At 67.0% G+C, this 56,883-nt stretch carries 49 protein-coding genes (1 of these 49 only partly in view); 19 read left to right on the forward strand and 30 right to left on the reverse strand.

Annotated elements, in window-relative coordinates; translation table 11 throughout:
• Together Q8M13_RS08005 and Q8M13_RS08010 are read right to left on the reverse strand one after the other, a co-directional pair.
• The coding region (locus tag Q8M13_RS08005; RefSeq protein ID WP_305299265.1) for an outer membrane protein at positions 1-798 on the reverse strand (798 nt) is incomplete at its 3' end.
• Positions 799-1,274: 476 nt separating this feature from the next.
• Entirely contained in the window at positions 1,275-3,065 is a 1,791-nt protein-coding gene (locus tag Q8M13_RS08010; RefSeq protein WP_305299266.1) for a cation:proton antiporter, read from the reverse strand.
• A gap of 299 nt (positions 3,066-3,364) precedes the next feature.
• Here Q8M13_RS08010 and Q8M13_RS08015 point away from each other — a divergent pair, with 299 nt between their 5' ends.
• Together Q8M13_RS08015 and Q8M13_RS08020 are read left to right on the forward strand one after the other, a co-directional pair.
• Positions 3,365-4,996 carry an AMP-binding protein gene (locus Q8M13_RS08015; protein WP_305299267.1) on the forward strand — a complete coding sequence of 544 codons (1,632 nt, stop codon included), beginning with the start codon at positions 3,365-3,367 and terminating at the stop codon, positions 4,994-4,996.
• A 216-nt stretch (positions 4,997-5,212) separates the two neighbouring features.
• On the forward strand, positions 5,213-7,258 hold the full coding sequence (locus Q8M13_RS08020) for a M13 family metallopeptidase (RefSeq protein WP_305299268.1): 2,046 nt from the start codon (positions 5,213-5,215) through the stop codon (positions 7,256-7,258).
• A gap of 9 nt (positions 7,259-7,267) precedes the next feature.
• On the opposite strand, the gene Q8M13_RS08025 is transcribed toward Q8M13_RS08020, so the two are convergent.
• On the reverse strand, positions 7,268-8,275 hold the full coding sequence (locus Q8M13_RS08025; RefSeq protein ID WP_305299269.1) for a bile acid:sodium symporter family protein: 1,008 nt from the start codon (positions 8,273-8,275) through the stop codon (positions 7,268-7,270).
• 89 nt (positions 8,276-8,364) lie between these two features.
• Here Q8M13_RS08025 and Q8M13_RS08030 point away from each other — a divergent pair, with 89 nt between their 5' ends.
• Positions 8,365-9,054, forward strand: a complete 690-nt coding sequence (locus tag Q8M13_RS08030; RefSeq protein WP_305299270.1) for a FadR/GntR family transcriptional regulator — start codon at positions 8,365-8,367, stop codon at positions 9,052-9,054.
• A 366-nt stretch (positions 9,055-9,420) separates the two neighbouring features.
• On the opposite strand, the gene hisG is transcribed toward Q8M13_RS08030, so the two are convergent.
• The 3 genes from hisG to hisS are packed head-to-tail and all read right to left on the reverse strand — an operon-like array spanning position 9,421 to position 12,982.
• Positions 9,421-10,365, reverse strand: coding sequence for an ATP phosphoribosyltransferase (gene hisG, locus Q8M13_RS08035; protein WP_305299271.1), 945 nt, complete (start codon positions 10,363-10,365; stop codon positions 9,421-9,423).
• On the reverse strand, positions 10,362-11,501 hold the full coding sequence (locus tag Q8M13_RS08040; protein WP_305299272.1) for an ATP phosphoribosyltransferase regulatory subunit: 1,140 nt from the start codon (positions 11,499-11,501) through the stop codon (positions 10,362-10,364). The genes hisG and Q8M13_RS08040 overlap by 4 nt, the downstream gene beginning before the upstream one ends.
• The gene (gene hisS, locus Q8M13_RS08045) at positions 11,498-12,982 is read right to left on the reverse strand and encodes a histidine--tRNA ligase (RefSeq protein WP_305299273.1); all 1,485 of its coding nucleotides are present in this window, start codon (positions 12,980-12,982) and stop codon (positions 11,498-11,500) included. Before hisS ends, Q8M13_RS08040 begins: the two co-directional genes overlap by 4 nt.
• Positions 12,983-13,299: 317 nt before the next feature.
• Here hisS and Q8M13_RS08050 point away from each other — a divergent pair, with 317 nt between their 5' ends.
• Positions 13,300-13,836 (forward strand): DUF6886 family protein, encoded by a 537-nt coding sequence (locus Q8M13_RS08050; RefSeq protein ID WP_305299274.1) that lies wholly within the window; start codon positions 13,300-13,302, stop codon positions 13,834-13,836.
• Here the strand turns inward: Q8M13_RS08050 and Q8M13_RS08055 are convergent.
• From Q8M13_RS08055 to Q8M13_RS08065, 3 genes are all read right to left on the reverse strand, one after another.
• Entirely contained in the window at positions 13,833-14,693 is an 861-nt protein-coding gene (locus tag Q8M13_RS08055) for an SDR family NAD(P)-dependent oxidoreductase (RefSeq protein ID WP_305299275.1), read from the reverse strand. The genes Q8M13_RS08050 and Q8M13_RS08055 overlap by 4 nt on opposite strands.
• 29 nt (positions 14,694-14,722) lie before the next feature.
• Positions 14,723-16,333, reverse strand: a complete 1,611-nt coding sequence (pgi, locus tag Q8M13_RS08060) for a glucose-6-phosphate isomerase (RefSeq protein WP_305299276.1) — start codon at positions 16,331-16,333, stop codon at positions 14,723-14,725.
• A 62-nt stretch (positions 16,334-16,395) separates the two neighbouring features.
• Complete coding sequence (locus tag Q8M13_RS08065; protein WP_305299277.1) at positions 16,396-16,848, reverse strand: Rrf2 family transcriptional regulator; 453 nt, start codon at positions 16,846-16,848, stop codon at positions 16,396-16,398.
• Positions 16,849-16,946: 98 nt separating this feature from the next.
• Here Q8M13_RS08065 and Q8M13_RS08070 point away from each other — a divergent pair, with 98 nt between their 5' ends.
• The gene (locus Q8M13_RS08070; RefSeq protein ID WP_305299278.1) at positions 16,947-17,855 is read left to right on the forward strand and encodes an NAD(P)/FAD-dependent oxidoreductase; all 909 of its coding nucleotides are present in this window, start codon (positions 16,947-16,949) and stop codon (positions 17,853-17,855) included.
• Between the two features lie 24 nt (positions 17,856-17,879).
• Here the strand turns inward: Q8M13_RS08070 and Q8M13_RS08075 are convergent, their stop codons facing one another.
• From Q8M13_RS08075 to Q8M13_RS08085, 3 genes are all read right to left on the reverse strand, one after another.
• Positions 17,880-18,497 carry a thioredoxin family protein gene (locus Q8M13_RS08075; RefSeq protein ID WP_305299279.1) on the reverse strand — a complete coding sequence of 206 codons (618 nt, stop codon included), beginning with the start codon at positions 18,495-18,497 and terminating at the stop codon, positions 17,880-17,882.
• Between the two features lie 21 nt (positions 18,498-18,518).
• Entirely contained in the window at positions 18,519-20,645 is a 2,127-nt protein-coding gene (locus tag Q8M13_RS08080) for a protein-disulfide reductase DsbD (protein WP_305299280.1), read from the reverse strand.
• Between the two features lie 198 nt (positions 20,646-20,843).
• The gene (locus tag Q8M13_RS08085) at positions 20,844-21,134 is read right to left on the reverse strand and encodes a hypothetical protein (protein WP_305299281.1); all 291 of its coding nucleotides are present in this window, start codon (positions 21,132-21,134) and stop codon (positions 20,844-20,846) included.
• A gap of 110 nt (positions 21,135-21,244) precedes the next feature.
• Here Q8M13_RS08085 and Q8M13_RS08090 point away from each other — a divergent pair, with 110 nt between their 5' ends.
• Complete coding sequence (locus tag Q8M13_RS08090; RefSeq protein WP_305299282.1) at positions 21,245-21,637, forward strand: acyl dehydratase; 393 nt, start codon at positions 21,245-21,247, stop codon at positions 21,635-21,637.
• Positions 21,638-21,705: 68 nt separating this feature from the next.
• Here the strand turns inward: Q8M13_RS08090 and Q8M13_RS08095 are convergent, their stop codons facing one another.
• Positions 21,706-22,509 (reverse strand): SapC family protein, encoded by an 804-nt coding sequence (locus Q8M13_RS08095; RefSeq protein WP_305299283.1) that lies wholly within the window; start codon positions 22,507-22,509, stop codon positions 21,706-21,708.
• Positions 22,510-22,719: 210 nt separating this feature from the next.
• On the opposite strand from Q8M13_RS08095, the gene Q8M13_RS08100 reads away from it, so the two are divergent.
• Together Q8M13_RS08100 and Q8M13_RS08105 are read left to right on the forward strand one after the other, a co-directional pair.
• A complete protein-coding gene (locus Q8M13_RS08100; RefSeq protein ID WP_305299284.1) occupies positions 22,720-23,601 on the forward strand; it encodes a MaoC/PaaZ C-terminal domain-containing protein in 882 nt (293 codons plus the stop codon).
• Between the two features lie 55 nt (positions 23,602-23,656).
• On the forward strand, positions 23,657-24,454 hold the full coding sequence (locus tag Q8M13_RS08105) for a phosphatase PAP2 family protein (protein WP_305299285.1): 798 nt from the start codon (positions 23,657-23,659) through the stop codon (positions 24,452-24,454).
• On the opposite strand, the gene Q8M13_RS08110 is transcribed toward Q8M13_RS08105, so the two are convergent.
• The 5 genes from Q8M13_RS08110 to Q8M13_RS08130 form a co-directional block, all read right to left on the reverse strand.
• Positions 24,451-24,981, reverse strand: a complete 531-nt coding sequence (locus Q8M13_RS08110; protein ID WP_305299286.1) for a GNAT family N-acetyltransferase — start codon at positions 24,979-24,981, stop codon at positions 24,451-24,453. The genes Q8M13_RS08105 and Q8M13_RS08110 overlap by 4 nt on opposite strands.
• The gene (locus Q8M13_RS08115; protein ID WP_305299287.1) at positions 24,978-25,508 is read right to left on the reverse strand and encodes a GNAT family N-acetyltransferase; all 531 of its coding nucleotides are present in this window, start codon (positions 25,506-25,508) and stop codon (positions 24,978-24,980) included. Before Q8M13_RS08115 ends, Q8M13_RS08110 begins: the two co-directional genes overlap by 4 nt.
• 33 nt (positions 25,509-25,541) lie before the next feature.
• A complete protein-coding gene (aguB, locus tag Q8M13_RS08120; protein WP_305299288.1) occupies positions 25,542-26,417 on the reverse strand; it encodes an N-carbamoylputrescine amidase in 876 nt (291 codons plus the stop codon).
• Positions 26,417-27,427: an agmatine deiminase family protein gene (locus tag Q8M13_RS08125; RefSeq protein WP_305299289.1), complete on the reverse strand. Its 1,011-nt coding sequence runs from the start codon at positions 27,425-27,427 to the stop codon at positions 26,417-26,419. Before Q8M13_RS08125 ends, aguB begins: the two co-directional genes overlap by 1 nt.
• A 122-nt stretch (positions 27,428-27,549) precedes the next feature.
• Positions 27,550-29,991: a TonB-dependent receptor gene (locus tag Q8M13_RS08130; protein ID WP_305299290.1), complete on the reverse strand. Its 2,442-nt coding sequence runs from the start codon at positions 29,989-29,991 to the stop codon at positions 27,550-27,552.
• A gap of 212 nt (positions 29,992-30,203) precedes the next feature.
• On the opposite strand from Q8M13_RS08130, the gene Q8M13_RS08135 reads away from it, so the two are divergent.
• Positions 30,204-31,775 (forward strand): glycosyltransferase family 39 protein, encoded by a 1,572-nt coding sequence (locus Q8M13_RS08135; RefSeq protein WP_305299291.1) that lies wholly within the window; start codon positions 30,204-30,206, stop codon positions 31,773-31,775.
• Here the strand turns inward: Q8M13_RS08135 and msrA are convergent.
• From msrA to Q8M13_RS08160, 5 genes are all read right to left on the reverse strand, one after another.
• The gene (gene msrA / locus Q8M13_RS08140) at positions 31,744-32,346 is read right to left on the reverse strand and encodes a peptide-methionine (S)-S-oxide reductase MsrA (protein ID WP_305299292.1); all 603 of its coding nucleotides are present in this window, start codon (positions 32,344-32,346) and stop codon (positions 31,744-31,746) included. The genes Q8M13_RS08135 and msrA overlap by 32 nt on opposite strands.
• A gap of 110 nt (positions 32,347-32,456) precedes the next feature.
• Positions 32,457-33,098, reverse strand: coding sequence for a 3-oxoacid CoA-transferase subunit B (locus Q8M13_RS08145; protein ID WP_305299293.1), 642 nt, complete (start codon positions 33,096-33,098; stop codon positions 32,457-32,459).
• A 1-nt stretch (position 33,099) separates the two neighbouring features.
• A complete protein-coding gene (locus Q8M13_RS08150) occupies positions 33,100-33,834 on the reverse strand; it encodes a CoA transferase subunit A (RefSeq protein ID WP_305299294.1) in 735 nt (244 codons plus the stop codon).
• 72 nt (positions 33,835-33,906) lie between these two features.
• Positions 33,907-35,754, reverse strand: coding sequence for a monovalent cation:proton antiporter-2 (CPA2) family protein (locus Q8M13_RS08155; RefSeq protein ID WP_305299295.1), 1,848 nt, complete (start codon positions 35,752-35,754; stop codon positions 33,907-33,909).
• Between the two features lie 193 nt (positions 35,755-35,947).
• The gene (locus tag Q8M13_RS08160; RefSeq protein ID WP_305299296.1) at positions 35,948-36,622 is read right to left on the reverse strand and encodes an OmpA family protein; all 675 of its coding nucleotides are present in this window, start codon (positions 36,620-36,622) and stop codon (positions 35,948-35,950) included.
• An 85-nt stretch (positions 36,623-36,707) separates the two neighbouring features.
• Here Q8M13_RS08160 and Q8M13_RS08165 point away from each other — a divergent pair, with 85 nt between their 5' ends.
• Together Q8M13_RS08165 and Q8M13_RS08170 are read left to right on the forward strand one after the other, a co-directional pair.
• Positions 36,708-37,643, forward strand: a complete 936-nt coding sequence (locus Q8M13_RS08165) for an isopenicillin N synthase family oxygenase (RefSeq protein ID WP_305299297.1) — start codon at positions 36,708-36,710, stop codon at positions 37,641-37,643.
• Positions 37,644-37,744: 101 nt separating this feature from the next.
• Positions 37,745-39,451, forward strand: a complete 1,707-nt coding sequence (locus tag Q8M13_RS08170; protein ID WP_305299298.1) for a GAF domain-containing hybrid sensor histidine kinase/response regulator — start codon at positions 37,745-37,747, stop codon at positions 39,449-39,451.
• A gap of 31 nt (positions 39,452-39,482) precedes the next feature.
• Here the strand turns inward: Q8M13_RS08170 and Q8M13_RS08175 are convergent, their stop codons facing one another.
• Both Q8M13_RS08175 and Q8M13_RS08180 read right to left on the reverse strand, forming a co-directional pair.
• Entirely contained in the window at positions 39,483-40,712 is a 1,230-nt protein-coding gene (locus Q8M13_RS08175) for a TetR/AcrR family transcriptional regulator (protein ID WP_305299299.1), read from the reverse strand.
• Between the two features lie 100 nt (positions 40,713-40,812).
• Positions 40,813-42,252 (reverse strand): short-chain fatty acyl-CoA regulator family protein, encoded by a 1,440-nt coding sequence (locus Q8M13_RS08180; RefSeq protein ID WP_305299300.1) that lies wholly within the window; start codon positions 42,250-42,252, stop codon positions 40,813-40,815.
• A 163-nt stretch (positions 42,253-42,415) separates the two neighbouring features.
• On the opposite strand from Q8M13_RS08180, the gene Q8M13_RS08185 reads away from it, so the two are divergent.
• Positions 42,416-42,622 carry a hypothetical protein gene (locus tag Q8M13_RS08185; protein ID WP_305299301.1) on the forward strand — a complete coding sequence of 69 codons (207 nt, stop codon included), beginning with the start codon at positions 42,416-42,418 and terminating at the stop codon, positions 42,620-42,622.
• 109 nt (positions 42,623-42,731) lie between these two features.
• On the opposite strand, the gene Q8M13_RS08190 is transcribed toward Q8M13_RS08185, so the two are convergent.
• The 5 genes from Q8M13_RS08190 to Q8M13_RS08210 form a co-directional block, all read right to left on the reverse strand.
• Positions 42,732-43,436 (reverse strand): alpha/beta fold hydrolase, encoded by a 705-nt coding sequence (locus Q8M13_RS08190; protein WP_305299302.1) that lies wholly within the window; start codon positions 43,434-43,436, stop codon positions 42,732-42,734.
• A 108-nt stretch (positions 43,437-43,544) separates the two neighbouring features.
• On the reverse strand, positions 43,545-43,910 hold the full coding sequence (locus tag Q8M13_RS08195; RefSeq protein ID WP_305299303.1) for a YdbL family protein: 366 nt from the start codon (positions 43,908-43,910) through the stop codon (positions 43,545-43,547).
• An 11-nt stretch (positions 43,911-43,921) separates the two neighbouring features.
• The gene (locus tag Q8M13_RS08200) at positions 43,922-44,104 is read right to left on the reverse strand and encodes a YnbE family lipoprotein (RefSeq protein WP_056736326.1); all 183 of its coding nucleotides are present in this window, start codon (positions 44,102-44,104) and stop codon (positions 43,922-43,924) included.
• 48 nt (positions 44,105-44,152) lie between these two features.
• Positions 44,153-47,149 carry a YdbH domain-containing protein gene (locus tag Q8M13_RS08205; RefSeq protein ID WP_305299357.1) on the reverse strand — a complete coding sequence of 999 codons (2,997 nt, stop codon included), beginning with the start codon at positions 47,147-47,149 and terminating at the stop codon, positions 44,153-44,155.
• 155 nt (positions 47,150-47,304) lie between these two features.
• The gene (locus tag Q8M13_RS08210) at positions 47,305-48,081 is read right to left on the reverse strand and encodes an SDR family oxidoreductase (RefSeq protein WP_305299304.1); all 777 of its coding nucleotides are present in this window, start codon (positions 48,079-48,081) and stop codon (positions 47,305-47,307) included.
• A 173-nt stretch (positions 48,082-48,254) separates the two neighbouring features.
• On the opposite strand from Q8M13_RS08210, the gene Q8M13_RS08215 reads away from it, so the two are divergent.
• From Q8M13_RS08215 to Q8M13_RS08245, 7 genes are all read left to right on the forward strand, one after another.
• The gene (locus Q8M13_RS08215) at positions 48,255-50,336 is read left to right on the forward strand and encodes a 3-hydroxyacyl-CoA dehydrogenase NAD-binding domain-containing protein (protein WP_305299305.1); all 2,082 of its coding nucleotides are present in this window, start codon (positions 48,255-48,257) and stop codon (positions 50,334-50,336) included.
• A 79-nt stretch (positions 50,337-50,415) separates the two neighbouring features.
• Entirely contained in the window at positions 50,416-51,618 is a 1,203-nt protein-coding gene (locus Q8M13_RS08220) for an acetyl-CoA C-acyltransferase (RefSeq protein ID WP_305299306.1), read from the forward strand.
• Between the two features lie 223 nt (positions 51,619-51,841).
• Entirely contained in the window at positions 51,842-52,933 is a 1,092-nt protein-coding gene (locus tag Q8M13_RS08225; RefSeq protein ID WP_305299307.1) for a collagen-binding domain-containing protein, read from the forward strand.
• A gap of 117 nt (positions 52,934-53,050) precedes the next feature.
• Positions 53,051-54,379 carry a hemolysin family protein gene (locus tag Q8M13_RS08230; RefSeq protein WP_305299308.1) on the forward strand — a complete coding sequence of 443 codons (1,329 nt, stop codon included), beginning with the start codon at positions 53,051-53,053 and terminating at the stop codon, positions 54,377-54,379.
• Between the two features lie 96 nt (positions 54,380-54,475).
• Entirely contained in the window at positions 54,476-55,375 is a 900-nt protein-coding gene (locus Q8M13_RS08235; RefSeq protein ID WP_305299309.1) for a hypothetical protein, read from the forward strand.
• A 72-nt stretch (positions 55,376-55,447) separates the two neighbouring features.
• Complete coding sequence (locus Q8M13_RS08240; RefSeq protein ID WP_305299310.1) at positions 55,448-56,398, forward strand: hypothetical protein; 951 nt, start codon at positions 55,448-55,450, stop codon at positions 56,396-56,398.
• Between the two features lie 42 nt (positions 56,399-56,440).
• On the forward strand, positions 56,441-56,883 hold the 5' portion of the coding sequence (locus tag Q8M13_RS08245; protein WP_305299311.1) for a GDSL-type esterase/lipase family protein. The gene runs 628 nt beyond the window's last position; the window shows 443 of its 1,071 coding nt (coding positions 1-443); its start codon is at positions 56,441-56,443; the stop codon falls past the right edge of the window.

Genomic DNA, 56,883 nt, shown 5'->3' on the forward strand with positions numbered 1-56,883 from the left:
CGGGGGCGGCGGCGGCGCGAACGAGTAACGGAGACCCAGGGTCACCGATTGGTCGCGGTATTCGCCGGAGAACACGCCCGGTTGGACCGAGTGCGAGCCGACCGAAGCGAAGTCGAGATCCGAACCACCGAGGTAGCGGTAGGTCAGGTCGACGTTCAGACGGTCAGTCGCACGCCAGGCCAGACCGGCCAGAACTTGCCAAGCCAGAGCCGTGTCATCGTCGTCGATGGTCAGGTTCTGGATCGAGGGGTTCGTGGCGGGATAGGGAACGAGGCCAGGCGTAGCCGGGATGCTCGAGAACTGCCCGACCGTGTTGACCTTGACGTGGTTGATACCGATGCCGGCGCCGATGAACGGATTGATGACCGAACCCGGAAGGATGTCATAAATCACGTTGCCGAGGACGGTCCAGGCTTCGACTTCACCCGAGGGCGAACCGCAGTTCGGAGCCGCCGCATTGCGGACGACGCCGGGGGTGCAGAGGCCGAGGATCGAGTTGGTGCTGCCACCACGGATCGATTCGATGTCACCCGGGCGATAGCCGCCTTCGAGTTCCACACGCCAATGTTCGTTCAGCTGGTAGCCGAGACGGGCGAAACCAGCCCAATCGTCTTCCTGGCTGATGTCCCAGTTGTAAGCTTGACCGTTAGCGCCGTTGTTGGACGAGTCGGCTTCAATGCCTTCCGGCAGGTGATATCCGAGATCCACGGCGCCGTACCAGCCGGCGACTTGCGCGGAAGCGCCGGAAGCGGCGAAGACCGCAGCCAGGGCGGCCCCCGCTAGGAGTTTGAATTTCATATTCAGAGCCCTCTCTTGCCCTCTGCTGCGGCCAAATGACCCAGCGCTGTTATATCAAGGCCGAAGCATTACGAAAGTGTCGCCAAGGCAACACCTTCGCCAATTCGCTGACGCCTACGAAAATACACCAGGACGATAGACATTCTTCCCCTCGGCAATCAACTTCGGGGCGAGAGACACGTCTCCCGTCCAGCTTCTCGACGGCACGCCTGGTACCCGCCTGAGAGCTGAATCTTGTTCTTTACGGCTAAAGCTTAGCTGAGTCGCGTTCATTCGGCGCATCTCAACATCGCCCGAAGCCGTTGTAAATTCTTGTAAAGTGAAGAAGGCCACGTGCGCCCTCGTTGAACCGCGTTCAGCGTACGCGATAAATCCCTCACACGTGTCAAAAGACATTTGGCCCCTCGCCCAGGACGCGAATCCTCGCTTCCTTCGAGGCCTCAACGTCGCGGGTCCAGCTTAGTTCCCAAATTGCTTCAGCTTTCTTGAGCCCGGCGATAGCGGCGCGTACGGCCACCGAGGGCCTCCGGCCGATTCAGGGCCCTTCGGAACTCATCGCGGCGCTCGTGGATGGATGCGATGATGAGTCCCATTGGCACGCCGATCTCAACCAGAACGGCTTCGGACAGTTGCAGGCTCGCCTCGACGGTCTCGGGCACCGCGTCGGTGGCGCCCAGTTCATAGAGACGCGCCGCGTGGCGCGCGTCACGGGCGCGGGCGACGATGGTCAGGTCGGGGCGCATGGCCCTGGCGGTCGCAACGATCGCCTCCACCCCCTCTGGGGCGTCCATGGTGACCACCAGGGCGGGCGCGGTTTCAAGCCCGCAACGCTTCAGAAACTCCTGACGCGAGGCGTCGCCGAAATAGATCGACTCGCCGGCGTGGCGTGCGCTCTCGACCAGCCGGGGGTCGCGCTCGGCGGCGACCCAGGGAATGTCGTGCCGGTGCAGCATGTCGCCGACTAGGCGCCCGACCCGGCCATAGCCGACGACCAGGACCTTGGGCGTTTCGGTGGCGTCCGTCGGCAAGGGGGGTTCGGGCGACAGGCCTTGCCCGCCCACCTTGCGACCGCCCAACTTGAGGCCGAGCGCGGCGAGCACCGGGATGCACATCATCGAGATGGTGGAGGACACCAGCACCATCTGGCCAATTCCGCGCGGAACAATCCCCTCCCCCATCGCCGAGGATAGGATGACGTAGGCGAACTCCCCGCCGCCCGCGAGCAGCAGCCCTGCCTCCAGGGCGCCGCGCGTGGTGAGGCCGAAGAGCCGCCCCAGGCCGAACACGACCGTGGCGTTCAGCAACACCAGCCCAAGCGAGATGCCAAGGATCAGGAGCGGCTTGGCGGCGAGCAGGGAAATGTCGAGGCCGATGCCGACCGAGAGGAAGAACAGCCCCAGCAGCAGGCCCTTGAAGGGCTCGATGGTGACCTCGACCTCGTGGCGGTACTCGGTCTCGGCCAACAACAGGCCGGCGATGAAGGCGCCGAGCGCCATGGATAGTCCGGTGAGGGCGCTGACCAGTCCGGCGCCGATGACGACCAGCAGGCAGGCGGCCATGAACAGCTCTTCGCTCTTGGCCCGCGCGACCGACTTCAGCATCGGCCGCAGCAGAAGCCGGCCGAAGGCGAGGAGCAGCATGACGCCCAGCGCGGCGGGGGCGAAGGCCAGCAGCAGCCGGGGCGAAAACACCTCGCCGTCGCCGCTGCGTCCCAGAATAGTGAGCGTCACCAGGATCGGCGCGACCGCCAGGTCCTGGAACAGCAGCACAGAGAAGGTCGCGCGGCCGGCGGGCGAGTGCTGGCGCTTGTGCTCGGTCAGGATCTGCATGACCACGGCGGTCGACGACAGCGCGAGGGCCGCGCCGATGGCGGCTGCCGAAGGCACGGTCTGGCCAAAGGCCACAGCCGCGGCGGCGATGGCGAGCAGGCAGAAGGTCACCTGCAAGGCGCCCATGCCGAACACCCATTTTCGCATCAGCCGCAGGCGCTCCCACGACAGCTCCAGCCCGATCATGAACAGCAGAAACACCACACCGAACTCGGCGAGCTGGGCGATCTCCTGGGGATTGGCGATGGTCAGATAGCCGAGCCAAGGAAAGACCCCGGTCAGGGCGCCAAGGCCGAAGGGGCCCAGCACTACGCCGGCGCCGAGAAAGCCGAGGATGGGACTGATCCGCCAACGACGGAACAGAGGCACGATTACGCCTGCGGTGGCCAGGAACAGAATGACGTCCTTGTATTCGCCGGGCGAAACGTGACCTTCCATGCGATCTCCTTATGTGATGAGCGGCACTATGAGGCCTTGGGGCGGCCCGCGTAACCCACGCCGGCGCGGTTAGGTCGTCCAAGCGGCGCGTTCGGCCAAAAAACTCCGCAATCAGGATGTAGGGCGGGCTTCCGAGCCGGCTTTGACGCACCGCCAATCGCCTCGCCCGCCGCGCCCGGCCATCACGCTCATGGCCAAGCTCAAGGCCTGACGCCGACAGGTGTTCGGCCAAAGTTGACAGCCCCGCCCGCGCCGTCGTCTATGCCGCCCATATTTTAAGTAAGAGATGGAGGATCGCTATGGTTTGGAATTACGCCAACCTGTGGGAGTCGGTGGCCAAGGCCACTCCGGAACGCCCCGCCCTGATCCACGGCGACAAGACCATCGCCTGGAAAGATTTCGACCGCCGCGCCAATGCGCTGGCCAAGGTCATGGTCGAGGCCGGCGTGGCCAAGCAATCGAAGGTCGCCGCCTATCTTTATAATGGTCCGGAGTACATCGAGACCTATTTCGCCGCCTTCAAGGCCGGTCTGGCGCCGTTCAACACCAACTACCGGTATGGCGGCGACGAGCTGACCTACCTGTTCGACAACGCCGACGCCGAGGTCGTGGTGTTCCACGCCTCGTTCGCCGAGATGGCCGACAAGGTTCGTGGCCGCCTGCCGAAGGTGAAGGCCTGGATCGCCGTGAGCGAACCTGGCCACCCGGTTCCGGCCTGGGCGCTGGACTATGACGCCATCGTCGCGGCGGACGTCGATCACTTCGAAGCCCCTTGGGGCCGGTCGGGCGACGACCTGCTGATCATGTACACCGGCGGCACCACCGGCATGCCGAAGGGCGTGATGTGGCGTCAGGAAGACCTGTTCAAGGCTCTGGGCGGCGGCGCCAACCTGCTGCTCGGCCTCGGGGCCTTGGAGCGGGTCGAGGAAGCCGGCGAGCGCGCGAAGGCGATGGAGGCCAGCGGCGCGCCGCTTAACATCACCATTCCGGTCGCGCCGTTGATGCACGCCACCGGCCAGTTCATCTCGTTCGGCAGCCTGATCGGCGGCGGCGCGGTGGCGACCTTGGTTTCGCGCAAATTCGACCCCGGCCAACTGTTCGACGAAGTCGATCGCCTGGGCGTCTCGGGCCTGATCATCGTCGGCCCGGCCTTCGCCGCCCCGATGCTGGACGCGCTGGACGCCAATCCCGGCCGCTGGACGATGCCTTCGCTGAAGCGGATCGTCTCGTCGGGCGCGATGTGGGGCCTGGAGAACAAGCAGGGCCTGCTGAAGCACCTGCCGCACATCATGCTGATGGACAGCCTGGGTTCGTCCGAGGCCCTGGGCCTGGCTTCGTCCACCTCGGGCGGCGGCGCGGCGGCCGGCACGGCGAAGTTCGCCACCGGCCCGAACGCAGCGGTCTTCACCGAGGACGGCGTGCGCGTCGAGCCCGGCTCCGGCGTTCGGGGCCTGGTCGCGGTCGGCGGTTACACCCCGGTCGGCTACTACAAGGACGAGGAAAAGTCGGCCAAGACCTTCCGCATCTTCGAAGGCACGCGCTGGAGCGTCCCGGGCGACTGGGCGACGGTCGAGGCTGACGGCTCGATCACCCTGCTGGGCCGCGGCTCGCAAGTGATCAACACCGGCGGCGAGAAGGTCTTCCCCGAGGAAGTCGAGGAAGCCCTGAAGAAGTTCCCGGGCGTGCGTGACGCCGCCGTGGTCGGCGTGCCCGACCCGCGCTTTGGCGAACGGATCTGCGCCGTGGTCGACTTCGTGGGCGACAAGGCCCCGGCCCTGGCCGAACTGTCGGCCCACGTGAAGAGCCTGCTGGCCGACTACAAGGCCCCGCGCGAACTGGTGCTGGCCCCGGTCGTCCGGGCCCCGAACGGCAAGCTCGACTACAAGGGCATCAAGGCCCAGGCGCTGGAAGCCTTGTCGGCGACGGCGTAGGGCTCGGGCACTCTCCTCTCCCCCGCCGGGGGAGAGGCTGGGCGAGGGGGAACGGCTGAGCCGGTTCCCCCTGCGCCCGGAAGAGAGCCGCTTCGCGGCCCCCTCACCTAACCTCTCCCGAGGGAGAGGGACTATCGATGTAACAAAAAAGTAACGTGCCTCCGCGGGCCCGGCCGGTACAGGGTCACGCTCCATCCCCTGAAGGCTCACACACCCATGAAGACCCTCTGGTTGGGCGCGGCGTCGGCCGCCGCCCTGCTCTGCGCAGCCGCTCCGGCGCTGGCGGCCAACGCTCCTGACCTGTCGAAAGCGCCGCGCATGGGCCCCTGGGGCTTCGACATGTCCGGCCGCGACACCTCGGTTGCTCCGTCCAAGGACTTCTTCGACTACGCCAACGGAACCTATCTCAATAAGCTTGAGATCCCAGCCGACCGCTCGCGCTATGGCGCGTTCGACGCCCTGCAGGAACTGTCGCAGTCGCGCATGCGCGCGGTCGCCGAAAAGTCGGCCGCCAACACCAAGGCGACCGGCGACGAAGCCAAGCTTGGGGCGTTCTATCGCAGCTTCATGGACGAGAAGGCGGTCGACGCCTTGGGCGCCAAGCCGCTGGCCACCGACCTGGCGGCGATCCGCGCGGTGAAAACACACGACGAGATGGCCGGCCTGATGGGCGGCACGATGCGCAAGTTCGGCGGATCGTTCTTCGGCTCCTATGTGCACGACGACGCCAAGGACCCGGAGAAATACACGGTCTATCTGGTCCAGGGCGGGCTGGGCCTGCCGGACCGCGACTACTATCTGGAAGATCGCTTCAAGACCCAGAAGGCCGCCTATGAGGCCTACATCGCCCAGATGCTGACCCTGGCCGGGTGGGAACGCCCCGCCGAGAACGCCAAGGCCATCGTCGCGCTGGAAACCGAGATCGCCAAGGTTTCCTGGACCCGCGCCGAACGCCGCGACGACGACAAGACCTACAACCCCTTCGAGATCGCCAAGCTGTCCGAGTACGCGCCGGGCTTCGCCTGGAAGCAATACATGGACGGCGCGCACCTGACGAAAGCCGACCGCGTGGTGGTGTCCGAAAACACCGCCTTCCCGAAGATCGCGGCGATCTACGCCAACACGCCGATCGAAACCCTGAAGGCCTGGTCGGCCTTCAACCTGGCCGATCAGGCCGCGCCCTACCTGTCGAAGGAATTCGACCAGGCGAACTACGAGTTCCGCTCCAAGACCCTGTCGGGTCAGCCGTTGCAGCAGCCCCGCTGGAAGCGCGGCGTGAACGCGGTCGACAACAACATCGGCGAGGCGCTGGGCAAGCTCTATGTCGAGGCCTACTTCCCGGCCGAGAGCAAGGCCAAGATGGAAGCCCTGGTCGGCGACATCCGCACCGCCATGAAGACCCGCATCGACGGCCTCGACTGGATGAGCCCGGAGACGAAGGTCAAGGCCCAGGAGAAACTGGCCAAGTTCCGCGTGAAGATCGCCTATCCCGACAAGTGGCGCGACTATTCGGGCCTGACCATCAAGGACGGCGATCTCTACGGCAATATGGAGCGAGCCTCGGCCTTCGAGTGGGATTACCGCGCCGCGCGCCTGGGTGGACCGGTGGACGACGAGGAGTGGGGCATGACCCCGCCGACCATCAACGCCTACTACTCCTCGACCAAGAACGAGATCGTCTTCCCAGCCGCGATCCTTCAGCCTCCGTTCTTCGATCCCGATGGCGACCCGGCCGTGAACTATGGCGGCATCGGCGGGGTGATCGGCCACGAGATCACCCACGGCTTCGACGATCAGGGGCGCAAGTCCGACGGCGACGGCAAGCTGACCGACTGGTGGACCGCCGAGGACGCGGCGAAATTCAACGCCCAGGCCACCAAGTTCGGCAAACAGTATGCGGCGGTCGAAGTGCTGCCCGGCGCCCACATCAACGGCGACCTGACCATGGGCGAGAACATCGCCGACCTGGGCGGGCTGCTGCTGGCGCTGGACGCCTATCACGTCTCGCTGGGCGGCAAGCCGGCCCCGGTGATCGACGGCATGACTGGCGACCAGCGGGTGTTCCTCGGCTGGGCCCAGGTCTGGCGCGGCAAGTATCGCGAAGACCGGATGCGCCAGCAGCTGGTCACCGATCCGCACTCCCCGCCCAAGTACCGGGTGGACGTGCCGATCAAGAACATCGACGCCTTCTATGAGGCGTTCGGCGTGAAGCCGGGCGATGGCATGTACGTCGCTCCGGCCGACCGCGTTCGGATCTGGTAGGCGCGAACTCTACAGTTCCCGGATCGCTCCATCGGGCGATCCGGGAGACTGAATCGGCTGGTCGCCATAGCGGCGCGCAAGCGCCGCGCCGGCCAGGATCTGAAGCTGATTGTAGATCATGATCGGCAGCACGATCATGCCAAGGCCAGCCACGCCGCCGAACAGGACCTGGGCGAGCGGCAGGCCCGAGGCCAGGCTCTTTTTCGAGCCGCAGAACACCACGGCGATTTCGTCGGCGCGGGAAAAGCCCAGGCGCCGCGACACCGTGATCGCGACCGCGAACACCGCAATCAGCAAGGCCATGCAGCAGCCGATCGCCAAGGCGAGAGTCTGGATAGGGAGCTGCGTCCACAGCCCCTCGCGCACCGACTTCGAGAACGCGGTGTAGACGATCAGTACGATCACCCAGCGGTCGTACTGCGTCAGGCCGCGGGAGTGGCGCTCCATCCAGTCGCCCACATAGGGATGCAGGAACTGGCCGATCGCGAAGGGCAGCAGCAGTTCAAGCGTGACCTCGCGCAGCGTCCCGCCGATATCGAACGCGCCGGACGCAGAGGCCCCCACGATCGCGGCCAGCAGCAGCGGCGTCAGCAACAGACCAAAGACGTTGGAGGCCGCCGCGCTGCAGATGGCGCCGGGGACGTTGCCGCGAGCCATCGCCGTGAAGGCGATCGACGACGACACCGCAGAAGGCAGGACGCCCAGATAGATGAAGCCGAGCGCTAGGTCCGCCGGCATCAGCCGCCCGGAGAGAAAGGTGAAAGGATAGGTCAGGATCGGGAAGGCGATGAAGGTTAGCGCGAAGATCACTAGATGCAGCCGCCATTGCCGCGCGCCGTCCCAAAGGTCGCGGCGCTTCAGGGCCGCGCCATGCAGCAGGAACAACAGGCTGACGCCGGCCGTGCTGAGGCCCTCAAAGATCGGTTCGGCTACGCCCTGGGCCGGCGCAAGGGTGGCGAGCGCGATAGCCCCAAGCATCAGGATCAGGAAAGGATCGACGGGGAGTTTTCGGGCCATGCCGCAGGACGCCTCTGAACGCGGAGCTCGATTGACGCCGCCGGGCGCGAGGTTAGGTTCGATCGATATTGGTCGGAGAATTGGTCTGGATGACTGCGCCGCGCACCACGTTCGAAGGAATCGCCAAGCGGCTGCGCCGACAGTTGGAAACCATGGGGCCGCACGCACGGCTCGAGCCCGAGCGCGTCCTGGCGACGCGGCTGGGGTGCAGTCGCGACACCCTGCGGCGCGCGCTGCAGATGCTGGAGAACGAGGGGCTCATCTGGCGCCATGTCGGCCAGGGCACCTTCACCGGTCCGCGCCCAGCCGCCGAGCCTATTCGCCCCGCGGTGTTGTTCGAACTGGCGACACCCGCCGACCTGATGAACGCCCGGCTGGTGATCGAGCCGGCGATGGCGGCCGAGGCGGCTGAACGGGCGAGCGCCAGCGACATCGCCGCTTTGCGAACTCTAGCCACCCAGACGCGGGACGCCCGCGACTGGCGAACCTATGAGGCCGCCGATAGCGCCTTCCACAGGGCCATCGCCACGGCGACCTCCAACCATCTGCTGATGGCGATCCTGGGCCTGTTGTCGATGGTCCGCGACCGGGCCCCCTGGCAACGCCAGCACGGCCGAGCCTTCGGCCATGGACCGCATTGGGAGTACAGCCTCCGGCAAGGCGACCTGCACCTGTCGCTGGTCGACGCTATCGCCGCCGGCGACGGCCCCCGCGCCCACGCGGTGATGCGCGAGCATCTGGGTGAGATCGCGCAGTTGATGACAGTCGAACCCGCGTAGGCCGGCCTCCTCGCAAACGGTCGGGTACGCTCATCTCGCCTGTCGGTTCTACGGATGTACGGCTCGCCCCTGTTTTTGACTCTTGTGTCAAAATTTGCGTCGGGCAAAAATTTGGCCCGTTGCGGGGGATAGTCGCAACGGGCCTTATTTTGAGCAGTCGCTCTTATAGAGCGGGCGTTTCCTCCCCGAAACGCCGGAGACTGGAGGATCTTGTGGCCGCCATGTCTCTCGCAGGACTGAGAAAACGGCAATTTCTGACCCAAGTCAATGCACGGAAATCACCTGTGCAGGTAATTCTCGATCAGATTTGCGCGAGCTGCGCTTTTCTTGTGCCGAAACCCAATATTTTTGACGCCCGCGTCAATTCTATACGCGCTTGAGTAGTTCTTCGTAAGGCGCGCAACCGGTCTCGTAGACAAAGTCGGGACGCGAGGCGGTGACCGGACCGATTCCCGCCGCCGTGAGAGCGAGCGAGGCCTGGCCGATGCGGCCCGCGGCGACCAGCAGACCGTTCGGACGCCGCGTAGCGCCATCGGCGATCAAGGCCTCGACCACCGGCCTCTCGCGGGGATCGGCGGGCCAGGCGAGTGTGGCGCTGTCGTGAGCGGCGGCACGGGCTTCGATCACCCGCAGCAGGCGCTCGGCGGCGGCGAGGCGATCAGCGCCCCAGTCGGCGCGCAGCGAGGCGGTGAGCTGAGCTTGGCTCTTCAGGATGACGCCGTCGGCCAGGACCTTCAGGCCGTTGGCGACCAGGGTTGCGCCCGTGGTGGTGATATCGACCACCAGCTCGGCCGAGCCGGCGGCCGGAGCGCCCTCGGTGGCGCCGCCGGATTCGGTGATCCGGTAGTCGACCACCCCGTGACGGGCGAAGAACGAGCGCGTCTGGGCCAGGTACTTGGTCGCCACGCGCATGCGGCGGCCGGAGCGGGCGAGCAGGTCGTGCGCCACCTCCTCCAGGTCGCTCATGCTCTCGACGTCGATCCAACTCTTAGGCACGGCGACGACAAGATCGGCTCGGCCGAAGCCGAGCGCGCGCAGCAGCAAGATCCGGGCGTCGACATCGCCGGCGCGTTCGCGCAACAGGTCCTCACCAGTGATGCCGAGATGCACTTCGCCCAGGTCGAGCGCCTCGGCGATGTCGCCGGCCGACAGCAGGCGCACCTGGATACCGGGTACGCCCTTGAGCTCAGCCATATAGCCGCGCGATCCTCCGGCGACGGACAGAGACAGTCCGCAATCGGAGAGCCAGGCCTCGACCTGTTCCTTCAGCCGGCCCTTCGAGGGCACGGCCAGGATCAAGGGGTTGCTCATGACTCGCCTCCCGCCCAGGCCCGCCAGGGCCGAACCATGCAACCAACGGCGCGCGAACCCGCACCCCCGCCAAGTCTTCCCGCCAAGCCGTCATAGCGGCCGCCGACCGCCACCGCCCGATTGTGGTCAAGAGCGTCCGACCGAACCTCCAGGGTCAGGCCGTCGTAATAGTCGAAGGCATGTCCGAGCGCGGTCGCAAACCGCGTCCGCTCGACCGGCACGCCGGCCTGGGCCAACAGGTCCAGCCGCTGGGTCCAGTCGTTGAGCGCGCCGTCCAGGGCCGGGGCCTTGGCGCCGGCGATGGCGCGGATCGCCGCGAAGGCGACCTGGGGCGCGTCATCCACGGCCAGGAAGCGGGCGATGCTGTCGGCCTGCTCCACCGTCAGGGCCGGGGCGCTGGCGGCCTGGGAGCGCCGGATCAGGCGCTGGGCGATGGCGGCGGGGCCACGACCGCCGACCGGCTCGATCCCAGCCAGGGTCCAGACCTCTTCGAGAACCGTCGCGGCCTCGGCCTCGGACAGCCCGGACAACAGCTCGGCGAGCTTGCCGCTTTCGGCCGGAGCCTGGGGCTCGGCGCCGGCGCGGGCCAGTTCGGAGGCCAGCAGACGCGGGCGAGCCGCGCCGCGCTTCAGGCGGTCGGCCAAGGCCGGAGCCAGCCCTTGCGCGTCTATGAAGGCGGCGAACAGCGCGATGTCGCCCAACCAAAGCGACAGATCGCTGCGCCCGCCCGCCTGGGCGGCTGACCAGGCCAGGCTCGCGATCTGCGCGTCGGCCTCGACGGCCGAGGCGCCGGCGTCGTCAAAGCGCTCAAGGCCGACCTGGCGGAACTCTTCGGGCCGGTCGGCGTCGGGCGAGGCGCGGAACGCCTTGCCCTCATAGAAGTAGCGCCCAGCGGGCTTGCCGCTCTCCAGGTGCTGACGCGCCACCGCGACGGTGAAGTCAGGGCGCAGACAGGTTTCCTGCCCGCCCTCGGCCTGGACCACGAACAGCCGGGCGCGCATCGTCTCGCCGGCCAGTTCGAGGATCAAGCCGAGCGGTTGCAGGATCGGGACGTCGACCGCCTCCGCACCCGCCGCCAGGAACGGGGCCCGGATCGCGGCGAGAGCGTCGGCGGGAAGGTTCGGCTCAGCCCTCATTTGCCAGCCTCGCTCTGCTGGGCGTCAACGATCTTGCGGACGGTGGCGACCAGGTCGGCGCGATCGACGATCTGCTGGCCAGGACGCTGCTCGCGCCATTCGGCGTTGTCGGCGACGTCGGTCGCCAGCATGCGACCGCGGTCGAGGTCCTTGATCGTCACCTTGCCGGCGGCGATCTCGTCCCCGCCCAGCATGATCGCGGCCGGGGCGAGACGGCGGTCAGCGTACTTCATCTGAGCCTTCATGCCGGCCGAGCCGAGATAGACCTCGGCGGCGATGCCGGCGTTCCGCAACTCGCTGACCACCGCGAAGTAGTGCGCCATGTCGTCGGGGGTGAAGGCGATGACCACGACTGGGCCTCGGGTCTGGTCGCCAAGGTCGCGGCCCGCCGCGCGCAGGGCCGAGATCAGGCGCGAGACGCCGAACGAGAAGCCGGTGGCCGGAACCTGCTCGCCGGTGAACCGGGCGACCAGATCGTCATAGCGCCCGCCGCCGCCAATGGAGCCGAAGCGAACGCCCCGGCCCTTCTCATCCTTGGTCTTCAGCAGCAGCTCGGCCTCGAAGACCGCGCCGGTGTAGTATTCCAGGCCGCGCACGATGGACGGATCGAAGGCCGCGCGCTCGACGCTGACGCCCAGACTGTTCAAGGCCTGGTCGATCGCCGCCAGTTCGGCCAGGCCCGCATCGCCCTCGGCCGAGCCGCCGATGATATTGGCGATCTTGTCGAGTGTCTCGGTGCGGCCGCCCGCGCCGGCGGCCGTGAAGGCCAGCACGGCCTCGGCGCCGGCCGTGTCCAGGCCCGCGCCCTTGGTGAAGGCCCCGGACTCGTCCTTGCGACCCTCGCCGAGCAGCAGGCGCACGCCCTCCGGACCCAGCCGGTCAAGCTTGTCGACCGCACGCAGCACCGCCAGCTTCTGGCCGTCGTCCTTGACGCCGGCCGTGGTCAGCAGGCCGTTCAGGAGTTTGCGGTTATTGATCTTGATGATCGCCGATCCGGTCGGCAGGCCGGCGGCCTCCAGGCCCTCGACCGCCATGGCGATGATCTCGGCGTCGGCCTCGGGCCGGGCCGAACCGACGGTGTCGGCGTCGCACTGAGTGAACTCGCGGAACCGGCCGGGGCCAGGCTTCTCGTTGCGCCAGACCGTGCCGAAAGCGTAGCGGCGGAACGGCTTTGGCAAGCCCTCTTTCGTCTCAGCCACGAACCTCGCCAGCGGTGCGGTCAGGTCGTAGCGCAGGGCCATCCACTGTTCGTCGTCGTCCTGCAGGGCGAAGACGCCCTCGTTGGGACGGTCGGCGTCGGGCAGGAACTTGCCGAGCGCATCGGCATATTCGAAGGCGCCGGTGTCGAAGGCCTCGAAACCGTAGCGTTCGTAGACGGCGGAAACCTTGGTCAGGATCTGGCGTTCGGCGGCCAGGTCGCGGGCGCGGCGGTCATTGAAACCGCGCGGAGCGCGGGCCTCGGGGCGGGGTGCGTCGGTCATGCCGCTCGCCTACCGGCTCAGGCGCCGCGCGGCAAGGCGCGGGCTGCATTGGGAGAAGGTGGAAAAGTCCATCGTCGGGTTCCTTGAAGCGTAAGGTTCGACGGATGGAGCTGGAAAGCGCGAGCCCCATCCGCTGGTGCGGGGGCTCGGGCGAGGTCGCTTTTAGGCCAAGCGATCCTGGGCCGATCCCGCAAGCGAGGTCGGATGGTGATGCCCGTGATGATGCGCGAGGCGTGTCATGACGCAGGCGCTATAGCGGGCAAATGTGAAGAACGCGAGTCGTTGACGTCGCTGGCTCCGGATTCCAATCGTGGGCCATGCGACTTTTCCATTTCAGCGACGATCCGGCCATCACACGGTTCGAGCCGCGGGCCGTGCTGGTCCCCTCGCCGCGCGCGCCGGGACGCGAATGGCTGAACGGGCCGCTGGTGTGGGCGATCGATGAGCCGCGCCAGCCAATGTACCTGTTCCCGCGCGACTGCCCGCGCATCCTGCTTTGGCCGCGCCCTGAGACCACGCAGGCTGATCTCGATCTGTGGTGGGGAGACAGCCCCAGCCGGATGATCGCCCATGTCGAAGCCGCATGGCTGGAGCGGCTGAGCCAGGCCGCGCTCACCCGCTACGAGTTTCCAGCCTCGGCGTTCGAGAGCCTGGATGACGCCGGCATGTGGGTCGCCCGCGAAGCAGTGTCGCCGATCGCCGTCAGCGAGATCCGCGACCTGCCCGGCGCCCTGCGCGAGGCGGGCGTCGAACTGCGGGTGATGGAAAGCCTGACGCCCCTGCGCGAGGTCTGGTCCAGCTCACTGCACGCCAGCGGCGTCCGGCTGCGCAACGCAGCCGGATGGAACGGTTAGGCGCCGCCCAGGGACGGGGTCACATAGTCCAGGTCGGCCAGCGCCGGGCTGGAGGCCGCGGCGTCGAAGCCCGCCATGATGCGGCCGAACCGCTGCTCGACCAGGCCGCGCATGTCGGGGTGGGTGAAGATGTAGCGCTCGTCGTTCTGTACGGCCTCCAGGACCCGCCGGCCGACGAACTCCGGGTCGATGCCGTTATCGACGTGCGACTGACCGACCACCGGATTGTTCGGTACGGGACCGCCATATTGCGACTGCCGGGTGCGACCTGACTGGTTGATCTTGGTCTTTACGAAGCCGGGGCAGAGGACGGCCACGTTGATATTTTCGGGCGCAAGCTGGCCGGCCCAACCCTCCGACATGCCGACGACGGCGTATTTGGTGGCGGTATAGGGCTCCATCCCTGGCACCGAGATCATCCCGGCCATCGAGGCGGTGTTGACGAAGCAGCCGCCCTCGCCGTGGGCGCGGATGTGGGGCGTGAACGCCTCCATGCCGTAGACGACGCCCATCAGGTTGACCGCGAGAATCCAATCCCAATCGCCAGGCTTCACCTGGTCGATAGGGCCGCCGGCTCCGACGCCGGCGTTGTTGCAAACCACGTGCACCTTGCCGAAAGCTGCCAAGGTCGCCTGGGCCGCCGCGTTCACGGCGGCGCGGTCGGCGACGTCGCAAAGCACGCTGGCGGTCTTGATCTGGCGCGCCTCAAGCTCAGCCCGCGCGGCAGCCAGCGGGGCCTCCTCGATATCGGCCAACATCACGTTCATGCCGGCGCCGCCGAAGGCGTGAGCCATCGCCAGGCCAAGGCCGCTGGCCCCGCCGGTGATGAAGGCAGTCTTTCCCGTCAGGTCGCGCATGGCCGTTCTCCCCTGTTCTTGTTGGACGGCTAGACCTTCAGGCGGGTCACCAAGCTCGTCGTCGAGGGATCATGCACGCCGGGCGCGCCGCCTTCCAGTTCCGAGAGGATGGCGACCGCCAGCGTCTTGCCCAGTTCCACGCCCCACTGATCGAAACTGTTGATCCCCCAGAGCACGCCCTCGACGAAGGTCTTGTGCTCATAGAGCGCGATCAGGGCGCCCAGGGCGCGGGGCGTCAGACGGTCGAGCAGGATGAAGCTGGAAGGCCGGTTCCCATGAAAGGTCTTCTGCGGGGCCAGTTCGTCAATGCGGGCCTGGGGCTGGCCGGCCAGTTCGGCGCGTACGACGGCCTCGGACTTGCCCACCATCAGCGCCTCGGCCTGGGCGATGGCGTTGGCCAGCAACTTGGCCTGGCTGGCGCGCTCGCCCTCGGTCTCGTGGGCCACGGCCAGTATGTCGACCGGAATGATGTCGGTCCCCTGGTGCATCAACTGGAAGAAGGCGTGCTGCACATTGGTGCCGGCGTCGCCGAACACCGCAGCGGCCGTGGCGCGCGCCACGGGGCGGCCGTGGGAATCGGTCTGCTTGCCGTTCGATTCCATCTCCAGCTGCTGCAGAAAATTGGGCAGCAGCCGCAGGCGCTGGGCGTAGGGCACAACCGCGCGGATCGGCCGACCAAGGCCGTTGCGATTGAAGACATGGGCCAGGGCCAGCAGGACCGGAGCGTTGCGGTCCAAAGGCGCGGTCAGGAAGTGGTCGTCCATCGCCAGGCCGCCGGCCAGGAAAGCCTCGAACACATCGGCTCCGAGCGCGATGGCGCAGGAGAGGCCGACCGCCGACCAGACCGAGTAGCGACCGCCGACCCAGTCGCGGAAGCCGAAGATCTGGTCGGCCGGCACGCCGAACGCCTGGGCCACGGCGGGGGCGGCCGAGACGGCCAGCAAGTGGGCGTCGCCGGCCTGGCCCAGGGCCGCGCGCAGCCAGCCGCGGGCCGCCTGCGCGTTGGTGATGGTTTCCTGGGTGGTGAAAGTCTTGGAGACGACGACGACCAGGGTTTCGGCCGGATCCAGCCCGGCCAGTGCCTGGGCGATGTCGGCGGGATCGACATTGGCGGCGAAGCGCAGCTCGATCTGCGGCGCGACCGGGCGCAGCGCCTCCCAGACCAGGCGAGGGCCGAAGTCCGATCCGCCGATGCCGATGTGAACAATGGCGCGGAAGGCCTTGCCGGTGGCGCCGCGCTTGGCGCCGGAACGCACGGCGCCAGCCAGGGCGGCGATGGCGGCGCGGGTGGCGTCGATCTCGGCCGAGACAGGTTCGCCCTTGGCGGCGAAGGCCGCGCCGGTGGCGGCGCGGAGCGCCGTGTGCAGGGCGGCGCGATCCTCCGACGGATTGACCACCTCGCCCGCGAACAATCGCGCGCGCGCAGCCTCGAGGCCGCTGGCGCGGACGAGATCGAGAGCGACATCCAGGTCGGCCGACGACCAGGGCTGCTTCGACAGGTCGAGGAAGAGTTCAGGCGCCTCGAGCGTCAGTCGCGCCAGGCGATCTGGCTCTGTGGCGAAGAGGCTGGCTATCGGCCGTTCGCGGGCTCCCTGGGCGGCGGTTTCCAGCTTGGTCCAGGCAGCGGCGAGGTCCGACATGCAATTCCCTTCGATCAACGTAGCGACAACCTAGCGTATCGCCGTTAGCGAAGGCTGTCTTGTCAGGCCTCGGCTGGGGAGCCTGAACAAACTTCCGTCATGCGATGCTCGAAGTCATGGGCGATCGCGCCGATGGTGACCTCGCCGAACCGGGCGAGCAGACGTCTTTCGGCGTCGTCGAGCGTCTCGGCGAGGGCGGCGTTGACGGCCTGTTCGACCAGGCATTTGGGGTCGTCGTCGGCCAGGCCGATGGCGAAGATCTTGGGGCTGCCCAGCGCCTCGTGAATATCGCGCAGGGTGATCTGGTCCAGCGGCGTGGTGAGCGTCCAACCGCCGCCGTGGCCCTTGACCGAGGTGAGATAGCCCGCGGCCTTCAGTCCGGCCATCGTGCGGCGCACCACTACCGGATTGGCGCCCAGCATTCCTGCGATCGTCTCGGACGTCACCGGGCCTGCGTGCCGATCCATATGAATCAGGACGTGAAGCATTCGAGATAGGCGGGTGTCGCTGGGCATGACTCAACCTACACTAACCACTCACGACACAAAAGGAGTTGCATAACCCGCCCTCGCGCCTATTTTCATGTAACTCTATTAGGTGCGTGAGGAAGATTATGGACTACGACGCAATCATCGTCGGGGGCAGCTTCGCAGGACTTTCGGCCGCCATTCAGCTCGCGCGCGCCAGGCGCCGCATCCTGCTGGTGGACGCGGGGCGGCCCCGCAACCGGTTCTCCGAAGCGTCCCATGGCTTTCTTGGCCAGGACGGGGCCGCCCCGGCCGACATCATGCGTGAGGGCCTGCGACAGCTATCGGCCTATCCCAGCGTCGATTTCTTCAACGGGACGGCCGAGGCTGCCGAAACGCAAGGCCAGGGCGTTCGCGCCGAGCTATCGGATGGGGTCCAGGCCTGGGGCCGGCGCATCATCCTCGCGACCGGCGTCGCCGACGAACTCCCGCTGGAATCGATGAAGGCCCGGTGGGGCGTCAGCGTCCTGCACTGCCCATACTGCCACGGCTACGAGGTGCGTGACCGCCCCATCGCGGCGATCGCCAACCACCCGGGCGCTGTTCACCAGGCCCTGATGCTGCCCGATTGGGGACCGACCACCTATTTCACCCAGGGGGTCTTCGAGCCCAACGAGGAAGAGGCCGCGCAACTGGCGAGACGCGGCGTGCGCATCGAGCGGGTCCCGGTGGTCGAGCTGCTAGGCGAAGGCGCCGCCACCCGCGCCCTGCGGCTGGCTGATGGCCGCGAGGTCGCGGCTCAAGCGGTCTTCACCGCTCCGACGACACGGGTGGCCAGTCCGCTGGCCAGTCAGCTCGGCTGCACGTTCGCCGACGGCATGACCGGCCCGCACATCCTGGTCGATGGGATACAGCAGACCAGCGTCGAGCGCGTGTTCGCGGCCGGTGACGCGGCCCAGCCGATGCACAACGCCACCCTGGCGTCGGCGGCGGGCGTGATGGCGGGCGTCAGCGCCCATCGTTCGCTGGTGACCGAGGAGGCCTCCGCCAGCTAGGGATCGGCGAGCGCTTGCGCCCTATCAGCCGTACTTGATCGTGCAGCCGTAGGGTTTGCTGACCGCCTTGGCGACCGGGCGCCCAGCCTTCACGTCGGACAGGGCGGCGGCGACATAGTTCGTCGCGCCCTTCAAGCTGGCGGGGTCGGCGGTCGGCTTGTCGTCGATGCCGCCCATATAGACCAGCGTGCCGGCAGGATTGACCACGTACATGTGCGGGGTGGTCTTGGCCTCATAGGCGTGGCCGACCTGGCCGGTCGGATCCAGCAACACGGCGGTGGAGCCGGCGCCGGTCGTCGCCTTCCAGGTCTTGGCCTCGGCGGGCGAGACGTAGCCCTGCTTGCCGGGGGCCGAGGAGATCAAGGTCAGCCAGACCACGCCGTCCTTGGTCGCGCCCTTCTGCAGGCCCTGCATATTGCCGGACTCATAGTGCTTCTGGACGTAGGGGCAGCCGGTGTTGGTCCACTCCAGAACCACGGTCTTGCCCTTGAACTCGGACAGCGAACGAGTCTGGCCCGCGCCATCCTTGATGGTGAAGGGCGGCGCGGGCTGGCCGATCGCGGGCGCGGCCAGGGCGGGTCCGGCGGCCAGGGTCAGGGCGGCGGCAGAGGCGGCGAACGCGAAGGATCGAAAATCAGGCATGGGCCAAGGCTCCTTGTCGGATCAGCGGGACTGGGCGTCCTTCAACGCGCGGACGATAAGGCCCTCGGTCAGGATTTGCGGCAGGATAACGCCGTCTCCGCCCTTGGCGCCATACACGAGATAGAGCGGCACGCCGGCCCGCCCGTGCTTCGCGAGCTCGGCCTCGATCACCGCGTCCTTCAGGGTCCAGTCCGCCTTCAGATAGACCGCGCCGGTCTGCTTGAAGGCCTCGGCCACGCCCTGAGTGCTGAGGGCGACCTTCTCATTGACCTGGCATGTGACGCACCAAGCGGCGGTGAAGTTGACGAATACCGGCTTTCCGGCGGCCTGCGCGGCGGCGAGCTTTTCCGGGCTGTAGGCCTCATAGGGTACGCTGGCCGCGCCGCCCGCGCTGGCGCTGGCGGCCTGGCCGGATTGGGGGGCGCCATAGCTGGGCCAGATCGCGGCCACGGCGGCGGCCAGCACCAGCACCGCGCCGACGCTGGCCAGGAGCAAGGGCTTTTCACCAGCCGCCCTGCGTCGTTGTGCGACCCCGAGCAGCCAGGCGGCGAGCGCCAGGATCACGGCGGCGGCGAAGATACGGGCCAAGGCGGTTTCGCCGGCCTGGATGGTGAGCACCCAGACTAGCCAGGCGGCCGCTCCGTACATTGGGAAGGCTAGCAGCTTCTTGAACCCGTCCATCCACGGGCCAGGCTTGGGCAGGCGGGTGAGCAGGCCGGGCACGAAGGCGGCCAGCGCGAACGGGGCGGCGAAGCCCAGACCCAGCGCCAGGAACACGGTGATCGCGGCCGGCGCGCTCTGGGTCAGGGCCCAGCCGAGCGCGGGGGCCATGAACGGCGCGGTGCAGGGGGCGGCGACCACGACGGCCAGCGCCCCGGTGAAGAAGGCGCCGGCCATGCCGCGCTTGCCCGCCAGGCCGGTCCCGACGCCTTGCAGCGAGGAGCCGACCTCGAACACGCCTGACAGGTTGAGCGCAACGGCCAGCATCAGCAGGGCCAGGCCCGCCACCACCGGCGGAGATTGCAGTTGGAAGCCCCAGCCCACGGCCGCGCCGCCGGCGCGAACCGCGATCAGGGCCACGGCGAGCGCCAGGAAGGTCGCCAGCACACCGACAAGGAAGGCCAGGCCCTGGCCCTGGGCGGTGCGCCGATCATGGGCGTGGCCGGCCAAGGAGGCGGCCTTCATCGCCAGGATCGGGAAGACGCACGGCATCAGGTTGAGGATCAAGCCGCCAAGAAAGGCGAAGGCCGCGGCGAGGGGCAGGCCGAGCGCGCCGCCGCCTCCCCCTACGGCCTTGGAGGGAGGCGCGCCGAGCCCCGAGGCTCCAGCCGGCGGCGTGCCGACGATCGCGCTGATCTCATAGGCCCGGTCGCCCAGCGAAAGCACCCCGGCCATGGTCTTGGGACCATCGCCCTCCTGGAAGGCGTAGCCGGGCGTCAGGGTCAGGGTCAGACCATCGGGACCGCGCTCGATCGCCTGCGGCTTGGCATGGTCGATGAGGGTGGAATCGAATGGGAAGAAATAGGCGTCGGAAACGTCTGCGCCTTTCAGGTCCTCGCCGGTCACGGCCAGGACGATATTGGTCCCCTGCTTGGCGAACACGCTGGCGAAGTTCGCCGGGGTCGGCGCGTCGGACAGAGCCTTGGCGATCGGGCCGCTCCAGGCCGGATTGGGATCGGCCAGACCTTCGACAACCGGAAGGCTGAGGGTCAGCACCGCGTCCTCGGGGACGCAGATCTCCTCGCAGACCAGGAACGAGGCGGCGGCCTTCAGGGTCACGGTCTCGCCGGGCTTGGCGTTGGCCGGGGCGGTGATCGGCACCGGCAACAGCACCTCGCCCTGATAGCCGTAGTTCATCAGCGGGCCGGTCGGCTGGCGGGTCGGGGCCGGCCAGACGATGTCGCCGGCCGTCCAACCGGGCGGCAGGGTCCAGACGACACGGGTCGCCTCGCCGCTGTCGCCGGAGTTGCGCCAGTAGGTGTGCCAGCCCTTGTCGATCTTCTGACGGACCGCGACATAGGTGGTCGCGCCGGGCGCGATCGACTGATCGCGGGCCACGAGTTCGGCGACCAAATGGCCGGTATCGACCGGCTGGGCCAGCGCGGGAGCAGCGACCAGCAGGGCGCAGGCCGCCGCCAGTTTCGCCAAGAAGCGTGTCACATCCAAAGCCATGCCCGCTATATGGCCCGGTCCTGGCCCATCGCAAAGCTACGGTGACGTCGCGGGGCGCTCCCCCTCAGTCAGCTGCGCTGACAGCTCCCCCAGCGGGGGAGCATCTTAAGACTAGTTCCTCCCCCATTGGGGGAGGTGGATCGTCGCGAAGCGGCGAGACTGAGGGGGCGCTCGCTAGCGGCCGACAACGATCCAGCGACGCGGCCACTTCCACCCGAGGGCTCGGACTTCGCCGGGCTTGAGGGCCAGCGACTTGACGATCTGGGGCGTCAGTTCGCTGATCGCATGGACCGGCTCAAGACCGCCAACCGGGCTCACCGCCACGCCGCCGATCAGCATGGCGCGATCAATGGCGGTCCACTCGGCCTTGGCGCGGTCCTCATGGCCGACCGCGAAGAAATGGCGCAGGGGCTTAGGCTCGCCCGGCAGCTCCACCATCACCCCGATCATCCAACCACTGCCCATCCAGGCTCCTTAGACCTTCTCATCGCCGCCGACCCAGTACAAAAGCTCGACTTGTCACGCTTAGACGCGATGATCGGCGAATCAGCGTTTTTCGGTGGAGTGCGTATCAAGTGCCCGCGTCGTTCGATGACATCGAAATGGGTCAGGTGGTCTCGCTAGGCGAGCTGCCGGTGGATCCCGCCGCCCTGGAGGCCTTCATCGCCGCCTTCGCGCCCGGCTGGCCGCTGGAACGCGGCGCGCCCGACTCGATGATCTACGCCATGTGGTGCCGCCTGGACGCCGCTTCGGCGCTGGAGTGGCCGCAGACCAAGCGCCTGGGCGTCGACGCCCTGCGCTGGGCGCGCAACCCGCCGGCCGGCGAGGTGCTGCGCGGCCGTATGACGGTGATGGGCAAGGATCCGGTGGGCGAAGGCAAAGGCATCGTCATCGCCCAACACGACCTGCTCGACGAGGCGGGACGGCTGGTCTTCTCCTGCCTCACCCGCAGCGTCTTCGCGCGCTAGGCCCAGAATAGAAAACGGCGGGCCCTTGCGAGCCCGCCGTTTCAGTTCAGCGCGGTTGCCGTGACGCCTTAGGCGTTGGCGGCTTGCGGCGTCTGCGGCGCGCGGGTCATGGCCAGGGCCAGCAGGCGATCCCAGCCGGCCAGCGACATCATGTGCGCGTAGATCTGAGCCAGGGCGCCGTTGTCGCGCAGCTCGGTGTACTTCTCGATCGGCAGGGCGTTGAGCTTGGTTTCCGACACGCCGAAGTACTCGGCGATCTTCTGCGTCTCGCCCGGGGTGCCGTCCGGATTGGTCGGGACGAAGTTCGCGGTCTTCACCTCAAACAGGTCCAGGTCGTTCAGCAGTTGGACGAAGCTCAGCGTGCGCTGGCGCTCGGTCTCGTAGTCGTTGCAGAAGTTGATGCAGTTCTGCGTGTACTCGGTCGGCTTGCCCTCGGCATCGAAGAACGGCAGGTCGGCCTCGGCGCCGTCGACGATGAATTCAGCGGCGCGGTCGATGCAGAGAATCATCTGACCGGCGGCGCTGTCGTTGGCGTAGACGAACGGATAGCGGCGGATATAGGCCGGCACATAGGCGCCCGCCTCGAAGTAGCCGGCGTCGGTGAGGTACATGTTCTCACCGGCGTTCAGGCCCATCACGGCCAGCGGAATCTTTTCCTCGCCGACGAAGATGATCGGGCTCGAGAGGGCGGCGACGCCAAACTCGGTCACCGTCAGCGGGACGGCGTGGCCTTCTTTGGCGAACCCGAACGGCCCGTCCAGGCGCTTGATGCCCATGTTCTTGTGCAGGTCGACGGAAAGCGGTTCCGGCTTGGAATAGAAAAGCACGTTGCCGGAGATCTGGCCCATGCCGGGCTGAGTTGCGGTCGCCATGAAATACCTTCGATGAATCCTGGGCGATTGATGTGTTTGCGCAGGCGAGCGGTTCTTGTGGTTCTAGCCCGTCCGGCGAAGTTCGCGCTTCTACCCGATCGCACGGGCGCCAGCAAACATCCTCGCAGCCGACTTGCCTCAGCCCGGCCGAACCGCTTCAATCTGTCCCATACTAGCAAGCCGCCAAGGCGACATACCGGAGGATATATTTTGGCAATCTTTTATCCCGACATTCTCGATCAGAAGACCGCTCCCCGCACATTTACGTATGGGGACAAGGACGTAATGCTGTACGCGCTCGGCGTCGGCATGGGCCAAGACCCGATGAACGAAACCGAGCTGCCCTTCGTCTACGAAAAGGGCCTGAAGGTCATCCCGACCGCCGCCACCGTGCTAGCCGCCGGCGCGCGCTCGGCGGGCGGTCCGGCTCCGGAAATGCCGGCCGGCCACCGCCCCAGCCAGATCAACTTCCTGATGGTCGTCCACGGCGAACAGAAGGTCGAACTGCACAAGCCGCTGACCGCCGGCGGCACCTACACCGCCCAGGGCCGCACGGCCGGCGCCTTCGACAAGGGCGAGGGCAAGGGCGCGGTCATCATCAACGAGACCATCTGGACCGACGAGAAGGGCGAGAAGGTCGCCACCCTGACCGGCTCCACCTTCGCCCGTGGCGACGGCGGCTTTGGCGGCCCCTCGGAAGGCGCCCCGGAACCGCATGTGGTCCCGACCCGCGCGCCGGACATCTCGGTGGACTTCACCACCCGTGAGGACCAGGCCCTGCTCTATCGCCTGAACGGCGACCGCAACCCGCTGCACTCCGACCCGGACGTCGCCCGCAAGGCCGGCTTCCCGCGTCCGATCCTGCACGGGCTGTGCACCTACGGCATCACCTGCCGCGCCGTGCTGCAGGCGATCACCGACTTCGATCCGGACCAGATCTATTCGCACCAGGCCCGGTTCTCGGCGCCAGTCTTCCCCGGCGACACGATCACCGTCGACCTGTGGAAAGACGGCAAGAACATCTCGTTCGAGGCGCGCGTGAAGGAACGCAACGCCACCGTGATCAAGAACGGCCTCACCGTCCTGCGCTAGGACGTCGCTCCTCGGAACGGTTCCCAAGGCTTGGGAGCCGTTCTAGAGAGAGCCCATGACCCGTAGCTTCACCTTGATCGTCGGCGCCGTGTTCGCCGCCGGCCTGGCCGCGTGCACCGCCACCACGCCCCCGCAGGCGCCGGTATTGGCGGACACCAGCCAACCAGCCCCGCTCAATCCTCTACCCACCAATCTCACCGGCTATCTGTCGGTGGACGCCCTGGATGGCGCGGCCCTGCTCGGGCCGCCGCCGACGCCGAGCAGCTTGCGCGGCCAGGCCGACCGGGCTCACTACGAGGAAACCCGCGCGCTGGAAGGCACCCCGCGCTGGACCCAGGCGATCTCCGACAACGACCTGTGGGGCGGGGGGGCGCTCAAGCAGTATTCCTGCAAGCTCGGCGTCTCGATCGACGAGAAGCAGACCCCGACCACCCTGCGCGTGCTGCACCGGGTGGAGCTGGACGTCCGCACCATCGGAACCCCGGCCAAGGATCTCTACAACCGCCCGCGCCCGCTGATCGGCGACGACAAGCCGATCTGCATTCCGCGTGAGGATTGGATGAAGACCAACGCCTCCTATCCGTCCGGCCACTCGATGACCGGCTGGGCCTGGGCGCTGATCCTGGCTGAACTGGCCCCGGCCAAGGCCGATGCCATGCTGTCGATCGGCAAGTCGGTGGGCGACAGCCGCGCGATCTGCGGCGTGCACTATATCAGCGACATCGAGGCCGGCCGCACCCTGGCCGCCGCCATGGTCGCCAAGCTGCACGGCGATCCGCAGTTCCAGCGCGACATCGCCAAGGCGCGCGGGGAAATGGCCCGGGCCAAGGCCGCGCCCACGGGGTGCGCCTAGCGGCCCATCCGGTAGACGACCGTCCGGCGCATCGGGTCATCAGGCTCGAACGCCGGGTGGTCGAAGTCGCTGGCCGCGTCGCGCCGCATGCCGAGCCGCTGCATGACAGCCTGGGAACGGACGTTGATCTGCGCGGTGATGGCGGTGATTTCGTCCAGGCCCAGGCGCGCAAAGCCGTCGGCCATGACGGCCGCCGCCGCCTCGCTGGCATAGCCCTGGCCCCAGGCCGAGCGCGCCAGCCGCCACCCGATGTCCGTATAGGGAACGAACGGGACCGATTCGTGCCCGGGCATCAGGCCGCAACTGCCGACGAAGGCGCCGTCGGCGCGGCGCTCGATCACCATCCGGCACATGCCTAACTCGGCAAAGCTGGTGTCGGCGCGGACCTTGTAGGCCTGCACCTGGTCGAGGGTCAGCACCCCGCCAAGCCACTGCATGATCTCCGGGTCGGCGCTCATCTGGGCGAAGGGCTCGAGGTCCTCGACGCGCCAGAGCCGCAAGATCAGTCGATCGGTCTCGATCCTCATCTTCGCGCCACATAGACGACGTGGCGCAGCAGCGGGTGATCGGCCGCAAGTCGAGGATGGTCGAAGTCGCGGGCCGGATCGGCCTGCATGCCGATGCGCCGCATGACGCCCTGTGACGCCAGGTTGGTGTCGGCGGTGAAGGCCAGGATCTCGGGCGCGTCCAGGTGGGCCAGGCCCCAGGCCAGGGCGGCGGCCGCGGCCTCCGAGGCCAGCCCCTGGCGCCAGACCTCAGGGATCAGCCGCCAGGCCATCTCAATCCCCGCCCCGACCGGCAGGTCGCCCTCCGGTATGGGGTGCAGGCCGCAGAAGCCGATGATCTGGTCATCAGCTTTCCGCGCCACGCCCCAGAGGCCGTAGCCATGGGCCGCGATGTGGGCGTTGTGCCGGTCCATCGCAGCATCGCTTTGGGCGCGATCCATGACATTGGCGACCCAGTAGCCCACGCGCGGGTCGCCGTTCAACGCGGCGAAGGCGTCGCGGTCTTCCTCGCGATAGGCGCGAAGGATCAGGCGTTCGGTTTCGATCATGCAACGACGTTACACGATCGAGGTGCGATCCAGCTAGACCGGGCGCGGACCGGCCAGCGCGCCGTAGAGATCGGTGCGGCGGTCGCGGAAGAAGCCCCAGGCCGCGCGGTGGGTGGCCAGGAAGTCCAGATCGAAGCTGGCCTGGACGATGCCCTCCTCCGAGCCCAGCTCAGAGACCAGGTCGCCGCGATGGTCGGCGATGAAGGACGAGCCGTAGAAGGCCTGACCGCCGGTGGGATAGTTCTCCCAAGGCTCGAAGCCGATGCGGTTCGCGCCGACCACAGGGATGACGTTGGAGACCGCGTGCCCCTGCATGGCGCGCCGCCACGGCAGGGCGGTGTCCAGGGTCGGGTCATGCGGCTCCGAACCGATAGCGGTCGGATAGAGCAGGATCTCGGCGCCCAGCAGCGCCATGGCGCGGGCGCATTCCGGGTACCACTGGTCCCAGCAGATCCCGACGCCGATCTTGCCGAAGCGGGTTTCCCAGACCTTGAAGCCGGTGTCGCCCGGCCGGAAATAGTACTTCTCCTGATAGCCGGGGCCGTCAGGGATGTGGCTCTTGCGATAGACACCCATCAGCGAGCCGTCGGCGTCGATCATCACCAGGCTGTTGAAGTAGTGCGGGCCTTCGCGCTCGAAGATCGAGACCGGGATCACGACGCCCAGCTCGGCGGCCAGCGGGGCCAACTCGGTCACGCACGGGTGCTCGCGCCAGGGATAGGCGTGGGCGAACCAGTGCTCTTCCTGGGTGACGCAGAAGTACGGCCCTTGGAACAGCTCCGAGGGCAGGATCACCTGCGCGCCGTTGGCGGCGGCCTGCCGGATGAAGACCTTGGTCTTCTCGATGTTGGCCGCCATGTCCAAGCCATAGGAGGTCTGGATCGCGGCGACATTGATCGTACGGGCCATCAGGCGGGCTCCTGCTGGGTGATGCAGTGGAAGGACCCGCCGCCGGTCAGGATCGCGCTGGAGGGCAGGCCGATCACCGCGTGGTCGGGGAAGACGCTTTGCAGGCCCTGCAACGCCAGGTCGGCGGCTTGGCCCTCGCCATAGGTCGGCATGATCACGGCGCCGTTGGCGATGATGAAGTTCATGTGGCTGGCCGGCGAGGCGCGACCGTCGTGGCCTTCGATCCAGCCAGGCGATGGGATGCGGACCACCTGCAGCGGGCGGCCGTCGGCGTCGGTCGAGGACGCCAGCCGCTTGGCCGCGTCGTCATAGGCCGCGCCATTGACGTCGCCGCGCCCGAAGGCGACCGGACAGACCACGACGCCCGGCGTGACGAAGCGGGCCAGATTATCGACATGTCCGTCGGTGTGGTCGTTGGCCAGGCCTTCGCCCAGCCAGATCACCTTGCGGGCGCCGAGCGCGTCCTTGAAGGCGGCCTCGGCCGCGGCTTCCGTCCAGCCGGGATTGCGGTTGGCGTTCAGCACGCACTGACCGGTGGTCAGGATCGTGCCGATCCCGTCGTGATCGACGGCGCCGCCTTCGAGGATGAAGTCGTGGGCGACCAGCGGGACGCCGGAGGCCTCTGCGATCTGGGCGGCGACCTCGTCGTCGAACTCCATGTCGTACTTGCCGCCCCAACCGTTGAAACGGAAGCCGCGGGCGCTGGGACCATCGGGGCCTTTGGCGAAGATCGGACCGGTGTCGCGCAGCCAGACGTCGCCGAAGCGGCCGGGTACGATCTCGATCCCGGCGACGTCACCGACCAGCCGGCGGGCCATAGCCTCGCCGCCCGAGGTCCCGGTCATCAGGCGAACCTTCTCGCGGCCCGGACCAGCCAGGGCGCGGGCCAGGGCGGCCACCTCGACCTGGGCCTGGGCGAGCTCGTCCTCCCACACGCCTTCGGCATGGCTGGGGAAGCCGAGCCACATGGCGCGGTGCGGAGCCCACTCGGCGGGAACGAGAACGGTCATGACCTACCTTAACCTATTGAACGCGCGCAGATGGGCGGAGCAGCGCCCCCCGTCAAGCATCACCACGAAAAAGGGCGACCGCATCGCTGCGGCCGCCCCGATCGTCACCTTGACGTTAAGTCCTAGAACTCGGCGTGCAGGGTCAGGATGAAGGTCCGGCGATAGCCAGGCTGAGCCTGACCGTTACCGGTCAGGTTAGTGACCATGTCGCCGAGGTAACGCTCGTCGAACAGATTGGTCACGTTGGCCTGAAGGTAGGTGCCTTCCATGCCGAACTTGTCGAGCTTCCAGCGGGCGTCGAGGTCCCACAGCGTGTAGCCGGGGAATTTCTCGGTGTTGGTCAGGTTGGACCAACGGTCGCCGACAAACTTGCCTTGAACGCCGAGGCTGACCGACTCGATCGGGTCGAAGGTCACTCGGACCGCGCCCTGGGTCTTGGGCGTTTCGTACAGCGACTTGCCCTTGGTCGGGATCGGAACCGGCGACGACGTCGAGCCTGGGATGTCGTCTTGGATTTCGGAGTCGACGTAGGAGAAGGAAGCGTATGCGCTCAGATATTCGGTGGGCTGCCAGCCGACCTGACCGTCGAAGCCCTGCAGCTTGACGTCGCCGACGTTGGACGAGAAGGCGATCCCGGCTTGTTCGTCGAACACGCGCTCGATGCGATTGCTGAACTGGTTGTACCAGACCGAGGCCGCCGCCATGAACTGGCTGGTCTGATAGCGAACGCCCAGGTCGTAGGCTTGCGCCTTTTCCGGACCCGGATCGACCAGTACACGGTCGTAGAGGTCGTCGGTGCGCGGCGCGGAGAGCGTTTCGGCGTAGCTGGCGAACACCGTCAGATCGTCGGTGAAGTCGTAGCTGACGCCGACGTTCGGCAGGACGTCGTCATACTTCAACGTCCACTCGCGGGGATTGCCGTAGCGGTTCGCGGCGTTGGAGTTGAGCGCGCTCTGCGGGAAGGTCACCAGCGGGCGGCCCGTGCCATCGTCAGTGCCCGGGATCGGGGTGCCGACCTGAGTGGTGCAGAAGGCGTCAAACGTGTTCTGCTGGTAGCAGAAGTTGTTCAACTCGCGCTTGAAGAAGGGCGCGCGCACGCCGACGTTCAGCAGCAGGCGCTCTTCCATGAACCGGCCGCGATATTCGAGGGCCACCTGGTTCAGTTCGGCGACCGAGGCGCGGTCACGGCGGCGCAGGTTGGTGCCGTCGGGCAGCAGCACTTGCTCGCCCTGACCGTCCTTGCCGGCGAAGACGTTTTCGGGATTGCCCTCGCGATCAACAAAGCCGACGTCGCCGGTCTGACGATGTTTGGCCTTGTCGTAGGTGTAGGCCAGACGGACGCTCTGGGTGTCGGCGAACTTCCAGATCAGCGAAGAGGTCACGCCATAGCGACGGGTGTTGGTCGTGTTCGGACGATAGAGGGTGACACGGTCGAGCAGATCGCCGTCGCCGTTCAGGTCCACGCCGGGCGAAGCGGTGTTGCCGCGTAGCTGGGCGTCGGTTTCAGCAAAGACCGCCGAGCCGCCGCCGTTGGCCAGGGTGTACTGGAACGAGGGGTCAACCGTCAGGATGAGGTTGTCGCTCAGGTTCCAGCTGGACAGACCGCGCAGATTGCCGGTGTTCGACGGGTTGATGTTCACGCCGACGAAGGACGGGCAGACATCGATTTGTGCGCCGGGACCGGGCGCAGGCAGGGCTGGGATGCACGAGTCATTGTAGACTGGCAGGCTGCGCTGGTTGAACTGCGTGAGGTTCACGCGGTTGATGAAGTTGTTGCGGTTTTCGTTGTAGTTCGCGATCAGGCTGGCCGAGCCGATTTCGCCGAAGTCTTGATCGATGCGGCCGTTGACCTGCCACTTCTTGATCTTCCCGGGGGCGTCCTTCTGGGCGTCATGCGGGGTGAAGATCTCGTTGGTGGTGTAGAGGCCGGAGATCCAGGCTTTCGTGCCCCAAGGGCCCACGGCGCCGGTTTCGAGCGTGCCGTAGTAGCGCTGGTAGTTGTTGGAGCCGAAGGCGAGTTCGCCGCGGACGCCGAATTCGTCAGAGGCCTTGCGGGTCACATAGTTGATGGTGCCGCCGGCGGCCGCGGCCGTGGGGCTGTCGACGTCGGTGGTGCCGAGGTTGACCGTGGCGCGCTCGATCAGATCGGAGTCCAGCTGCTGGTTCGGGTAGATGGCGTAATTGCCGCTGTCGTTGAGCGGCACGCCGTCCCAAAGCAGCGCAACGCGCTGGGAATCGAAGCCGCGGATGGTGATGTCGCCGCCGGCCGAGCCGAAGGCGTCGTTGTTCGTGAAGTTGACGCCCGGCATCAGGTTCAGGGACTGCAGGATCGTCTGGCCAGGCACCTGGCGCTGGATGAATTCCTCGCTGATCGAAGCGCGCGACTTGGGGTCGCGTTCGGCGACGATGACGCCGCTCAGATCGGCCGGACCGCGCGAACCGGTGACAACCAGTTCTTCAACGGCGGTGGTGCCGCTCGATTGGGCCATGGCGGCGTTGCCGATCAGCAGGCCGCTGGCCAAGGCAGTGGTCGCGCAGAGTGCGCGAGCAAGCATTCTATTCATGTGAGATCCCCTCATTCGTCTAGCAAGGAGCGACAGGCTCCCCAGCCTTCGCCTCCAAACTTGGACGGCCCTATAGCTCGGAAAATTCGTCCGTGGGTGACGGATTCGTGACGCATCCCCCTCTTGACGTTACAGCAGATCAATAAGGTGGCGCCTGTCGCTTTACAGACACGCTCCGCCGCGCGAGTTTCCGCGCGAGACCGGAGGCGCCCTTGGCCCGCAGCAGATTGTCCGAATACGGATTCGACGACCACTGGCGCGCGGTTCTGCTCATCACCGTCGGCCTGACGATCGTTCGGCTGGTGACTCTGTTCGCCTCGCCGCTCGAGCTTTACCCCGACGAGGCTCAATACTGGCTTTGGTCGCGCACGCTCGACTGGGGCTACTATTCAAAACCGCCGATGGTCGCCTGGCTGATCTTGACGACGACCGCGATCGGCGGCGACGCCGAGCCCTGGGTCCGGCTGTCCTCGCCCTTGCTGCACGCCGGCACGACGCTATGCGTCTACGGGATCGGGCGACGGCTCTACGGATCATCCAGCGGCTTTGCGGCCGCGGCGCTCTATCTGTTGATGCCGGCGGTGCAGCTCTCCTCGCTGGTCGTGGCGACCGACGCCTCGATGCTGCTGTTCCTGGCCCTGTCGCTGCTAGCCTATGTCGAACTGCCCACCTCCGAAGGACGCCGCCGCCTTTGGCTGGCGGCGGGCTTTGGGGCCGCGACGGGCCTGGCGTTCCTGGCCAAGTACGCGGCGATCTACGCCCTGATCGGCCTGGCCCTGCACCTGCTCATTTCGCCGCAAGCGCGCGTGATCTGGAGCCTGAAGACCACCGCCCTGGCCCTGGCCGCCTTCCTGCTAGTGCTGGCCCCCAACCTCGCCTGGAACGCCGCCCACGGGTTCTCCACCGTCCAGCACACCGCCGCCAACGCCAATTGGAGCGGCCAGAGCCTGTTCAACTTCCAGGAGCTGAGCGACTTCGTCCTCTCGCAGTTCGGGGTGTTCGGGCCGATCCCGTTCGCAGTGCTGGTCGGCGGCGCGGTGCTGCTGACCATACGCCGCCAATTGCAGCCGGCCGACCTGCTGCTCCTCTGCTATGCGGCGCCGCCCCTGCTGATCGTCACCCTCCAGTCCTTTATCAGCCGCGCCAACGCCAACTGGGCCGGGGCGGGATACGTCGCCGGAATCGTCCTGGCCGCCGCTTGGCTGATGCGCTGGCGCGCGCGCTGGTGGCTGATCGGGGCGGTGGTGATGCAGGCGGCGGTGGCCGCCCTCTTCCTAGCCTGCGTGCTGACGCCGCCGCTCGCCGACACCCTGGGCCTGGCCAACGCCTTCAAGCGCGCCAAGGGCTGGGAACAGATGACCGAGGAGATCGCCAACCGAGCCCTGCGCGAGCCGACCGGCAGCCTGAGCGCCGTGGCCGTGGACGACCGCTTCATGTTCAACGCCGCGGCCTACTACGGACGCGAGTACTTCGGGAAGAATGGCGAGCCGCCGCTGAAGATGTGGGTGCGCGAGGCACATCCGCAGAACCAGGCCGAAACCACCGAGCCGCTGACCGCCGAACTTGGCAAGCGAGTGCTGGCGGTCAGCCTGGAACCGGCCTTCGCCCCCGAGATGGCGGCCGACTTCAAGTCGGTGTCCAGCTACCAGATCGTCAGCGTCTGGCTCGACAGCAAGCGGCGGCGGCGGGCCGAGATGTTCATCGGCGAGACCTTCGCGCCGATGCCGAGGGACCCAGTCACCGGACTGCCCGTCAAGAAGCCGCCGGCCCCCAAACAGCCTTGAGCGCCCGGTCGCGGCCGCAGCCGATGCGATAGGCGTTATAGCTGGCCGGGTTTTTCCTGGCGTAGTCCTGGTGATAGGCCTCGCCCTTCCAGAAGGTCCCGCCGGTCAGAACGCGGGTGGCCACCGGCTTGCCCAGCGTCTTGGCGACCTGCGCCTTCACCGCCTGGGCGGTGCGGGTTTCATCCTGATCGCTGACAAACACCGCCGTAGCGTAGGATGGGCCGCGATCGCAGATCTGCCCGCCCGCATCGGTGGGATCGATATTGTGGAAGAAGCCATCGACCAGCTTGGCGTAGCTGATCTTGGCCGGGTCGTAGGTGACCTTCACCGCCTCCAGGTGGCCCTGGTGATTGTCGTAAGTCGGGTTGCGGAGTGCGCCCCCGGCGTAGCCCACGACCACATCGGTCACGCCCGGCAAATGCTCCATGGCCTTCTCAGCCGACCAAAAACAGCCGCCGGCGAACACCGCGGTCTTCGTCGGCCCGGCGGCCCACGCCGCCGCCCCGATGGGGACAGCTCCCGAAAGACAGAACAAGGCCGTGAGGGCCAGGGCGGTCCGGGTCGGTTTCATGATCTCACCTTCGCGCGGCTACGAAAGGCGGCCGCTGTCTGGATGAGATACGCGCAATTTGGCTCGTTGGATGCGAGACCTTCTCCTCGCCCCCCTTGCGGGGAGAGGAACTAGAGCCCGACTTCGAATTCCGCCTCGGTCTTGGCCTTGATCTCATCGAGCGTGACGCCGGAGGCCAGAGCCGTCAGCTTCAGGGGCGACTTGCCGCGACCCACCTCAAAGACGCCAAGGTCGGTGATCAGCAGATCGACCACGCCCGCGCCGGTCAGCGGCAGGGTGCAGGCTTTCAGCAGTTTGGGCGCGCCGGACTTCTCGACGTGATCCATGACCACGACCACGCGCTTGACGCCCGCGACCAGGTCCATGGCTCCGCCCATGCCCTTCACCACCTTGCCCGGCACCATCCAGTTGGCCAGGTCGCCCTTTTCGGAAACCTGCATGCCGCCCAGGATCGACAGGGCGATGTGGCCGCCGCGGATCATCGCGAACGAGTCGGCCGACGAGAAGTAGGACGAACTATCGAGTTCGGTGATCGTCTGCTTGCCGGCGTTGATCAGGTCGGCGTCCTCTTCACCCTCATGGGGGAACGGGCCCATGCCCAGCATGCCGTTCTCCGACTGCAGGGTGACGTGCATGCCGGCCGGGATGTAGTTGGCGACCAGGGTCGGGATGCCGATGCCCAGGTTCACATAGAAGCCGTCGCGCAGTTCGCTCGCCGCGCGGGCGGCCATTTCGTCACGGGTCCAGGCCATCTTAGGCGCTCGCCTTTTCTTCGCCCATTTGCGTTTCTTTGGGACGCGTGGTCACGCGCTCGATGCGCTTCTCGAAGTTCGCGCCCTGGAAGATGCGATCCACATAGATGCCGGGCGTGTGGATGTTGTCTTTGTCGAGCGAGCCGACTGGAACCAGGTGCTCGATCTCGGCGATGGTGACCTTGCCGGCCGTGGCCATCATCGGATTGAAGTTCCGGGCGGTCTTTCGATAGACGAGGTTGCCCTCGGCGTCGCCGGTGTGGGCCTTGACGATGGCCAGGTCCGCGGTCAGGCCGCGCTCCATCACATAGAGCTCGCCGTCGAACTCGCGGGTCTCCTTGCCCTCCGCCACCAGGGTGCCGACCCCGGTCTTGGTGAAGAAGGCCGGGATGCCCGCGCCGCCGGCGCGGATGCGCTCGGCCAGGGTGCCCTGCGGATTGAACTCCAGCTCCAGCTCGCCCGAGAGGTAGAGCTTCTCGAACAGCTTGTTCTCGCCGACATAGGACGAGATCATCTTCTTGATCTGTCCGCTCTCCAGCAGGACGCCGAGGCCAAAGCCGTCGATCCCGCAGTTGTTGGAGACCACCGTGAGGTTCTTCACCCCGGTCTCGCGGATCGCCGCGATCAGATTCTCGGGAATGCCGCAGAGGCCAAAGCCCCCGGCCATGATGGTCATGCCGTCGAAGAGCACCCCAGCCAGGGCTTCGGCGGCGTCCTTTTGGGTTTTTCCAGCCATGACAGCCCTTTTAGCCGCAATCTGATGTTTGAGAACCGGGTGAGCTGAAAAAGTTCATCACTTGATGAAACGCTATTCAGCGAGCTGCTTTGGCGACTTGGCCAGGACATCGGCCGCCTCGGTATTGAGCGCCTTGCCGCCATGGCGCGGGACGGAGAACGGCTCTGGCGTCGGGGTGGCCATGTTGCCGCGCATGAGCCAGCGGCCTGCCTGGAGCCCCCCGGCGACCTGCAGTTCCAGGCGCTCAGTGTCGCGGCGACGGACGTCGCGGACGATCTCGGCGGCCTCCACCTCATCGACGCCGAGCTCGATCAGGGTGCGCTTGCCGAAGGTCAGGGCGGACTCGAAGGTTTCGCGAATCTGGAAATCGACCCCGGCCTCGATCAGCCGCAGGGAGTGCCCGCGGTCGAAGGCGCGAACCAGCAGCTTGGCCAGGGGGAACTCGGCCTTGACCAGTTCGACGATCTTGTCGGCGACCTCGGGCTTTTCCACGCAGACCAGGATCGCCTCGGCGGTGTCGGCCCCAGAGGCGCGCAGCACGTCGAGCCGGGTGCCGTCGCCGTAATAGACCTTGAAGCCGAAGGTGCTGGCGGCGCGGATCATCTCGACGTCGGTCTCGATGAGGGCCACCTCGATGCCGCGCGCCAGCAGCGGCTGGCTGACCACCTGGGCGAAGCGGCCAAAGCCGACCAGCAGCACACGGCCCTCCAGCCCGGCGGCGGCCTCGATGCCATCCATCGATTCCTTCGGCGCCGGCAGCAGCCGGTTCAGGACGATGACCACCAGCGGTGTCAGGGCCATCGACATGATCACGATTGCGGTCAGGGCGGCGCTGGTGCGCGCATCGAACACGCCGGCCGCGACCGCGGCCGAGTAGAGGACGAAGGCGAACTCGCCCCCCTGGGCGAACAGGGCCGCGCGCTGAATCGCCTCTCGGTGGCCGGCGCGGAACAGCCGCGCGACGCCATAGATGCCGGCCGCCTTGACGATCATGAAGGCCACGACTCCGGCCAGGATCAGACCCCACTCCGACACCACAACCGACAGGTCGAGCGACATGCCGACGCTGAGGAAGAACAAGCCTAGCAGGATGCCGCGGAACGGTTCGACGTCGGCTTCAAGCTGATGGCGGAACACCGATTCAGAGAGCAGCACCCCGGCCAGGAACGCGCCCATCGCCATCGACAGCCCGCCCCACTGCATGAACAGCGCCGTGCCCAGCACGACCAGCAGGGCCGCAGCGGTCATGATTTCGCGCGCGCCGGTGCGGGCCAGGATCTGGAAGAACGGATTGAGCAGCCAGCGGCCGGCGGCGATGACCGCGGCGATGCAGGCCAGGCCGATCAGCACGGCCATCCAGACCGGACGGCCGGTATCGACGGCCGGCCCGCTCATCGAGGCCATCAGCGCCACGAGCGCCAGTAGGGGCACCACCGCCAGGTCTTCCAGAAGCAGGATCGAGACGGCGCGTTGGCCGGCCTCGGTGGAGGTTTCGCCGCGCTCGTCGAGCATCTTCATGATCACGGCCGTGGACGACAGCACGAAACCGCTGGCCCCGATGATCGCGGCCTGGACCGGCAAGCCGCCAAGCATGGCGACGCCTGACAGCAATGCGCAGCAAAGCATTACCTGGGCGGCGCCCAGTCCGAAGATCTCCTTGCGGAGCGACCATAGCTTGGCCGGACGCATCTCCAGCCCGATGATGAACAGGAACATCACCACGCCCAGCTCGGCGACGTGGAGGATCGCCTCGGGGTCGGCGAACAGTTTGAGCCCGAACGGGCCGATGACCAGGCCGGCGGCCAGATAGCCCAGCACCGAGCCCAGGCCGAGCTTGCGGAACACCGGCACGGCGATCACCGCGGCGGCCAGCAGGGCGACAGCGTGCCCCAGGTTCATGCCCGCAGCCTCAGCCGCCATTCAAGCTCCAGTTCGCGTCGAAAGGCCGTCGCTGTGGCGCGGGACCTGGGCGTATGTGGTGTCAAAACCCCCACCCGTGCAACCGGGCGGGCGACGAGAGCGGGCGCTGAGCCCACTCTCTTTGCACAACGACCTCAGGGCGCCGCCAAAACGCGCCCTAAATCATCGCCCCGCCGGCCGGGGATCGGGCCAATCAGCCCGTATAGGGGCGCAGGATGATCTCGACCCGCCGGTTCTTGGCGCGACCTTCCTCGGTGTCGTTGGTGGCGATCGGCTGGCTTGAACCACGGCCGGCGACATAGAGCCGGTCGCGCAGCACGCCGCCCCGATTGGTCAGGTTGTCGGCGACCGCCAGGGCCCGGCGCTCGGAAAGCTGTTGGTTGTAGTCGGCCCGGCCGATGGAATCGGCGTGGCCGACGACGTCCACCAGGGTCTGTGGGTATTCGTTCAGGCTGCGGGCGACCGAAGCCAGGGTGTCGTAGAACTGCGGCTGAATGTCCGAGCGGTCGAAGCCGAAGGTCACGTCGCTGGGCATCTGCAGGACGATGTTGTCGCCCTGGCGTTGAACCTCGACGCCGCTGCCGGCCAGGTCGCGGCGGAGCTGGGCCTGCTGACGATCCATGTAGTTGCCGACCCCAGCGCCCGCCAAGGCGCCGACCCCGGCCCCGATCAGCGCGTTCTTGCGGCCCTGCTCGCTGCGGTTGGTGTTGGTGAGGTAGCCAAGCGCCGCGCCGCCCAATGCGCCGGCCAATGCGCCGGTGCCGGTGTTGTTGCGGACCTGTTGTCCGGTGTAGGGGTCCACCGTGGTGCACGCCGACATGGCGCCCGCGCCGAGGATGCAAGCCGCGAGGGCGGTCCAGTTACGCATTACTGATCTCCAGGTGATGGAACATCAGGTGCGAACGCCGTCGCTACGGTCAAGGTTCCCGGTTCGCCGGGGTGAAGGATCAAACGTGACGACAGCAGCGATCAAGCCGGTTTCATTCCAGCGCTTCGAGGCCGACTTCCAGGGCTTCTCCCAGGATCTTGGCGGCTCCTTCGCCCGCTACGGCTTCGCGGTCATCTCCGATCACGACCTACCGCAGGCGCGGATCGACGCGGCCATCGCCGCCGCCAAGGCCTTCTTCGCCCTGCCGGAGGACTTAAAGCGCAGCTATGTCGCCGGCGTGGGGGGGCAGCGCGGCTACACGCCGTTCGGCATCGAAACCGCCAAGGACGCCCAGCACTTCGACCTGAAGGAGTTCTGGCACATGGGGCGCGACCTGCCCGCCGGCCATCCATTCCGCGCCTTCATGCCCGACAACGTCTGGCCCGCAGAGGTCCCGGAGTTCCACACCGAGATCGCCTGGCTGTTCAACACGCTGGACGCCCTGGGCCGCCAGGTGCTGGAGGCCATTGCGGTCTATCTGAAGCTGGATCGCCACTTCTTCGACGCTACGGTCGATCACGGCAATTCGATCCTGCGGCTGCTGCACTATCCGCCGGTGCCGAAAGACGGCCCGAACATCCGGGCCGGAGCGCACGAGGACATCAATGTCATCACCCTGCTGCTCGGCGCCGAAGAGGCCGGGCTTGAGGTGCTGGACCGCGATGGCCAGTGGCTGGCGATCAATCCGCCCGCCGGCTCGGTGGTCTGCAATATCGGCGACATGCTGCAGCGGCTGACCAACCACGTCCTGCCCTCGACCACCCATCGCGTGGTCAATCCGGCCCCGGAGCGCCGCGGCTTTGCGCGCTATTCGACGCCGTTCTTCCTGCACTTCAATCCGGACTACGAGATCCGGACCCTGCCCGGCTGTATCGACGCGGCTCATCCCGACCGGGGCCTGGCGCCGATCACCGCCGACGAGTTCCTCAAGGAGCGCCTGCGGGAAATCAAGTTGCTCTGATTTGCTGCGCGAACGGCGATAGTTGAACGTGGTTCGCAAAAAGACGGAAATTTAACCCCCGCCACCCAATCTTCGGCCGCAAAAGAAGCCTGGGGGAGATCATGTCCAAGGAAGGACCGGCGCTGCTGGCCGAGGCCGCGCGCCTCGCGGCGATCGCCACCCTCGACCTGGACGAGTTGAAGCCGACCTTCGAACGGGTCGGCCGACTGGCCCGCGCCTTTACCAATCTCGACCTCGGCGACGTGGTGATGGTGGGCGCCAAGCGTAGCTGGCACGCCAGTGTCGGACCCGATTGGACCGACGAGCAGGTCTGCGAGGACCAGTCCTTCTCAGAGGTCGTAGTCCACGACGACGCCCTGCTTTGGGTCACCAACGCGCTCGAGGACCGCCGCTTTTGCGATCATCCGAACGTCGCCGGCGCGCAGGGAGTCCGCTTCTACGCCGGAGCGCCGATCCGCTTGGCCGACGGGCAACCGATTGGCGTGGTCTGCGTGGCCGCCGGTGAGCCTCGCCCCTATGATCAAAGGCTGGCGGACGTACTGATCGACCTTGCCGCCATCGCCTCCAACGAATGCTCGCGCCATCACGCTCAGCGCGACCTGGTGAAATTTGCTGGCGAGGCCGAAGCCGCCAACAAGGCCAAGAGCGAGTTCCTGGCCAATATGAGCCACGAGATCCGCACGCCCCTGAACGGGGTGATGGGCATCGCCGGGGCCTTGGCCAAGACCAGCCTGACCGCGCCTCAGGCCGAGATGGTCGAACTGATCGAGACCTCTGCCCAGACGCTGGAGGCCCTGCTCACCGACATCCTGGACCTGGCCCGCATCGAGGCTGGGCGCCTGGAGATCCGGCCCGAGCCCTTCGACCTCGTCACCTCGGTCAACGCCTGCGCGGCGCTGTTTGAGGCCAGCGCCCAGGCCAAAGACCTGGCGCTGATCGTCGAGATGGAGCCCTATGCTCATGGCTCTTTCGAGGGCGATGGCCCCCGCATCCGCCAGATCCTGACCAACCTGCTCGGCAACGCGGTGAAGTTCACCAGCCAGGGCGAGGTGAAGCTGCTGGTCGCCGCCCGGCGCGACGAGACCAGCACCCACCTGACCTTCACAGTTTCCGACACCGGCATTGGGTTCGACGAAGACACCCGCCAGCGCCTATTCGGCCGCTTCCAGCAGGCCGACGGCTCGATCACCCGGCAATATGGGGGAACGGGCCTGGGCCTGGCCATATCGCGCACCCTGGCCGAGGCGATGGGCGGGGACCTGACGGCGCATGCGGTCCCCGGCCACGGCGCCACCTTCGTCCTGTCGCTTGAGCTGCCCCGCCGCCACGGCGCGGTCGAGATGTGGGGCGACCACGAGGCGGGCCAGGCCGAAGAGACCGCGCTGGACGCCATGCGCGTGCTGCTGGCCGAGGATCACCCGACCAATCGCCGCGTCGTAGAATTGATCCTGGGGGCGGCGGGCGTCGATCTGATCTCGGTTGAAAATGGCGCTGAGGCGGTCGACGAGGCCGCGCGCTCGCACTTCGACCTGATCCTGATGGATATGCAGATGCCGGTGATGGACGGCCTGACCGCCATCGCCGCGATCCGGCGGCGCGAGGCCAAGCTTCACCGACGCACGCCGATCTACACCCTGACCGCCAACGCCATGCCCGAACACGCCGAGGCCTCCGCAAGGGCCGGCGCCGACGGCCACGTGACCAAGCCGATCACCGCCGAGCGGCTGCTGCACGTGGTCGAGATGGTCTGGTCGGAAAAGGTGGCGCGCGTCACGACGCCGGAACTCAAGGTCGCCGCGCTGGCCTGACCCTCAGATCCCCCCAGGGGGAACCTGTGAGCTACTTCGCGAAAATGCCCATCAGGGCAGGGCGGGCGAAGACGGCGGGCGCAGCCTTTTGGGTCACGCCATTGACCCAGAATCCCAGCTCGGCGCCGGCGTTCAGGGTGGCGTTCAGCATCTGGGCGGCGATGAACGGATCGACCGGCCGGATCGATCCCTCGGCGATGCCGTCCGAGATCATCGAGGCGAAGCGGTCGGAGACCCGGTTGGAGTGAGCGACCTGCTCCTCGCGAATTTCACTGGGCAGGGCCGAGAGGGCCGAGGTCCGAAGCAGCGGGCCGTATTCCGAGAGCTGGTATTCGGCCAGGGCGGCGGCGGCGCTGGAAATCCGCGCCCACTGATCGCCCTCGATGCCCATGGCCAGCCGCTGGACCCGGCGCATTACGTCGAAGGTGCGGTCGAAACAGGCCACCACCAGGTCATCCTTGGCGTCGTTGTGGTGATAGAAGGAGCCCTTGGTGACGTTCAGCTCGGCCGAAATCTTGTCCACCGACGCGCCGCGATAGCCGCGGCTGTTGATCAACCGGGTCGCCGCCAGCAGGAAGGTCTCGCGGCTCATCTCCGGGCCTTCGCGCGCCGCCAGGTCGGCCAGCGGGATCGGCGTCGGCTCCCAGGCCGCGCCCTCGGCCGCCAGCCCGCCGACCAGGATGTCGTACATCCGCTCCCGGATGCGGCCGTAATCTTCGGGATCGTATTTCGCCAACCAGACCGCGGCCCAGAACAATTGCTCCAGCAGCATGTGGGTCCGCGCCGTGCGCTTGCCGCGCCCGAGCCAGCCCAGTTCCGGGGTTTCGAACAGCCCGCGCACCTTGCGGAATAGGCGCATGAAGACTTCGAACACCTCCGTCCGCTGCGGATTGTTGAGCGCCCGGATGTCGGACAGGGCCGGCAGCTGCGGCGCTTCGCCGATCGCCGTCAGTCGCAGGCGCTCCAGATAAAGTTCCAGCAGCTTGTGCAGCCGCGCCTGCGGCGTGGTTTCCGCCAAGGCGGTGTCGACCGCCGCCAGCAGCCAATTCAGGCCGCGCATGATGCAGGCCGCGGCCAGATCGTCCTTGCGCTTGAAGTAGTAGGTGACGCTTGTGGTGGAGAGACCCACCGCCGAGGCGGCGACCGCGAGGGTGAGCCCCTTCACGCCATGCTGGTTCAACAGGATCGTCGAGGCGTCGAGGATGGCTTCGCGCTTCTTCTGGAAGCGGTCCGTCGATCGAGCCCCCTTACGTTCAGCCATAAGTTCCTGTCACTCCGCCCCAGCGCGGCCTCTGGTTCGAGGCCTTCGCTAAACTCTTAGTATCGAAAGCACCTTTCGGTGCAAAGCGCCCGCCTCTGGCTCAGCTTGACGCGAAGGGATAGGGCGAGATCGACTTGGTGAAATCGTCGACCGTCAGGGTGCGGTTGATCGGCTCGGCCGCGCGCTGTTTGCAGGCCGGCCGCTCGCAGATCCGGCAGGCCGGGCCGATGGCGGTGGCAACCGGCTCGCGCAGATCGATGCCGCGTGAATAGACCAGCCGCTCGGCGAATTTCAGTTCGCACCCCATGCCGATCGCCAGTTCGGAGTCATCGCCGGCATAGGAGGTGGCGATGCGGCTGACGCTGCGCGACAGGGTGAAGTAGCGCTGGCTGTCGGGCGTTTCGACGATCTGGGTGACGATCCGCCCCGGCGTCCGGAAGCTGGAGTGGATGTTCCAGCGCGGACAGGTGCCGCCGAACCGCGAGAACGGGAAGGTCGCGCCAGCGAACCGCTTGGAGATATTCCCCGCCGAGTCGACGCGCAGCATGAAGAACGGCACGCCGCGCGCGCCCGGTCGCGACAGGGTGGTCAGGCGGTGGCAGGCCTGCTCGAACGACACCCCGAACCGAGAGCGGATCAGTTCAATGTCGTAGGCCGTACGCTCGGCCGCCTCATGGAAGGCCGCGTAGGGCATCAGCAGGGCGGCGGCCAGGTAGTTGGCCAGCGAGACCTTCAAGAGGTTGCGGGTCGGACGATCGGGCGGCCCGGACCGATCGGCGATGGCGTCGAGCAGCGGACCGTATTCCAGCATGGCGAGCTGATAGGCGAGCGCGAACGAGCGCCCGGACCCGGTCAGCACCTCGGACAGGAACAGCCGCTTGCGGTGATGATCGTAGCGGCGGACGGATTCGGGCAACACATCGACCGGCACGATCCGAACCGTGACGTTGTGGCGTTTGGCCAGCCGCTCCCGAGCGGCCGCGGCAAAGTCGAGCGGCTCGTAGGCAAGCTGCGCCACCATTTCATCGGCGGCCTCCTCCAGTTCGGCGAAGTAGTTCTTCTGCGTCTGGATGAAGTCGCGCACCCAGTCCGAGGGCATGACGGCGGACCCTGCGGCCGCGCCCTCTTCCGGCCGGCCGATGGCGCCAAGATCGGTCAGCCGGCGCTGATCCAGATAGGCGCGGTAGAGTCGCACAATGGCCTCGGAGACGGCCGGGGCGCTGTCGGCGACCTCGGCGATCTCATGGCGAGCGACGCCCAGGTCGCGGAACATCTGGTCGGAGAACACCTCCGAAAGGCCCGTGGCGTTGGTCGATTCCGGGTCCGAAGACAGCGTCTTCAGGTCGAGATCGTAAGCCTCGGCCAACCTTAGAAGCACCTGGGCCGTGACCGGCCGCTGGTTGCGTTCCAGCAGGTTCAGATAGCTGGGCGAGACGCCCAGATCCTCGGCCATCCGCGTCTGGGTCAGACCAAGTTCGCGGCGCATGCGCTTCATGCGCGCGCCCAGGAACAGCTTGCGGTCAGTCGAGGGGGGAGCCATCGAGTCTGATTGTCACAGATTTACAATTGTGACAACGTCGTGTTGTGACAATTATGCTTTGTTGCACTTGATGAGCTCTTCGCTCCCCGCGCTGTAAGGGTTAGAGCAGGTCATGGCTTGTAAAAGCCGATCAGTTCAGGCTTCGGCCGGGGGAGCAGGTACCATGACCAAGGAACGGTTCTGGGTCGTTGGCGGCGAATATAGCTGCCTCGCCTTCACCAAGCTGAAGAACGGCGCGCCCCAGGTATTGGGGCCGTACGAGTCGCGTGACGAAGCCAAAGAAGTCTGGCGCAGGGTGTCCGATGAGACCCGCAGCAAGGCCACCACCCGCTTCGCGATCGCCTCGGAACAGCTGGTTCTTCCGGCCTGACGTCACGGGGCTAAAGCGCCCAGTTGTCTCTCCTCGAGCCCGTCCCGACCGCGAGGTCAGGACGGGCTCGCTTTTTATGCGCCGGGATCTGGGATGCGGGGCGCTCTACTCAACTCGTCGCGCCGGCCACGGCTAGGTTGCTCAGCCACGGACGAATGACATCGAGCAACTCGCCCGGAAGCTCCAACGGGATCATGTGCCCCGTGCCCGGGATAACCGCTAGCTGGGAGCCGGGTATGCCGGTGTGAAGCTCCGCGGCCTCATCCAAGCTACGCAGCCGATCGTCCGCGGCGGCGATAACCAAGGTCGGGCAATGAAAAGAGCCGAGCTGATCGGTATCCCCCGTGCGAACCAAGCTGGATTGACGCATGAACACGTCTCCGCCGAGCCTGACGCTCATGGCGCGAATACGAGCAATTAGCAGCTCATTCGCATGCGCTGATCCCAGGGACGACATGATCGCGCCGCGGCTTAGTCCGCCGAACTTGGATGAGCTGGGAGTTCGGGCGACGGTCGCCTTTCGCTGAGCTTGAACCTCTGTGTCGCCCCGCGACGAGGTGGCGATCAGGATCAAACCCATGACCCGCGTCGGCGCCAGCCGCACCACCTCGCGCGCGACGTAGCCCCCCATGGAAAAGCCGATCAGGACGAACTGCTCAGGGGCGTCTTTGAGGAGCCGCTGCGCCATGCCTTCGATGGTTGCGTCGCGCGATAGGTCCGCATGGGAGAGGCTGCCGACCTGAGCCAAATCCTCGGCGACATCGGCCCAGAGGTCATCGTCCAACATGTAGCCGGGGACGAGAACAATGTTCATGACACGCCGCTGATCCGACTGAGATGGGTCAACCGAAAGCGCGAACCCAGCGCCGCTGATGGCCGGCGCGGGGCCGGCCATCATTGGTCGATGGGCGAAAACTAGTCCCTACTTCTGGACCCAGGCGCCGGAGGTGTTCTGGTAGAACTCGCCCGGCTTCAACAGCCCTTGCACCACCGAACGGAACGCCGAGGCGCCGGCGGCGGCGGGGGTGACGCCGTTCTTGGCGGCGGCTTGGGCGTACAGTTGACGACGCCCGGCGTTGATCTCGGCCACGGCGGCCTTCACATCGCCGCTGGCGGCGCCGGCGTTCACGAAGCCCAGGAAGCCGTCAGCCTGCTCGCCCACCACGCCGGCCGCCTTGGCGGAATCGACGGCGGCCTTGGCCGAGGCGGGGTCTGCGAGGGCCGCGCCAGCCAGGGTGAGGCTGCCGACCACGGCGGCGACAGGCGCCATCAGTTTGAAGAAGCTCATGGTCATACCCCTTAGAACAGGTTCGGATTCTGCTGGATCAACGCCTTGACGTCATCGTCGAGGCGGAGGCGCACATCGGCGTCCAGCTTGGCGTAGATCGTGATCGGCGCAACCTCCACCCGCACGGTGGGCGCACAGGCGCTCAGGAAGGCCACGCCAGCCAAGGCGGCCGCGGCGGGAAGAGCTCTATTCATACGGTTCTCCAAAATCACGGCCTCAAGAAGCATAGCCAAGGTGGTCCGTCACGGCTGAACCGCTTGTGAACCGCGCAGCGCCTGATAGTCGGCGAAGTCCTTCAGGAGCTGATCCATGTTCAGCGAGGTGTCCAGGGTCAGGTCCACCTTGGTGCCTGACGGCAAGGGCAGCGCCTTGTTCATGAAGTCCCGGCGGATCAGTTCCATGACGGTCAGGCGGATTTCCTGCTTCTGGGGCGGGGTGTGCTCGCCCTTGATGTGCAGCAGGACGCCCAGCCGCCCATTGTCGAGGCTGTTCACCTCGGCGTCGAGTTGCTCGAAGGCCAGATGCTCCATGGCCTGGTAGGCGAACTCGCTGAAGGCGTTCACTTCGCCCGGGGCGGTGTCGGCCTGAGCCAACGGCACCTGCACGGTGTCGACCGCGCCGCTGATGACCGCCTGGGCCGGCGTGGTCGAAACCGGGGTCAGGGCCTCGCGCAGGATCGAAAGGCGCCCAGGCTCAATAGCCGCCAGGGTACCGCCGGCCACCCGCACCCCTTCGGGCGTCACCTCGAACGGCACGCGGCCGGTCAGGCGGGCTTCCAGGTCCACGCGGTCGCCGAAAGGCGAGGCCTCGACTAGGTCCTTGACCTGCACGCCCTGGAAATTGAGCACGCCCTTCCACGAGGCGCCGGCTTTGAACGGCAAGGTGAAGGGCTCGAAGGCCAGGTTCCCGCCCCCGACCGCAAGTTGCGCGCCCTCGACGGTCAGGCCCTCGCTCGCCAGGCCGAACTTGATGTCGACGTCGGTCAGGGGAACCAGGGTGTTGATCGCCTCGGCCTTGAGGCTCTGACCCGGCGCGGCGGTCGGCGGGATCAGGCTGGTGAAAGCCACCTGGCCGGTCAGGCCAACGACCGGCCCCATCGGGCTGACGAAGTCCATCCGCTCGACGGTGAGCGTGCCGCCGCTGGAAGACGTATCTGGTCCCCAGCCGATATGGCCGTCGAACCTCGCGCGGCCTGTCGCCGGCGAGGCCACAATGGCGGCCATGGGCGAGATATTGACCGGCTGCAGCCCGCCTTCCTCGAAGACCAGCATGCCGGTATCGAAGGCCAAGGTCCCGCGGCCGTCGGCCCGGTGGCGCAGATCGGCCTGGCCGAGCTTGCGGCCGGCCAGGTCGCTGACGCTGAGATCGCCGGTCCAGCCGCCGTTCACGGCGCGCACCTCGCCAGAGCCCCGCACCGGGCGGAACCGGGTCTCGGCCGCCAGATCGTCGATGCGGGCGCCGGCGATCCCGACGCGGCCGCTCATCGCTGCGCCCTTGCCGCGCAGATCGACCAGGGCGGAGGCCTCGGAGACCCTGGCCTCGAACGCCGGCAGGGCGGCGGCGGCCTTGACCACCTCGCCGCGCAGCCGCCATGCGCCGTTCTGCATGGAGAACAGCGGCGCGCCTTTGACCGGGCAGAGTTCGGCGGCGACCTTGTCCAGATCGTTCTCGCCAAGTTCGACATGGGCCGCCGTGATCGGGGCGCAGGCGCTGGCCGTGAAGTCGAGCGCGCCGTTCGCCAGCCGCAGGTCGCCGGCTTCCTCGAACGTGGCGTCCTGCACCGGAGCAAAGCTGCCGGCCACCTTGACCTGACCGCTGGCGACCAGGCCGTCCGGGGTCAGCCGGTAGCTGCGGGCGTTGACGCTGGCCTCAGGCAGGCCACCGCCCGAAACCTTGAGGTCGAAGGCGCCCGCGCCATTGGCGTAGATCGCGCCGCCCGCCCGGTAGAGCGAGGCTTCGCCGCCGCTGTCGGTGCGAATCTTGGCCGGCACGCCGAGGCGAACCGACACTTCCTCGCCCGAGGTGCTGATGGTCAGGGAATTGGCGGTGAACTGGAAGCCCGAGGCCGCCTTCTTCAGGGCCGCCGTCGCCGGATCGTCACCAGAGCGGGCCGGCCCCAAGCCGGACCAGGCGCCACGCGAGGCCAGCGAGCCCCGCAGCGCAAGGTCCAGCCGCCTGTCGTCAAAGGCCACCAGCCCGCCGAAGTCGGCGCGGGTGTTCTTCAGGGATAAATCCCCGGCCTGGGCCGAGGCGGCGGTGATCAGGGTGGTGACCTCGCTGGAGATCACGTCGCCCGCCGAACGGGTCCAGCGCAGATCGCCGACGCTCGCCTGAGCCTGGACACCGCGCGCCTCAACGCCGGCGCCGCTCAGCCCGGCGGCGCTGGCCTCAAGCGAGCCATCGCCGGCCAGGGCCAAGGTCTCGAACCAGCCCGTCGACGAGCCGTCGAACTTGGCCAGCAGCTTGAAATCCTGCAGCCGGCGATCCCCGGCGCTCAGGGCCGCGCCGTCGAGATCCAGCCGCGCGATGACCTTGCCCTCGCCGCGCTTCTTCTCGAAGTCGGGATAGGGTCCCTGGACCGAGAACCGCAGATTGCCGCTGGTCGCGGCCACGCCGCCGACCGCCAGATCCTTGACCGGCGCGGTGAGCAGGATGTCGACCCGGTTGCGATTGGTGATCAGCAGGAGCTGCGAGGGACCGGTCGAGGCGCTGAGCCCCTTGCCCTTCAGCACAGCCGGATCGAAGCGGGCGTCGAGCGCCATCAGCTTGCCGTGCTCCATCCGGCCATTGGCGCGGGCGGTGAGCGGGCCATAGTCGGTGGCCAGACGGACGACGCCCTCGCGGACCTCGATCCGCGGCTTCGGCGCCCCGGCCTGCGGAGGCCGCTTGGCGAATTCCTCGATCAGCGGATCGAGCGAGCCGAGGCTGAATTTGCCGCCCTTCAGGCTGGCGCGCACGATCGGCCGGTGCAGCGTGACCGAGGCGACCTCGATCCCAAGCGGCCGCCCGGCCCAGAAGCCCGTAAGCCCATAGTGGATCTCAACCAGATCGGCGGTGACGTCGGGATCGCGCTCGGCGCCCACGCGGACCCGCGCGGAAAAGCCGCCGAATTCGAAGCGTCGGAACTGCACCTCGGCGGGAATGCCGCGGGCCTCCAGCCAGCCGATCAGGATCTCGCGGGCGATGATCCGGCGGGTGACATAGACGCTGGTCCCGGCCACGACAGCGACCAGGGCCACGACGGCCAAGGCCGTGCGCCTTCGCCGCCACCGGCGTCGGGTCGCCCTGGGCGGCGGGGAAGGATCGGTATCGGAATCGGTCAAACGGGACGACGTCGGCTGCTTTGGGTCAGGTCATAACGCAAAACAGCCGAAAGCGTGGCCGTCCGGAAGTTTTAAAGTCCGCCGAGGGTCGCCAGGGCGACGCCACCGTCCACCGCAATGGTTTCGCCGACCACATAGTCGCCGGCGCGGCTGGCCAAATAGATCGCGGCCGCGGCCATGTCCTCGTCCCGACCGATGCGGCGCGAGGGGATGCGCTTGGCGATTTCGTCACCCTGGTCGCGGGCCACGCGGTTCATTTCCGAGGCGAAGGCGCCGGGCGCGATGCCGGTGACGTTGATCGAATCCTTGATCAGCTCGGCGGCCATACGGCGGGTCAGATAGATCAGACCCGACTTGCTGGCATGATAGGAATAGGTCTCCTGCGGATTGAGGCGGATGCCGTCGATCGAGCAGATATTGATGACCTTGGCCGGTTGGTCGTGGCTGGCGGCGGCCTTCAAAGCGCCGTGCAGGGCCTGGGTCAGGAAGAACGGCGACTTCAGGTTCAGGTCCATGACCTTGTCCCAGCCGCTTTCCGGGAATTCATCGAAGGGCGCGCCCCAGGCCGCGCCGGCGTTATTGACCAGGATGTCGAGCTTGGGCTCGGCGGCGCTCAGCCGCTTCGCCAGGGCCTTGCAGCCCTCGACCGTCGAGACGTCCTGCGGCAGCGAGATGCAATTTTCGCCCAGCTCGGCGGCCGCTTCGTCGCAGGCCCCGGGCTTGCGCGACGAGATGTAGACCTTGGCGCCTTGGTCGATGAAGCCCTTGGCGATCATCTTGCCGATGCCGCGCGAGCCGCCGGTGACGAGAGCCACCCGGCCCTCCAACGAGAACAGTCCCTGAGCCATGTCTTGCTTCCCCTAAGGTGATCGTTGGTATCGCTTATGGACCCCCGTTCGGCGTCCGGAAACCCAGAGGATTTTTGACTCGCGCCGGCTTGGCGGGGCCTATAAACAACCGTTTGAATCGAGGGTGGCCACGTCCACGAGCCGCCCCTCTCCAATCAGTCGAGGATGCGCAAATGGCCGAGATCAATTCGGTGACCGACCTCTCGCTCGAAGGCGACGTCGCAGTCATCACGCTCAACTCACCTCCGGTGAACGCCCTGTCGGCCAAGGTCCGCGAAGGCCTGTTCGAAGGCTTCAAGGCCGCGATCGCCAATGACGCCGCCAAGTCCATCGTGCTGATCTGCGAAGGCCGCACCTTCATCGCCGGCGCCGACATCACCGAGTTCGGCGGCGCGATGGCTGGTCCCAGCCTGACCGACGTTCAGGACATGATGGAAAACTCGCCCAAGCCGGTGATCGCCGCGATCCACGGTACGGTGCTGGGCGGCGGTCTCGAAGTGGCGCTGTGCGCCCACTACCGCGTGGCTGTTCCGTCGGCGAAGTTCGGCCTGCCGGAAGTGAACCTCGGTCTGCTGCCGGGCGCCGGCGGCACCCAGCGCCTGCCGCGCGTGGTCGGCCCTGAGCGCGCCCTGGAAATGATGACCTCGGGTCGTCACGTCGGCGCCAAGGAGGCCCTGGCCGGCGGCCTGACCGACGAACTGCTCGAAGAAGGCAAGCTGAAGGAAGGCGCCATCGCCTTCGCCAAGAAGGTGGTCTCCGAAGGTAAGCCGCTGCGCAAGATCCGCGACCAGAACGAAAAGGTCGAGGCCGCCCGCGGCAAGCCCGAGATCTTCGCCGACTTCCGCAAGGCCAACGCCCGCAAGTTCCGCGGCTTCCTGGCTCCGGAATACAACATCCAGACCATCGAAGCGGCCGTTAACCTGCCCTTCGACGAAGGCTTGGCGGTCGAGCGCAAGCTGTTCAACGAACTGATGAGCGGCCCGCAATCGGCGGCCCAGCGCTATTCGTTCTTCGCCGAGCGCACCGCCCAGAAGATCCCGGACGTTCCGGAAGACACCGCCCTGATCCCGATCAAGAAGGTCGGCATCATCGGCGCCGGCACCATGGGCGGCGGCATCGCGATGAACTTCGCCAACGCCGGCATCCCCGTGGTGATCGTCGAGCAGAAGCAAGAGCCGCTGGACCGCGGCCTGGCCACCATCCGCAAGAACTATGAGCGCACCGCCTCGCGCGGCGGCATCACGGCGGCCCAGGTCGAGGAACGCTGCGCGCTGATCACCGGCTCGCTGTCGATGGAAGACTCGTTCGCCGATGTCGATCTGGTGATCGAGGCGGTGTTCGAACGCATGGACATCAAGAAGGACATCTTCACCAAGCTCGACGCCATCTGCAAACCCGGCGCGATCCTGGCCACCAACACCTCGGGCCTGGACATCGACGAGATCGCCTCGGTGACCAAGCGTCCGGAAAGCGTCATCGGCCTGCACTTCTTCTCGCCGGCCAATGTGATGAAGCTGCTGGAAATCGTCCGCGCCGACCACACTTCAAAGGAAGTGATCGCCACCTCGATGAAGCTGGCCAAGCAGATCGGCAAGGTCGCCGTTCTGGTCGGCGTCTGCCCCGGCTTCGTCGGCAACCGCATCCTGGGCGCGCGCCAGCGCGAAGCCCAGAAGCTGGTGATGGAAGGCGCGATGCCGTGGGACATCGACCGCGTCCTCTACGACTTCGGCTTCCCAATGGGTCCGTTCGCGATGAGCGACCTGGCCGGCCTGGACATCGGCTGGGTGAAGGAAAAGTCGAAGGGCGAGAGCATCCGCGACGTCCTTTGCGAAGCTGACCGCCGCGGCCAGAAGACCGGCGCCGGCTACTACGACTACGACGAGAACCGCGTCGCCAAGCCGAGCCCCTTCACCGAGAAGGTCATCAACGACTTCATCGTCAAGTCGGGCGCCAACCCGCGCAAGATCAGCGACGAGGAAATCCTCGAGCGCTGCATCTTCCCGATGATCAACGAAGGCGTGAAGATCCTCGAAGAAGGCAAGGCCATCCGTGCCTCCGACGTCGATGTGGTCTGGCAGAACGGCTACGGCTGGCCGGTCTATCGCGGCGGCCCAATGCACTACGGCGACCAAGTCGGTCCGGCCAAGGTGCTCGCCAAGATGAAGGAATTCCAAGCCACCATGGGCGACCAGTTCAAGCCCGCCGCTGCGCTGGAAAAGCTCGTCGCCGAAAACAAGAAGTTCGCCGACCTGTAAGGCGACCTACGCCTACCCCTGGGGTCCGGATTCGGATCCCAGGGCGATCTTCCTCCCCAATCCCTAGGATGCTCCTCCAATGCGTGAAGCCGTCATCGTCTCCACAGCCCGCACCCCGATCGGCAAGGCCTATCGCGGCGCGTTCAACAACACCTCGGGCGCCGAGCTCGGCGGCCACGTGATCCGCGCCGCGGTCGAACGCGCTGGCGTCGATCCGGGCGAAATCGACGACGTGGTCATGGGCGCGGCCCTGCAACAGGGCTCGACCGGCAACAACATCGCCCGCCAAGCCGCCCTGCGCGCCGGCCTGCCGAACACCGTCTCGGGCATGACGCTCGACCGCCAGTGCTCCTCGGGCCTGATGGGCATCGCCACGGCCGCCAAGTACATCATCAACGACGGCGCGACGGTCGCCATCGGCGGCGGTCTGGAGTCGATCAGCCTGGTGCAGAACGACAAGATGAACCGCTATCGCACCAGCGATAAGTGGCTCAACGAGCACGTGCCGGAAATCCACACCTCGATGATCGAGACCGCCGAGATCGTGGCCGACCGCTACGGCATCAGCCGCGAAGCCCAGGACGAATACGCCCTGCAGTCGCAGCAGCGCACCGCCGCGGCCCAGGCCGCCGGCGTGTTCAACGCCGAACTCGCGCCGCTGACCTCGATCATGATGGTGCAGAACAAGGAAACCGGTGAGTTTTCCGAGAAGGAAGTCACCCTGACCCAGGACGAGGGCAACCGTCCGCAAACGACCCTCGCCGACCTGCAGAAGCTGGCCCCGGTCTTCAAGGGCGGCATCTTCGTCAAAGAAGGCAAGTTCGTCACCGCCGGCAACGCCTCGCAGCTGTCCGATGGCGCCGCCGCCGTGGTGCTGATGGAACGCAAGGAAGCTGAAAAGCGCGGCCTGACCCCGCTCGGCGCCTATCGCGGCATGGCCGTCGCCGGCTGCGGCCCGGAAGAAATGGGCATCGGCCCGGTCTTCGCGATCCCGAAGCTGTTGGCCCGTAACGGCCTGACCATCGACGACATCGACATGTGGGAACTGAACGAGGCCTTCGCCTCACAGGTCCTGTACTGCCGCGACAAGCTGGGCATCGACCCGGCGAAGTACAACGTCTCGGGCGGCGCCATCTCGATCGGCCACCCCTACGGCATGACCGGCGCGCGTGCGACCGGCCACATCATGCATGAAGGCAAGCGTCGCGGCGCCAAGTACGGCGTCGTCACCATGTGCGTCGGCGGCGGTATGGGCGCGGCGGGCCTGTTCGAAATCTTTTAGGTTTCCAACGGCTTCACGACCTGAGATCGGTCGAAAACAACGTGTGACGAAGGGTCGCCTCGCTGGGGCGGCCCTTTTTCTTTTGGTGAATCAACGAAAAAGCATGCTGAGACACCAATTCGATACAACCAGCATGGGAAGACCATTGCATGTTTCTTGCAGTGCGGTAGTGGCACACCCAATTGTTGCGCCGCAGCATTCCAGTCTGACACAGGTCCCGCTCGTGTTTTCTCAGATCCGTAAGTTCGTTCTCCCGATCGCCGCCATCGGCGCCATCGCTTCGGCGTCCCCGGCTCTGGCCGACGCCAATGTCGGGCTTCAGGTCATGCGCGAGTACAACCTCGTCGTCCTAGGCAACCTGAAGTCCAGCTCCGAGGTCGAGGGCCGCACCTTCGTCGGCGGCAACCTGACCGGCAACTCGTCCAACTACTTCATCAAGGGGAGCAAGGCGCCGGTCTCGACCGCGCCCGGCCTGACCGTCGTCGGCAGCGTGAGCGGCGGGACCAAGCAGCTCAACAACAGCTCCGGCGCCCTGATCGGCGGCTCGATGTCGAGCGGGCTGAACCTGAACGGCGGCAACCAGACTGTGACGATCGGCGGTTCGGCGTCGAACATCAACGGCAGCAAGGGCAGCACCGTCCAGATCGGCGGCGCGGCCAGCGGCAACATGAACAAGAACGGTGGGACGATTCAATCGAACCTCGGCCTGCCCGGCTTCACGGCCGGCCTGCAGGTCCAGGCCACCGACTATGCACTCGGCGTAAAGGACCTGTCGGCCTATCTGGCGGGGCTCACCCCGACGGATCAGGTCAGCTTCCCGCTGCAGAACCGCATCCAGTTCTCCCCCGCCACTGGCGGCGGCAAGCTGGCCGTGTTCGACCTGGCCGACACCAGCGTCTTCAACAAGGTCGGCGAGATCCAATTCCTGACCAAGGGCTTTGACACCATCGTGGTCAATGTCGGCGGCAAGGACGCCAAGATCGCCAAGAACTTCATCGGCGCCAACAGCGGCCTCGGCGAGCATGTGATCTGGAACTTCTATGAAGCCCAGACCGTCGATTTCGGCTCCAACAGCTTCTACGGCTCGGTTCTGGCGCCTTACGCCGCCGGCAAGATCGGTAACTTCATCGAAGGCTCGGCTGTCTTCGGCAGCCTGGAACAGAACAGCGAGATCCACCTCGGAGGCTTCGCCGGCAATCTCCAGATCCTGCAGTCGGGCATTCCTGAACCGGCCACCTGGGCGATGATGATCATCGGCTTTGGCCTCATCGGCTCGACCATCCGCCGCCGCAATCGCGTGGCGCTCGCCGCCTAAATTCGCGGCTATCGTTCGAGGCGGCCCTGCTGGTGAGATCAATTCTCGCTTGGCGGGGCATTCGCCGCTAGGCTCCCGGCGGGGCTCCCAGAGGGTCTCGTCTGGATCCGCACTTTAATGATCGTCTTCGCCTCGGCCGTCGTGCTCCTGCTTCTGGTGCTCAACGGCCTGTTCGCCATGTCCGAATTGGCCGTGGTGTCCTCCCGACGCGCGAAGCTGCAAAGCCGGGCCGAACGGGGCGACAAGGGCGCGGCAGCCGCGCTCCGACTGTCCGAAAACCCCACTCGCTTCCTGGCCGCGGTCCAGGTCGGCATCACCCTGATCGGCATTCTGTCGGGCGCCTACGGCCAGGCGACTATCGCCGGCGAACTCGACCTGATGCTCGAGACCATTCCGGCCCTGCACGACTATTCGGAACTGATCTCCACGGCGGTGGTCGTCGTGATCATCACCTATCTCTCGCTGATCGTCGGCGAACTGGTGCCCAAGCGCTTCGCCATGGCCTTCCCGGAGACCATCGCCTCGCTGGTCGCCCGCCCCCTGACCGTGATGGCCAAGGCCATGGGCCCGTTCGTCACCTTGCTGACCGCGTCCACGGTCGGCGTCCTGCGCCTGCTCGGCATCCGCGACCAACGCGGCGAGAAGATCACCCAGGAAGAGGTCGAGAGCGCCCTGGCCGAAGGCGCCAGCGCCGGCCTGATCGAACCCCAGGAACAGGCGATGATCGGCGAGGTGCTGCGCCTCGGGGACCGCCAGGTCCGGGTCGCCATGACGCCGCGCCGCGACGTCTATTGGATCTCGCTCGCCGACACGCCCGAGCAGCAGAAGGAAGACATCCGCGCCTGCCCCTATTCGCGGATTGTCGTCACCAGCGGGACGGACGTCGAAGAGCCGGTGGGCGTAATCCACAAGAACGACGTGCTGGACGCCCTGCTCGACGGCACGCCGCTGGACATCGCCAAGATCATGGCGACGCCGCTCTATATCGTTGAATCCACCTCGCTGCTGCGCGCCTTCGACCTGCTGAAGCAGACGCCGTTGCACATGGCCCTGGTCGTCGACGAGTTCGGAGCCCTTGAAGGCGTCGTCACCCCGACCGACCTGCTGGAGATGATCGCAGGTGACTTTGACGAAGGCCACGACGCCGAGAACCCGACCACCATCCTGCGCCGTGAAGACGGCAGCTTCCTCGTGGACGGTCGGGCCGATGTCGAGGACCTGGCCAAGGCGCTAAGCGCCGACTTCAGCGAGACCTCGCACTTCCACACTGTCGCTGGCCTGGTCCTGCACGAGGTCGGGCGCTTGCCTACCGAGGGTGACGTATTCGAGATCGGCGGCTACCGCGTCGAGGTGATCGACATGGACGACCGCCGGATCGACAAGCTGCTGTTCAGCAAGCTGGCAGACCCCGACGAGCCTTCGCTGGCCGACATCCTGTCGTCCTAAGGCCGCTCCAAGGCCAAGCTCGGCAACAGTTCCTTCATGATGAACGGGTGAAGTCTGCCCCATGACGGGGGGGCCTCTTTAGTTGGAGGGTCCGTCATGGACTTCACGATCAGGCTGGGCCTCGCGGCCGCAGCCACCGCTATTCTATTGGCCGGCTGCGCGGCCACGCCGACGCCGCAACGGGGCGCCGCCCAGTCGGTCCGCGCCGATCGGCAGATCGAGGCCCAGGCCAGCGCCTTCGAGGCGTTCATGCGCAACGCCCGCGCCATCGACGACAAGTTCTCGGGGCCCGCCGCGGTCAATGAGGGCCTGCGGGTCGGCGCGGCCTATGATCCCAAGCAGATGGAGGCCGGCATGATCGCCTATGCCGCCGTCGCGGCCTTGCAGGATCCGAAATTCGTAGCCGGTGTCCGCAAGGCCGGGAAGGACGGGCAATTGGCCAAGCGGCTGGTCGCGCGGCCCGACCTGGCCACCACCCTGCCCGGCGCGGACTCCGGCGCCGCCCGCGCCAACGCCGCCCTCTATCGCCAGGGCGAGGCGCTGAACGCCAGCGGCCTGCGGGTGAAAAAGGTTTCCTACAGCGTCCAACACCAAGCTTGGTCCCAGGTCTTCGTGCCCGACGCCAAGGCGCGGCTGACCAGGGTCAAGCAGATCTCCAGCGCCGGCTATCGCCCGGTCGCTGGTGACGAAGCCCGGCTCTACGCGGCGGTTTCCGAAGGCGGTCGGCGCGGCGGGCCGGCAAGCCCCGTCGTCGCGCGCGGCCTGGCGGTGGCGGCGCTGACGGTGCTGGGCGACGGAGGCAAAGCCAGGAGCCTGCTGAACGAGCCCAAGAGCGGCATGTGCCTGCGGGTCGCCAAGCTGAACCTCTATCAGTGCCTGGCCAGCGCCGGCCCCTATTATGAGGACATCTACTGCCTGGCCATGCACGGCATGATGGAGCCGAGCAGTTGCGCGACCAGGGCTTCCGGTGCGCCAATTCGCACCGCCCAGCGATAGTCGGCGCCTAACAACCGTCGAAGTCTGGACTAAAGTCGCGCGGCGCCAACCGACCGGCGCTGGAGATCACCGATGCAGCCGCCCGATTGGGACAATAATCCGTTCACGCGCTCAAGCCCCTGGGGACGTTTGCCGTCCCAGGGGCGGATGCGGATTGGCCCGCTGCCCAAGTCCACCGAAGGCGCGGAGCCGCAACCGGCGCCCGAGCCGCCCCCTGAGCCGCCGAAGCCGCCGTCCAAATCGTTCTCCACCGCACCGACGCGGCCGACCGGTATCCTCAGTGGCGGATCGCTGACGCCGCAGGGCGCGGCGCCGAGGCCCCTGGCCACCCGGCCGATGCCGGGCGCGCGCCCGCTGACGCCGTTGGCGACGCGTCCGATGCAGGGCGCGCCCGCTCCGCGCCCGGCGGGGCCGACGGCCACCCCTACGCCCGCCATGGCGCCCGCACCCCTCACGGCGCGCCCCGCTGCGCCGGCTCCAGCTCCAGCGCCCGCGCCTGCTCCTGTAGCCACACCCGAGCCTGAGCTTGCGCCCATCCGGGTCGCCGCCAGAGGCCCCGCCAAGACCTCGCGCACGCCGATGATCGTCGGCTTCGGTGTGGGTCTCGCCGCCCTGGCCGGCCTGGCGGCTTTCTTCATGCTGACCAGCAAGGATGCGCCGGCCCCCGTCGCAGCGGCTCCGCCGCCGACCGTCGCGCCCGTCGTGTCCGAGCCGCTGCCGGCAGCCGTCGAGGCGCCGGTCCAGGCTGCGGCGGAACCCCCGCCCTTGCCGCGCGCCGCGCCGCCCGAAAAGGTGGTTGCGTCTGTCGCCCCCGCCCCTCGTCGCGAGGCGCCCAAGCCCGTAGCCAAACCGGCCGCGGTCACTACACCGCGACTGGACGTTCCGGCGCCGACGCCCGCGCCATCGCCCGCACCGGTCCAAGCCACGGCGGCGCCGCCCCCGAGCACCACCGAGCCGTCTTTCACCCCTCGTCCCGCCATGCCGACCGATCCCGACGCGCCAATCGCCCTTCACCCGAACTAAGGTCGCCCCTACAAAGGTCCTGGCGAGAGCTGGGAGGCGCGCATGAAGTCCTTGTCCTTGGACGAGATCGAACCGTTGTTGACGGGCCAGGTCGATGTGCGCCGGCGAAAGGACTCGCTACAGCCGCTGCGGTTGCCAGTCGCCGAGCTTGGCTTCTACGATCCGTTCAACCGTTGGGTCGGGTCCTGCGCCGCGGCCTGCCGCGTGCGGCTGTCGACCACCTCGCGCAGCCTTCGGCTGACCGCCACCCAGCGACTACTGGCGCAGCCGGCGGGCGATGAACAACGCGGCGCGTATGACCTCTATGTCGACGGGCGGCTGTTCGGCCGCTCGCATGGGACCGGCGTCGCGGTGATCAATCTGGAGAGCGGCACGCTGGAGGGCGACGAGGCCTTCGCGATCGACTTCCAGGATCTGCCGGCCGGCGAAAAGGTCGTCGAACTCTGGCTGCCGCAATCAGCGACGGTATCGATCACCGGCCTGGA

Source organism: Phenylobacterium sp., assembly GCF_030681155.1.
Taxonomy (GTDB): Bacteria; Pseudomonadota; Alphaproteobacteria; order Caulobacterales; family Caulobacteraceae; genus Phenylobacterium.

Excerpts from the sequence above, each read along its gene's own strand:
- aguB (WP_305299288.1), bottom strand. The coding sequence starts at position 26,417 with ATGGCCCGTACGATCAATGTCGCCGCGATCCAGACCTCCTATGGCTTG.
- Q8M13_RS08160 (WP_305299296.1), bottom strand. The coding sequence starts at position 36,622 with ATGCGTAACTGGACCGCCCTCGCGGCTTGCATCCTCGGCGCGGGCGCC.
- Q8M13_RS08010 (WP_305299266.1), bottom strand. The coding sequence starts at position 3,065 with ATGGAAGGTCACGTTTCGCCCGGCGAATACAAGGACGTCATTCTGTTC.
- Q8M13_RS08195 (WP_305299303.1), bottom strand. The coding sequence starts at position 43,910 with ATGAGCTTCTTCAAACTGATGGCGCCTGTCGCCGCCGTGGTCGGCAGC.
- Q8M13_RS08180 (WP_305299300.1), bottom strand. The coding sequence starts at position 42,252 with ATGGCTCCCCCCTCGACTGACCGCAAGCTGTTCCTGGGCGCGCGCATG.
- Q8M13_RS08050 (WP_305299274.1), top strand. The coding sequence starts at position 13,300 with ATGCGACTTTTCCATTTCAGCGACGATCCGGCCATCACACGGTTCGAG.
- hisS (WP_305299273.1), bottom strand. The coding sequence starts at position 12,982 with ATGACCGACGCACCCCGCCCCGAGGCCCGCGCTCCGCGCGGTTTCAAT.
- Q8M13_RS08170 (WP_305299298.1), top strand. The coding sequence starts at position 37,745 with ATGTCCAAGGAAGGACCGGCGCTGCTGGCCGAGGCCGCGCGCCTCGCG.
- Q8M13_RS08105 (WP_305299285.1), top strand. The coding sequence starts at position 23,657 with ATGACCCGTAGCTTCACCTTGATCGTCGGCGCCGTGTTCGCCGCCGGC.
- Q8M13_RS08115 (WP_305299287.1), bottom strand. The coding sequence starts at position 25,508 with ATGATCGAAACCGAACGCCTGATCCTTCGCGCCTATCGCGAGGAAGAC.
- Q8M13_RS08220 (WP_305299306.1), top strand. The coding sequence starts at position 50,416 with ATGCGTGAAGCCGTCATCGTCTCCACAGCCCGCACCCCGATCGGCAAG.
- Q8M13_RS08015 (WP_305299267.1), top strand. The coding sequence starts at position 3,365 with ATGGTTTGGAATTACGCCAACCTGTGGGAGTCGGTGGCCAAGGCCACT.
- Q8M13_RS08125 (WP_305299289.1), bottom strand. The coding sequence starts at position 27,427 with ATGACCGTTCTCGTTCCCGCCGAGTGGGCTCCGCACCGCGCCATGTGG.
- Q8M13_RS08230 (WP_305299308.1), top strand. The coding sequence starts at position 53,051 with ATGATCGTCTTCGCCTCGGCCGTCGTGCTCCTGCTTCTGGTGCTCAAC.
- Q8M13_RS08235 (WP_305299309.1), top strand. The coding sequence starts at position 54,476 with ATGGACTTCACGATCAGGCTGGGCCTCGCGGCCGCAGCCACCGCTATT.
- Q8M13_RS08185 (WP_305299301.1), top strand. The coding sequence starts at position 42,416 with ATGACCAAGGAACGGTTCTGGGTCGTTGGCGGCGAATATAGCTGCCTC.
- pgi (WP_305299276.1), bottom strand. The coding sequence starts at position 16,333 with ATGTCGGACCTCGCCGCTGCCTGGACCAAGCTGGAAACCGCCGCCCAG.
- Q8M13_RS08055 (WP_305299275.1), bottom strand. The coding sequence starts at position 14,693 with ATGCGCGACCTGACGGGAAAGACTGCCTTCATCACCGGCGGGGCCAGC.
- Q8M13_RS08085 (WP_305299281.1), bottom strand. The coding sequence starts at position 21,134 with ATGGGCAGTGGTTGGATGATCGGGGTGATGGTGGAGCTGCCGGGCGAG.
- Q8M13_RS08030 (WP_305299270.1), top strand. The coding sequence starts at position 8,365 with ATGACTGCGCCGCGCACCACGTTCGAAGGAATCGCCAAGCGGCTGCGC.
- Q8M13_RS08130 (WP_305299290.1), bottom strand. The coding sequence starts at position 29,991 with ATGAATAGAATGCTTGCTCGCGCACTCTGCGCGACCACTGCCTTGGCC.
- Q8M13_RS08040 (WP_305299272.1), bottom strand. The coding sequence starts at position 11,501 with ATGAGGGCTGAGCCGAACCTTCCCGCCGACGCTCTCGCCGCGATCCGG.
- Q8M13_RS08215 (WP_305299305.1), top strand. The coding sequence starts at position 48,255 with ATGGCCGAGATCAATTCGGTGACCGACCTCTCGCTCGAAGGCGACGTC.
- Q8M13_RS08200 (WP_056736326.1), bottom strand. The coding sequence starts at position 44,104 with ATGAATAGAGCTCTTCCCGCCGCGGCCGCCTTGGCTGGCGTGGCCTTC.
- Q8M13_RS08095 (WP_305299283.1), bottom strand. The coding sequence starts at position 22,509 with ATGGCGACCGCAACTCAGCCCGGCATGGGCCAGATCTCCGGCAACGTG.
- msrA (WP_305299292.1), bottom strand. The coding sequence starts at position 32,346 with ATGAAACCGACCCGGACCGCCCTGGCCCTCACGGCCTTGTTCTGTCTT.
- Q8M13_RS08075 (WP_305299279.1), bottom strand. The coding sequence starts at position 18,497 with ATGCCTGATTTTCGATCCTTCGCGTTCGCCGCCTCTGCCGCCGCCCTG.
- Q8M13_RS08110 (WP_305299286.1), bottom strand. The coding sequence starts at position 24,981 with ATGAGGATCGAGACCGATCGACTGATCTTGCGGCTCTGGCGCGTCGAG.
- Q8M13_RS08070 (WP_305299278.1), top strand. The coding sequence starts at position 16,947 with ATGGACTACGACGCAATCATCGTCGGGGGCAGCTTCGCAGGACTTTCG.
- Q8M13_RS08065 (WP_305299277.1), bottom strand. The coding sequence starts at position 16,848 with ATGCCCAGCGACACCCGCCTATCTCGAATGCTTCACGTCCTGATTCAT.
- Q8M13_RS08145 (WP_305299293.1), bottom strand. The coding sequence starts at position 33,098 with ATGGCCTGGACCCGTGACGAAATGGCCGCCCGCGCGGCGAGCGAACTG.
- Q8M13_RS08190 (WP_305299302.1), bottom strand. The coding sequence starts at position 43,436 with ATGAACATTGTTCTCGTCCCCGGCTACATGTTGGACGATGACCTCTGG.
- Q8M13_RS08210 (WP_305299304.1), bottom strand. The coding sequence starts at position 48,081 with ATGGCTCAGGGACTGTTCTCGTTGGAGGGCCGGGTGGCTCTCGTCACC.
- Q8M13_RS08175 (WP_305299299.1), bottom strand. The coding sequence starts at position 40,712 with ATGGCTGAACGTAAGGGGGCTCGATCGACGGACCGCTTCCAGAAGAAG.
- Q8M13_RS08020 (WP_305299268.1), top strand. The coding sequence starts at position 5,213 with ATGAAGACCCTCTGGTTGGGCGCGGCGTCGGCCGCCGCCCTGCTCTGC.
- hisG (WP_305299271.1), bottom strand. The coding sequence starts at position 10,365 with ATGAGCAACCCCTTGATCCTGGCCGTGCCCTCGAAGGGCCGGCTGAAG.
- Q8M13_RS08150 (WP_305299294.1), bottom strand. The coding sequence starts at position 33,834 with ATGGCTGGAAAAACCCAAAAGGACGCCGCCGAAGCCCTGGCTGGGGTG.
- Q8M13_RS08025 (WP_305299269.1), bottom strand. The coding sequence starts at position 8,275 with ATGGCCCGAAAACTCCCCGTCGATCCTTTCCTGATCCTGATGCTTGGG.
- Q8M13_RS08240 (WP_305299310.1), top strand. The coding sequence starts at position 55,448 with ATGCAGCCGCCCGATTGGGACAATAATCCGTTCACGCGCTCAAGCCCC.
- Q8M13_RS08155 (WP_305299295.1), bottom strand. The coding sequence starts at position 35,754 with ATGGCGGCTGAGGCTGCGGGCATGAACCTGGGGCACGCTGTCGCCCTG.